The organism is Paenibacillus doosanensis (genome assembly GCF_025060755.1).
Lineage (GTDB): Bacteria > Bacillota > Bacilli > Paenibacillales > NBRC-103111 > Paenibacillus_S > Paenibacillus_S doosanensis.
Window position 1 is genome coordinate 1 of sequence record NZ_JANYUY010000044.1, and the last position, 57,671, is coordinate 57,671.

Annotated in this window: 46 protein-coding genes, 17 tRNA genes, 2 rRNA genes and 1 other annotated feature (1 of these 66 running past the window's edge); of the genes, 39 read left to right on the forward strand and 26 right to left on the reverse strand. The window is 54.0% G+C overall.

The window, feature by feature from the left end:
- The 20 genes from N0M98_RS24770 to N0M98_RS24865 form a co-directional block, all read left to right on the forward strand.
- Positions 1-177, forward strand: a 23S ribosomal RNA gene (locus N0M98_RS24770); the annotation flags it as partial.
- Positions 178-330: 153 nt separating this feature from the next.
- Positions 331-447 (forward strand): 5S ribosomal RNA (rrf, locus tag N0M98_RS24775).
- A 7-nt stretch (positions 448-454) separates the two neighbouring features.
- Positions 455-530 (forward strand) — tRNA-Asn (locus N0M98_RS24780).
- A gap of 47 nt (positions 531-577) precedes the next feature.
- Positions 578-669 (forward strand) — tRNA-Ser (locus N0M98_RS24785).
- Between the two features lie 11 nt (positions 670-680).
- A tRNA-Glu gene (locus N0M98_RS24790) sits at positions 681-755 on the forward strand.
- 57 nt (positions 756-812) lie between these two features.
- A tRNA-Val gene (locus N0M98_RS24795) sits at positions 813-888 on the forward strand.
- 15 nt (positions 889-903) lie between these two features.
- Positions 904-980: transfer RNA gene (locus tag N0M98_RS24800), tRNA-Met, on the forward strand.
- A 19-nt stretch (positions 981-999) separates the two neighbouring features.
- Positions 1,000-1,076 (forward strand) — tRNA-Asp (locus N0M98_RS24805).
- Positions 1,077-1,124: 48 nt separating this feature from the next.
- Positions 1,125-1,200: transfer RNA gene (locus N0M98_RS24810), tRNA-Thr, on the forward strand.
- A 25-nt stretch (positions 1,201-1,225) separates the two neighbouring features.
- Positions 1,226-1,301: transfer RNA gene (locus tag N0M98_RS24815), tRNA-His, on the forward strand.
- A gap of 16 nt (positions 1,302-1,317) precedes the next feature.
- Positions 1,318-1,389, forward strand: a tRNA-Gln gene (locus N0M98_RS24820).
- A 9-nt stretch (positions 1,390-1,398) separates the two neighbouring features.
- A tRNA-Lys gene (locus N0M98_RS24825) sits at positions 1,399-1,471 on the forward strand.
- A 14-nt stretch (positions 1,472-1,485) separates the two neighbouring features.
- Positions 1,486-1,565 (forward strand) — tRNA-Leu (locus tag N0M98_RS24830).
- A gap of 8 nt (positions 1,566-1,573) precedes the next feature.
- Positions 1,574-1,648: transfer RNA gene (locus tag N0M98_RS24835), tRNA-Gly, on the forward strand.
- A 71-nt stretch (positions 1,649-1,719) separates the two neighbouring features.
- Positions 1,720-1,794, forward strand: a tRNA-Gly gene (locus N0M98_RS24840).
- A gap of 4 nt (positions 1,795-1,798) precedes the next feature.
- A tRNA-Leu gene (locus N0M98_RS24845) sits at positions 1,799-1,881 on the forward strand.
- A 7-nt stretch (positions 1,882-1,888) separates the two neighbouring features.
- Positions 1,889-1,965: transfer RNA gene (locus N0M98_RS24850), tRNA-Pro, on the forward strand.
- Positions 1,966-1,981: 16 nt separating this feature from the next.
- Positions 1,982-2,055: transfer RNA gene (locus tag N0M98_RS24855), tRNA-Gly, on the forward strand.
- Between the two features lie 7 nt (positions 2,056-2,062).
- Positions 2,063-2,139 (forward strand) — tRNA-Arg (locus tag N0M98_RS24860).
- A 222-nt stretch (positions 2,140-2,361) separates the two neighbouring features.
- On the forward strand, positions 2,362-2,811 hold the full coding sequence (locus tag N0M98_RS24865; RefSeq protein WP_249865990.1) for a hypothetical protein: 450 nt from the start codon (positions 2,362-2,364) through the stop codon (positions 2,809-2,811).
- Positions 2,812-2,888: 77 nt separating this feature from the next.
- On the opposite strand, the gene N0M98_RS24870 is transcribed toward N0M98_RS24865, so the two are convergent.
- The 20 genes from N0M98_RS24870 to N0M98_RS24965 all read right to left on the reverse strand — a co-directional run bounded on the left by N0M98_RS24870 (position 2,889) and on the right by N0M98_RS24965 (position 19,772).
- The gene (locus N0M98_RS24870; RefSeq protein WP_259619483.1) at positions 2,889-3,686 is read right to left on the reverse strand and encodes a DUF1906 domain-containing protein; all 798 of its coding nucleotides are present in this window, start codon (positions 3,684-3,686) and stop codon (positions 2,889-2,891) included.
- Entirely contained in the window at positions 3,667-3,912 is a 246-nt protein-coding gene (locus N0M98_RS24875; RefSeq protein WP_259619484.1) for a hypothetical protein, read from the reverse strand. The genes N0M98_RS24870 and N0M98_RS24875 overlap by 20 nt, the downstream gene beginning before the upstream one ends.
- Positions 3,913-3,917: 5 nt before the next feature.
- Positions 3,918-4,157 (reverse strand): BhlA/UviB family holin-like peptide, encoded by a 240-nt coding sequence (locus N0M98_RS24880; RefSeq protein WP_249865987.1) that lies wholly within the window; start codon positions 4,155-4,157, stop codon positions 3,918-3,920.
- A 5-nt stretch (positions 4,158-4,162) separates the two neighbouring features.
- Complete coding sequence (locus N0M98_RS24885; protein WP_259619485.1) at positions 4,163-4,702, reverse strand: YmfQ family protein; 540 nt, start codon at positions 4,700-4,702, stop codon at positions 4,163-4,165.
- Between the two features lie 129 nt (positions 4,703-4,831).
- Positions 4,832-7,171 (reverse strand): GBS Bsp-like repeat-containing protein, encoded by a 2,340-nt coding sequence (locus tag N0M98_RS24890; RefSeq protein ID WP_259619486.1) that lies wholly within the window; start codon positions 7,169-7,171, stop codon positions 4,832-4,834.
- A gap of 14 nt (positions 7,172-7,185) precedes the next feature.
- The gene (locus N0M98_RS24895) at positions 7,186-7,551 is read right to left on the reverse strand and encodes a hypothetical protein (RefSeq protein WP_249865983.1); all 366 of its coding nucleotides are present in this window, start codon (positions 7,549-7,551) and stop codon (positions 7,186-7,188) included.
- A gap of 125 nt (positions 7,552-7,676) precedes the next feature.
- Entirely contained in the window at positions 7,677-9,917 is a 2,241-nt protein-coding gene (locus N0M98_RS24900) for a right-handed parallel beta-helix repeat-containing protein (protein WP_259619487.1), read from the reverse strand.
- A 1-nt stretch (position 9,918) separates the two neighbouring features.
- Positions 9,919-10,239 (reverse strand): hypothetical protein, encoded by a 321-nt coding sequence (locus N0M98_RS24905; RefSeq protein ID WP_249865981.1) that lies wholly within the window; start codon positions 10,237-10,239, stop codon positions 9,919-9,921.
- A 12-nt stretch (positions 10,240-10,251) separates the two neighbouring features.
- Positions 10,252-11,301, reverse strand: coding sequence for a baseplate J/gp47 family protein (locus tag N0M98_RS24910; protein ID WP_249865980.1), 1,050 nt, complete (start codon positions 11,299-11,301; stop codon positions 10,252-10,254).
- The gene (locus N0M98_RS24915; RefSeq protein WP_259619488.1) at positions 11,301-11,711 is read right to left on the reverse strand and encodes a DUF2634 domain-containing protein; all 411 of its coding nucleotides are present in this window, start codon (positions 11,709-11,711) and stop codon (positions 11,301-11,303) included. The genes N0M98_RS24910 and N0M98_RS24915 overlap by 1 nt, the downstream gene beginning before the upstream one ends.
- Positions 11,701-12,084 (reverse strand): DUF2577 domain-containing protein, encoded by a 384-nt coding sequence (locus N0M98_RS24920; RefSeq protein WP_259619489.1) that lies wholly within the window; start codon positions 12,082-12,084, stop codon positions 11,701-11,703. The genes N0M98_RS24915 and N0M98_RS24920 overlap by 11 nt, the downstream gene beginning before the upstream one ends.
- A gap of 54 nt (positions 12,085-12,138) precedes the next feature.
- Positions 12,139-13,143, reverse strand: coding sequence for an XkdQ/YqbQ family protein (locus N0M98_RS24925; protein ID WP_259619490.1), 1,005 nt, complete (start codon positions 13,141-13,143; stop codon positions 12,139-12,141).
- The gene (locus tag N0M98_RS24930; RefSeq protein WP_259619491.1) at positions 13,140-13,868 is read right to left on the reverse strand and encodes a LysM peptidoglycan-binding domain-containing protein; all 729 of its coding nucleotides are present in this window, start codon (positions 13,866-13,868) and stop codon (positions 13,140-13,142) included. The genes N0M98_RS24925 and N0M98_RS24930 overlap by 4 nt, the downstream gene beginning before the upstream one ends.
- The gene (locus tag N0M98_RS24935) at positions 13,865-15,826 is read right to left on the reverse strand and encodes a tape measure protein (RefSeq protein ID WP_259619492.1); all 1,962 of its coding nucleotides are present in this window, start codon (positions 15,824-15,826) and stop codon (positions 13,865-13,867) included. Before N0M98_RS24935 ends, N0M98_RS24930 begins: the two co-directional genes overlap by 4 nt.
- A 170-nt stretch (positions 15,827-15,996) precedes the next feature.
- Positions 15,997-16,386 carry a phage tail assembly chaperone gene (locus N0M98_RS24940; RefSeq protein WP_259619493.1) on the reverse strand — a complete coding sequence of 130 codons (390 nt, stop codon included), beginning with the start codon at positions 16,384-16,386 and terminating at the stop codon, positions 15,997-15,999.
- Positions 16,387-16,472: 86 nt separating this feature from the next.
- Positions 16,473-16,916 carry a phage tail tube protein gene (locus N0M98_RS24945; protein ID WP_249865973.1) on the reverse strand — a complete coding sequence of 148 codons (444 nt, stop codon included), beginning with the start codon at positions 16,914-16,916 and terminating at the stop codon, positions 16,473-16,475.
- A gap of 37 nt (positions 16,917-16,953) precedes the next feature.
- Complete coding sequence (locus N0M98_RS24950; protein ID WP_310944443.1) at positions 16,954-17,982, reverse strand: phage tail sheath subtilisin-like domain-containing protein; 1,029 nt, start codon at positions 17,980-17,982, stop codon at positions 16,954-16,956.
- A 68-nt stretch (positions 17,983-18,050) separates the two neighbouring features.
- Positions 18,051-18,605: a hypothetical protein gene (locus N0M98_RS24955; protein ID WP_259619495.1), complete on the reverse strand. Its 555-nt coding sequence runs from the start codon at positions 18,603-18,605 to the stop codon at positions 18,051-18,053.
- Between the two features lie 248 nt (positions 18,606-18,853).
- Positions 18,854-19,375, reverse strand: a complete 522-nt coding sequence (locus N0M98_RS24960; protein ID WP_259619496.1) for a hypothetical protein — start codon at positions 19,373-19,375, stop codon at positions 18,854-18,856.
- The gene (locus N0M98_RS24965; RefSeq protein WP_259619497.1) at positions 19,365-19,772 is read right to left on the reverse strand and encodes a sigma factor-like helix-turn-helix DNA-binding protein; all 408 of its coding nucleotides are present in this window, start codon (positions 19,770-19,772) and stop codon (positions 19,365-19,367) included. Before N0M98_RS24965 ends, N0M98_RS24960 begins: the two co-directional genes overlap by 11 nt.
- 868 nt (positions 19,773-20,640) lie before the next feature.
- On the opposite strand from N0M98_RS24965, the gene bioB reads away from it, so the two are divergent.
- The 4 genes from bioB to N0M98_RS24985 all read left to right on the forward strand — a co-directional run bounded on the left by bioB (position 20,641) and on the right by N0M98_RS24985 (position 24,295).
- Positions 20,641-21,636 carry a biotin synthase BioB gene (gene bioB / locus N0M98_RS24970; protein ID WP_259619498.1) on the forward strand — a complete coding sequence of 332 codons (996 nt, stop codon included), beginning with the start codon at positions 20,641-20,643 and terminating at the stop codon, positions 21,634-21,636.
- A 240-nt stretch (positions 21,637-21,876) separates the two neighbouring features.
- Positions 21,877-22,632, forward strand: a complete 756-nt coding sequence (kduD, locus tag N0M98_RS24975) for a 2-dehydro-3-deoxy-D-gluconate 5-dehydrogenase KduD (RefSeq protein ID WP_259619499.1) — start codon at positions 21,877-21,879, stop codon at positions 22,630-22,632.
- On the forward strand, positions 22,632-23,609 hold the full coding sequence (locus N0M98_RS24980; RefSeq protein ID WP_249865966.1) for a sugar kinase: 978 nt from the start codon (positions 22,632-22,634) through the stop codon (positions 23,607-23,609). Before kduD ends, N0M98_RS24980 begins: the two co-directional genes overlap by 1 nt.
- 23 nt (positions 23,610-23,632) lie before the next feature.
- The gene (locus tag N0M98_RS24985) at positions 23,633-24,295 is read left to right on the forward strand and encodes a bifunctional 2-keto-4-hydroxyglutarate aldolase/2-keto-3-deoxy-6-phosphogluconate aldolase (RefSeq protein ID WP_259619500.1); all 663 of its coding nucleotides are present in this window, start codon (positions 23,633-23,635) and stop codon (positions 24,293-24,295) included.
- Between the two features lie 265 nt (positions 24,296-24,560).
- Here N0M98_RS24985 and N0M98_RS24990 read toward each other — a convergent pair whose 3' ends face one another.
- The 5 genes from N0M98_RS24990 to N0M98_RS25010 all read right to left on the reverse strand — a co-directional run bounded on the left by N0M98_RS24990 (position 24,561) and on the right by N0M98_RS25010 (position 34,235).
- Positions 24,561-24,932: a YuzC family spore coat inner layer protein gene (locus N0M98_RS24990; protein ID WP_259619501.1), complete on the reverse strand. Its 372-nt coding sequence runs from the start codon at positions 24,930-24,932 to the stop codon at positions 24,561-24,563.
- 237 nt (positions 24,933-25,169) lie between these two features.
- Positions 25,170-29,708: a glutamate synthase-related protein gene (locus tag N0M98_RS24995; protein WP_259619519.1), complete on the reverse strand. Its 4,539-nt coding sequence runs from the start codon at positions 29,706-29,708 to the stop codon at positions 25,170-25,172.
- A gap of 930 nt (positions 29,709-30,638) precedes the next feature.
- On the reverse strand, positions 30,639-32,000 hold the full coding sequence (locus tag N0M98_RS25000; protein ID WP_259619502.1) for a glutamate-1-semialdehyde 2,1-aminomutase: 1,362 nt from the start codon (positions 31,998-32,000) through the stop codon (positions 30,639-30,641).
- A 180-nt stretch (positions 32,001-32,180) separates the two neighbouring features.
- Positions 32,181-32,978 (reverse strand): PhzF family protein, encoded by a 798-nt coding sequence (locus N0M98_RS25005; protein ID WP_249865962.1) that lies wholly within the window; start codon positions 32,976-32,978, stop codon positions 32,181-32,183.
- Between the two features lie 171 nt (positions 32,979-33,149).
- The gene (locus tag N0M98_RS25010; RefSeq protein ID WP_249865961.1) at positions 33,150-34,235 is read right to left on the reverse strand and encodes an LCP family protein; all 1,086 of its coding nucleotides are present in this window, start codon (positions 34,233-34,235) and stop codon (positions 33,150-33,152) included.
- 308 nt (positions 34,236-34,543) lie between these two features.
- Between N0M98_RS25010 and N0M98_RS25015 the strand changes: the two genes are divergently transcribed.
- From N0M98_RS25015 to N0M98_RS25025, 3 genes are read left to right on the forward strand one after another with little or no spacing between them, the layout of a single operon-like run.
- Entirely contained in the window at positions 34,544-35,605 is a 1,062-nt protein-coding gene (locus N0M98_RS25015) for an ABC transporter ATP-binding protein (RefSeq protein ID WP_249865960.1), read from the forward strand.
- On the forward strand, positions 35,598-36,392 hold the full coding sequence (locus N0M98_RS25020) for an ABC transporter permease (protein WP_249865959.1): 795 nt from the start codon (positions 35,598-35,600) through the stop codon (positions 36,390-36,392). The genes N0M98_RS25015 and N0M98_RS25020 overlap by 8 nt, the downstream gene beginning before the upstream one ends.
- Positions 36,393-36,398: 6 nt before the next feature.
- Positions 36,399-37,184, forward strand: a complete 786-nt coding sequence (locus N0M98_RS25025) for an ABC transporter permease (RefSeq protein WP_249865958.1) — start codon at positions 36,399-36,401, stop codon at positions 37,182-37,184.
- Between the two features lie 205 nt (positions 37,185-37,389).
- On the opposite strand, the gene metG is transcribed toward N0M98_RS25025, so the two are convergent.
- Positions 37,390-39,027: a methionine--tRNA ligase gene (gene metG / locus N0M98_RS25030; protein WP_259619503.1), complete on the reverse strand. Its 1,638-nt coding sequence runs from the start codon at positions 39,025-39,027 to the stop codon at positions 37,390-37,392.
- A gap of 59 nt (positions 39,028-39,086) precedes the next feature.
- Positions 39,087-39,363, reverse strand: a binding site (T-box leader).
- A 218-nt stretch (positions 39,364-39,581) separates the two neighbouring features.
- Here metG and N0M98_RS25035 point away from each other — a divergent pair.
- The 12 genes from N0M98_RS25035 to N0M98_RS25090 all read left to right on the forward strand — a co-directional run.
- Positions 39,582-40,265 (forward strand): hypothetical protein, encoded by a 684-nt coding sequence (locus N0M98_RS25035; RefSeq protein WP_259619504.1) that lies wholly within the window; start codon positions 39,582-39,584, stop codon positions 40,263-40,265.
- Between the two features lie 88 nt (positions 40,266-40,353).
- Positions 40,354-41,664, forward strand: coding sequence for a serine hydrolase domain-containing protein (locus N0M98_RS25040; protein ID WP_259619505.1), 1,311 nt, complete (start codon positions 40,354-40,356; stop codon positions 41,662-41,664).
- Positions 41,665-41,738: 74 nt separating this feature from the next.
- Positions 41,739-42,209, forward strand: coding sequence for a thioredoxin-dependent thiol peroxidase (gene bcp / locus N0M98_RS25045; protein ID WP_249865954.1), 471 nt, complete (start codon positions 41,739-41,741; stop codon positions 42,207-42,209).
- A gap of 269 nt (positions 42,210-42,478) precedes the next feature.
- A complete protein-coding gene (locus N0M98_RS25050) occupies positions 42,479-43,873 on the forward strand; it encodes a polysaccharide deacetylase family protein (protein WP_259619506.1) in 1,395 nt (464 codons plus the stop codon).
- Positions 43,874-43,943: 70 nt separating this feature from the next.
- Complete coding sequence (locus N0M98_RS25055; protein ID WP_259619507.1) at positions 43,944-46,163, forward strand: helix-turn-helix domain-containing protein; 2,220 nt, start codon at positions 43,944-43,946, stop codon at positions 46,161-46,163.
- 306 nt (positions 46,164-46,469) lie between these two features.
- Positions 46,470-48,107, forward strand: a complete 1,638-nt coding sequence (locus tag N0M98_RS25060) for an extracellular solute-binding protein (RefSeq protein ID WP_259619508.1) — start codon at positions 46,470-46,472, stop codon at positions 48,105-48,107.
- 78 nt (positions 48,108-48,185) lie between these two features.
- On the forward strand, positions 48,186-49,496 hold the full coding sequence (locus N0M98_RS25065; protein WP_259619509.1) for an ABC transporter substrate-binding protein: 1,311 nt from the start codon (positions 48,186-48,188) through the stop codon (positions 49,494-49,496).
- 20 nt (positions 49,497-49,516) lie between these two features.
- Positions 49,517-51,928: a glycosyl hydrolase family 95 catalytic domain-containing protein gene (locus tag N0M98_RS25070; RefSeq protein WP_259619510.1), complete on the forward strand. Its 2,412-nt coding sequence runs from the start codon at positions 49,517-49,519 to the stop codon at positions 51,926-51,928.
- 225 nt (positions 51,929-52,153) lie between these two features.
- Positions 52,154-53,329 (forward strand): alpha/beta hydrolase family protein, encoded by a 1,176-nt coding sequence (locus N0M98_RS25075; RefSeq protein ID WP_259619511.1) that lies wholly within the window; start codon positions 52,154-52,156, stop codon positions 53,327-53,329.
- 238 nt (positions 53,330-53,567) lie between these two features.
- Positions 53,568-54,545 carry an AAA family ATPase gene (locus N0M98_RS25080; protein ID WP_259619512.1) on the forward strand — a complete coding sequence of 326 codons (978 nt, stop codon included), beginning with the start codon at positions 53,568-53,570 and terminating at the stop codon, positions 54,543-54,545.
- Between the two features lie 11 nt (positions 54,546-54,556).
- Positions 54,557-55,789 carry a DUF58 domain-containing protein gene (locus N0M98_RS25085; protein ID WP_259619513.1) on the forward strand — a complete coding sequence of 411 codons (1,233 nt, stop codon included), beginning with the start codon at positions 54,557-54,559 and terminating at the stop codon, positions 55,787-55,789.
- Positions 55,746-57,671 carry the 5' portion of a transglutaminase-like domain-containing protein gene (locus N0M98_RS25090; protein WP_259619514.1) on the forward strand. The gene runs 525 nt beyond the window's last position, so the window shows 1,926 of its 2,451 coding nt (coding positions 1-1,926); its start codon is at positions 55,746-55,748; its stop codon lies off the right edge, out of view. Before N0M98_RS25085 ends, N0M98_RS25090 begins: the two co-directional genes overlap by 44 nt.

A 57,671-nucleotide genomic window follows, 5' to 3' on the forward strand; every position in this document is an offset into this window, starting at 1 on the left:
CTGGATAGCTACGTACGGACGGGATAAGCGCTGAAAGCATCTAAGCGTGAAGCCCCCCTCAAGATGAGATTTCCCAGTAAGTAAGACCCCTTGAAGACGACGAGGTAGATAGGTTCGGGGTGGAAGCGCGGCAACGTGTGGAGCTGACGAATACTAATCGGTCGAGGGCTTAACCTAGTTCCCAAGAAAGTGAAGAGAAGCTTCGAAGCTGATTCCAAATACTTTCTCGGGGCCCGGAAACAAACCGGGAAGAACAAATAACCATTGCTCGCTATGCGCACGAGTTTCGTATCTAGTTTTCAAGGCGCAAGCCTTGAACAAGCTACACCGTTTGGTGATGATGGCGGAGGGGAACCACGCGTTCCCATCTCGAACACGACCGTTAAGCCCTCCAGCGTCGATGGTACTTGAACCGAAGGGTTCTGGGAGAGTAGAACGTCGCCAAGCGGTACATTCCCTGATAGCTCAGTTGGTAGAGCACTCGACTGTTAATCGAGTTGTCACAGGTTCGAGTCCTGTTCGGGGAGCCATTCTTTATTAAATATACAGGATTAATATCCTTTAGATCGAAACAAATGGAGAGGTGTCCGAGTTGGCCGAAGGAGCACGATTGGAAATCGTGTAGGCGTCACAAGCGTCTCGAGGGTTCGAATCCCTCTCTCTCCGCCATATTTTAGTAAGGCCCGTTGGTCAAGGGGTTAAGACACCTCCCTTTCACGGAGGTAACAGGGGTTCGAATCCCCTACGGGTCACCATTATTATTTACAAAGTGAATCTGCTTTGCTTTGTAAGGGCATCATAAAGGTACATATGGAGGCTTAGCTCAGCTGGGAGAGCATCTGCCTTACAAGCAGAGGGTCGGGGGTTCGATCCCCTCAGCCTCCACCATATAAACTTCAACGACGCGGGGTGGAGCAGCCCGGTAGCTCGTCGGGCTCATAACCCGAAGGCCGCAGGTTCAAATCCTGCCCCCGCAACCAATTTATTTTTTTACAGTGTGGAGCCGTGGTGTAGAGGCCTAACATGCCTGCCTGTCACGCAGGAGACCGCGGGTTCGAATCCCGTCGGCTCCGCCATTTTTGCTTTCAGCCGTTTTATTGTTATTGGTTTAATTAATAGCGCTTGCCGTCGTAGCTCAATTGGTAGAGCAACTGAATCGTAATCAGTAGGTTGGGGGTTCAAGTCCTCTCGACGGCACCATATTCGATTTAATCACATTTGTATGGCGGTCGTGGCGAAGGGGTTAACGCACCGGATTGTGGCTCCGGCATTCGTGGGTTCAAGTCCCATCGATCGCCCCATTCTACACGAAAACGATGGGGATTAGCCAAGCGGTAAGGCAACGGACTTTGACTCCGTCATGCCTAGGTTCGAATCCTAGATCCCCAGTTTTAATATGAGCCATTAGCTCAGTTGGTAGAGCACCTGACTTTTAATCAGGGTGTCGTAGGTTCGAGTCCTACATGGCTCACGTTTAACTCTTGCGCGCGTATGGCGGAATTGGCAGACGCACTAGACTTAGGATCTAGCGGGAGACCGTGGGGGTTCAAGTCCCTCTACGCGCACTGTTTATGCGGAAGTGGCTCAGCGGTAGAGCATCGCCTTGCCAAGGCGAGGGTCGCGGGTTCGATTCCCGTCTTCCGCTCCAAAATAACTTTAAAAAGTTATTGCATTATCGAAATCGTTATGATATATTAAATCTTGTTCTTTCTGAATTGTGCGGAAGTGGCTCAGCGGTAGAGCATCGCCTTGCCAAGGCGAGGGTCGCGGGTTCGATTCCCGTCTTCCGCTCCAGAAAGCCGGTATGGCGGAATTGGCAGACGCGCGCGACTCAAAATCGTGAGGGAAACCGTGGGGGTTCAAGTCCCTCTACCGGCACCATAATCTTCGGGACGTAGCTCAGCTTGGTAGAGCACCTGGTTTGGGACCAGGGGGTCGCATGTTCGAATCGTGTCGTCCCGACCATTTAATTTTATAGCGAGCGGGTGTAGTTCAATGGTAGAACTCCAGCCTTCCAAGCTGGTAGCGTGGGTTCGATTCCCATCACCCGCTCCAATATTATGTTCCAGTAGCTCAGCTGGATAGAGCAACGGCCTTCTAAGCCGTCGGTCAGGGGTTCGAATCCCTTCTGGGACGCCATTTACGCATACAAAGTGCTGCTTTCTTCATTGAAGGCGGCTTTTTTTATTTTCATATAATCACCGTAAAGGCGATTGCTTCTTTATAAAAAGACATCCTTAGACAGGTTGTGCATCTTCATCAAGAAATGATTTACACAAAAGAGCATAGCAATTCCATACTGTTTGTTGTATATTACGGTTATTGGAAATAATTATCGTTCTGGGTTGGTGGGGAGAAGGAATGAGTAATAGAAGTGGTTGGGGAGGCTGCTTTACTTGGCTGCTTATTTTAGGGCTTTTACAAATTGTCGCCGAATGGTTTACTGGCGGCGGATGGAAAATTATCTTATTGTTTACTATCATTGTCGGGGTGGCTTGGATCATTTACAATGTCGCTAAAAACAAACATGAAATGAAACTGCGTGAAAAAGATCTTGAGCAGCAGAAACACATCAAGTTTGAAGAAATGGAAAGAACCGTATTAAAAATAGCTGTTCAAAATGAAGGTTATGTGACAGCTGTAGATATCGCGATGACCACGAATTTAACTTTAGACGAAGCAGGTGAACTGCTGGATCAACTGAAGAGAAAAGGCTATGCTACTCTGCGGGTTGCAGAGAATGGTTCATTTGTTTATCATTTTGATAGTATTCTGAATCAAAAACAGAAGAAAGAAGCGGAGAGAGTGTAGAAGGAGCCTACTAGCCAAGCAGAAGCTAGCAGGCTCCTTTCATCCATTTTTAAAATTTGCCGGTGAAGCTGTTATTGTTACACTTCGATCTTACGGTCAATGCGGCCGTCGAGCACCGTGTTTAAGAAGGTGAGCTCCGTTGCCGTCATCGATTTATCGACGACCTTCTGCATCCAGCCCCACATTAGCTTGCCATCATTGTAGGCTTTGCCCAGCACTTCGTAGATCATGTCCCATTGCCAATCTTCCAGTTTCATCGGCATATTATTGCTAACCCCCTGGTTTTCTATCTTACTCATGCTCCATCCGCCATAAGCGCCGTATGCTTCGTCTAAATCTACGCCTATGCCGTTCACTGTAATGTCGTTCTGATATTGATAGATGTTCGCTTTCGGCGAGCGTTTCCTGCCGCTCCAAGCGTATGTCTGCCAAGCACTTGAACAAGCGCCCGCTGCGAGTACAGCTTCAACTACGGAATAGGAACCGTACACCCCGGTGTTGTACCCGGGTGTCGCTTCACCCGCTGCGCGAATATAGCTGATTACCGTCTCCATCTGAGTGGAGGACGCATTGAAATCGACCGCGAAGTAAATGGCGCTTCCTCCCGGTTGGGCGATTGCCAGCGCGGCGGCCAGTGCTGTTTTACCGTCGGCAAGACCGGCCTCGTATCCGCCGAGAGCCCGATCCGTCGTCGTTTCGAACACGGAGACGATCTGCAGTCCTGCGTCAGAAATTGCGGCCGCTTCTTCGGCAGTTAGCCGCTTCCATCCGGCCGGGACTAAATAACGCGCGACAAATTCGTACCCGTCCGCGTAAAATGCGGCCGCTTTGTCTGCGGTTAGAGGCGCAGCGCAATCAAATCCTTTTACCGTCATTGCCTTCATCACTTCGTTTCTTCACGTATTGGTAAGCGCCGGAAGCTGTCAAGCCGATTACGCTGATCTTTATTATGGCAGCCTGCGCCGTTTCCGGCACGACGACGAAAACGGTAGCGAAAACTAACGCGACAAGATGCGTCCATTTTTCCGCTATGCCGAAGCCTTTCGCCACGCCAACGTAAGCAGCAACGAGAGCGGCAAGCGTTAAAATATCGTTCTCCATTCGAATCACTCCTTGAAGCGCGATTGGATGTCGCGGATTTCCGTTATGATGACGTCATATTTTTCGCTAAACTTATCTAGGATGTCGTGGAGTCTTCCTTCGCGCTTCCGATTTTCTGCTATTAGAGATTTCTCGCGTTCACGCGATTCCTTCCGGGAAGAGATCAGGAGCCAAGCAAAAAGGACAGCGAACGGACCTTGCGTAAGAAAATATTTAAGTATGTCCAAATCCACAGGGCGTCCCATCTCCTTTACGGTTTATATACTTCGAGTTGATCGTAAGTGAGGGCTTTGTTTTCTAGCATGTCCCATGTCCATCCCAGCGCATCCAGCTCGCTCCAGATCAGATAGGTAAACTTAAACGTCAACCCTAGGTGTGCCGGAATGGTCTCTCGTAGGACCGATTGAATGTCGTCTAGGTTCGGAGGAATGCCGCGGCTGGAGATGAACGTTATCGTAAGCGAATAATTAGCGTTATCCTCCGTTACGCCGACCTCGCCGTTCACATAGGCTTCGGCCACATTTTTAATGAGCGATACGGTGACGGTGCCGATTCCGCGCAGCTTCGATTTAATAACGGAGCGCCTCTGTTCAGGCGGCTTGGCTTTGTCCGTAGCGATGCCACAAATGCGTTCCCAATGCGCGAGGCCCCACGTTGCTGTGTCAACGAAATACTGCGCGAGCACGTCCGAAATTTCGGCGTTCAGATCTGCTAACTCAGTGGACTCGGCGGTTAAGATGCCGTTGGCGGCGACTGAATCGCGGTAATAAAGCGGAAGGTAATCGCCCATGTCGCGACGGATGGTAGGAAGGTTTCGGGGTTCGCCGTCGATTGGCGTGTAGGTAACGATCTCACTCGGGATATGCTGCGTCGGACTGAGAAATGTATACTGCGTTGAGCGGATAGTGTTCGACCTCCTTTACTTAGAGATTGATCGGGCGCCTTGTGGTGTTTGCACACGCACCGGACTTGCGTTTGTGTCCGCTATGGATACCAATTCGAAGCATCCGATTCCGGAGCTAAAGCCGACGCGCAGCGCTTTGCTGCCCAAAACGCCCGAAGACGGATCGTAGACTGGCAACGAAACCGTGCCATTTTTTCCGGCGATGCGATATTCCCCAATTTTCTTTTTGGTTACGAATTCATAGTACGAATACGCGCTCTCGTTTTGTGCCATGTCGAAATGTTTAACTGTGTACCGATAGCGTGTTCCCGGCGTTAACGTCGTAACAGTATGTTCTACCTGGTTTTTATCCGGGAGAATGTACCATAGATCAGGGCTGCCGTCGTTATTGATATCAACGTCAAATACCCATTCGGAACCTGTCCATCGGTCTACGTGGAGAACCGTTCGATCTAGGCCGGAAGACGGTGTGGGATCATTGAACGGAAACCAGGTAAACGCAGCCGTAGTCGTGCCCCAAACGACAGACGGTTTTGGATCATTTGCACGTTGAGAGTCAACGAAAAACTTCGAATTTACCGTCGCACTTGCGTTATTGGCGCGATCAACCGCTTGAAAATAAACCGTATACTCGCCCTCGGGTCCTAACGGAACATCAACGTAATAGTCGCTCCCGGACGCATAAGCAGTGAGCCCTGAATTACCGCCGCCAGGTTTGTTGTAGGATGCGTAGGTTGTGCCGATACCGCTAATTCCATCGGTTACCCCATAAAACCAAACCCGCCGTGTTCCCGTCGTTTGATTTGTGTATCCGTAGCCTTGTACGCTTGAAATCGTCGGAGCCGTTCGGTCGACGTAGGTATCAACGGCTTTAGAAGAGTTGTTTCCGGCATTATCATAAGCATAAACATGCGTGATATAGTGGCCTTCAGCGTTACCGTGCTCGGAAATAGGGACATCTTTATACCATGTACCTCCACCGGCATTTGCCCCGTCATACCACACCAAATCGTCCTGACCGTTAACTTCTGTCCATACAGCAAAACGGACATTTTGGATACCTGCAAGGTTATCCGCTAGGCTATAGGCGGAAACGCGGAAGGTGCCGCCTGGCTGAACGCTTTTATAGGACGTTCCGTCAACTGTAAACGTAGGAGGCGTACGATCTACAACCGTCCGGATTTCCCCCACCATAGCGTTATTTCCAGCAGCATCGTACGCATAAACGTTAGTCACGTAGGTAGTCTCGACATTACTAAAATTACTGATCGGATAATCGCAATACCAGTCGCTACCGCTTTTTACGCCATCTACCCACACCCAAGTTGATTGACCTGTAAGCCGGGTCGGAAATTTGACCGATGAAACGCCTGATACGTTATCAGATACACCACGGGCCCACATACGGAAAGTTCCATTTGCCGGAACGGAAACCGGGGTTTTCTCTGTCGATATGCTGGACACTATCGGAGCTGTCGTATCGATGATAAGCCGCCTATTTCCAAACGAAGTGTCCGGTCCATTACCGTTATTCGTGTTTATCGCGCCGTTGCTATCTTTAACCCTCATGCGGATGTAAATCTGGCCGTCGGTTGGGATAGCACCTGAAGGCAGCGTATAGCTCCGGGCGTTCGCATCGTTAATCCAGCCGCTATTCCACAGAGAAGCAGAATAAGCGCCATTTATAACTTCGACAAAATATCCGCCTTGCGCGTTGCCGTCCGGATCGCTGAATGTCCATGTAATCGTCGGCGTTCTTGTATTTAATACTTGACCGTCAGAAAAGCCGAGGGATGGAGCGTTGGGAGCGTTATTAGGTAACGTATAGTCGATGACTAGTTGGGGAGGATTGGAGTTTGCTCTACCTTGGAAATAGATGTACCCTCCACCCTTATTCGTGTTATCTAAATATAATCCGTATCTATTTCCTCCCATGTCTCGTATAAGTTGAGTCACATCAATTTCTTTATATACACCTACTACGTAATTACCGAACCAATCAGTGATTACGGCATTTGTGTCAGTATACGAGGGTCTTGTTTGTTGTGCCCCGTTTACCTCATTCCAGTTTGATGTTAACCGGCGAATACGAAGATAATCAGGATTAGTATTGCTCGAATATCTACTATCCGTGAAAAGTTTTAATACTGCACCATTTATTGTAGATCCTGTAGGTAGGCTAGACATATCAAAATTAATTAAAGCTTCCGTAATAGTGCTGCCATCACTGTCATATTGAAATGCAATCGGTATAAGATTCGTGTCAGCATACATGAAGGGATTTGGATTATACGGATTGTCGACCCATACAGTGTAATGCACAGCTTTATTTGCATTTAATGTTACTTGATCCATCTATATCCACCACCCTATAAATCGCTTCGCAGCCACATCCGACCAATGGCCGGTGATGCCGGGTCCGACGTACGGACTTCCAAGACAAACTCTTTTGTCGAATCTTTTCGTGCGTTGTCTATCGCGTTCTGAATAGACGTCGCAGGAATACCCACATCACGCCACACCGACCCGGTATAACGCTTCAATGTGTGTGGCGTTATGCTCGTATCAATCCACAAATCGTCCGTCTTCGGAGAAGCAGGAGATGACGTTGATTTGGCGATTTCTTTTTGGGCGGCCGCGTCAATGATGTCCCAATTTGCATTCCATCCGGCGCGGGTGACTGTTTCGTTGCCAAGCGGTTTTTGAATACCCAATTTCGGCGTTAAGTCAGGCATATGTCTATTCCTCCTTTAAAGATCGAAAAAGGACGCCTCTGCAAGCGTCCTGTCTTTTAAAGCTATAATCCTAATGCATTAGTATCAGATCACAAGTGATTATCCCCTGCACGGCAGTCGCTGATTTAAGATGGAGAAATCAAGATATTATCAGAGACTACAGTGTTTGTCCCAACAGTTGATACCGCAACGTCGACGATGTTATTTTTAATAATGTTATGATCTTCATTATCCTGCAGTTTAATGGATGTCCCTTGTGTCATCTTCGATCCGTCAGACCCCTTAACACTCGATCCATCGTCTCTGACTATATTCCCCTGGACAATATTATATTTACATGCATTGCCGTTATCCCTCAGTAGGATACCATTAACATTGTTGCCGATGCACCTGTTACCTTGAATGGTACTATAAGCAACTCCGCCAAGTACTAGACCTCCATCGCCAGCATTTGACCACAAGCTGTTCCCCTCGACTAGGAGATTAAATCCAATGTCCACCTTGATTCCGATGCCGTCACACTGTTTTACGTCGTTATCACAAATAGTGATCTTGTCGCAGGTCACGCCATCCGCCCACTCTAGAAAAATACCTTCAGATTGACAGTCATTCACTTCATTCCCGGATATGCGAGAGTTTCGCACGCCTCTGAATTGGATGCCTTTGGAATTAAAGGACCCAAATAGTCTATTATTTACTACATGGACATCATCACAATTATGCACATAAATTTCTGCATTCCAGCCTAAGTTGTTAGAGTTCCCGGTTAAATAGTTCCCATTAATGATTATAGCGCTCGATTCAAAGCCATTTTCGGGGACGATCCTGATACCATTTGTCGCGTTACGTTCAACATGATTATTGTTAATAGTTATTCTTATGCCAGATGTAATGCAGATACCGTCTCCGTTAACTTGATAGGATACTATATTGCCCTCAATCCGGCTGTCTTCTGCAGCACGTTTGCCTACAATTCTACCTTTCTTATGGAAAAATCTCGATGTAGGGGCTACATTCACTTCTTTGCCGCCATTCCCATCGATACTTACGACCTTGAATGATTCCGACTTAGAGCCATCGCGTACCATATACTTGGCTCCCAGCAAGAAACCAGCGTTTGACGTCAGCTTTAAGACAGTAGCTCTCCAATCCATGTTGTCATTAAGGCTTGCATTGTCTACACCAAATGACATAGGCGATGGGGACATTAAAATTCCATGAGCATAATTTAAAGATACCTGGTTGTTTAAAATAGATACCCTGGTGCCGCCTTCATTGACTATACCATGACCAGAGCTGTTGTCATGAGGAATACGGTAATAGTTGTTCGTCGAAATATTATCCGTAATAAGGATATCATCTGAACCTGTTGCGACAATCCCTCCCCAACCTACATCCTCGCATATGTTTCCAATCACGTTGATATTCTGGCTATTCCAAATAGATATTCCTTGATCATAGCCTCGAAGACAGCGATTGTTAGAAATAATTCCATGACTACATACCGAATTAATAGTATATTCTGCAGCAAAACCAACCCCTAATTTGATTGGGGACTCCCAGAGGTCATGAACATAACAGTTATGAATAGCAAAATAATGACAATTAATTAGATGAATTCCGTTTTGTTGATCTTCATTTCCTAGTGTCCAACCCCCTATTTGATTATTGTCTGCGGTCTGATAAGTAGTAATATATGCACCGCCAACCTGACCAGTACTCGTGTATGTGTGAGAGAGATTATTTTCAAGTTTAATCACATTTCCATTGATCTCAATAATCTCAAGCCCTCTATGATCATCCTCTCTAACGTCTCTTTCATTGCCATTATTAACTGTTAAGCCACCCATAACCCATACTCGTTCACCGATTACAAATTTTGATCCGTCCTGCACTGTGATATAAGCTTGACCTGATTCAGCGTCAGCAGTCAGGTATTGCGTTACAGGCGCACCGTCTGTATTGTCTACTCGCCAATTAATATCTGTATGCCGATTACCGACCACCTCAAGTCCAGATACATCAAAATTGGTGCAATTTAGCATAGTTAATACATTATTTGTATTTACGAGCGGATAATCTGGTCTGGCACGATTTAGCTTAAGGCAACCGTTACCGTAAATTTTAAAGTTGTTTAATCCCTGAATTATAATTCCGTCCACCATAAACGTTCCCATTGGTACAAATAAGGAAGCTCTCCCATTGATTTGAATGGCCTCTTTGAGGGCTGCAATTGCTAGGTTTATGGCGGTTGTATCATTCGTAATTCCGTCTCCGACAGCGCCATAAGACTTAATGTCAATACTAACATTGTCGAATCTTTCTTTTGTATAGCTTTTTGCTAATGCATATGTTACTGCATCCACCTTAGATCACCACCCAGCGTTCACCGTCAAAAATGTAAACGTTCTTGGTATCTAGCTCGAGAAACGAATATACCACTCCTGCAACCGGATTTATTATTGAAGGTTTAGGTGAAGTGGAGTATCCGACATAACCTCCCGCCAATTGCACCAACCCCGGATTAGCACCGGTAAACAACGGATTGCCGCTGGCATCGTAAATCATTGTTCTCGTGGCGCCGTTAGCGCCGAGTACCGGTTCATACGCCGAACCTACTCCGTTTAAGTATTGCGGTACCGGCTGTTGTGACGCGTCTTTGATTATATTGACGTCATTATAGGCCATATTCTCGCTCCTTTACGTAATTGTTCCGGGCACGGCCACGCTGCCGTCAGCCACCGTGATATTCGTCGTGCCGCCATTTAACGTCAGGCTGGCGTAGTCCGCGACGGCGTCGGTATTCAGTACGACGTTGGCAATCTGGGAATACCGCACAATGGGATCGGAGAAAGCTAGTGTTTTTAAATATTCAGCAAGACCTGAGGCAATTTGGGTACGGGCTTCTGCGAGGGTAGAACCGGGTTTGAGCGTGTAGGTTCCGTTTACGTTGATGGCAATCTCCGTTGCGGGAGCGACGGTAACCTGCGCGCCTACCGGCCGGACGGCTTCAATGTAGCTTGCGACCTCCGCAACCTTAGACGGAGAGGGGGCTCGCTTCTGAGCGTCCAGCAGCACTACTTTGACGGTGCCGTTGCCGTTCCAGACCGGGTACACCTTGGCGTCGGAAATGCCTGCAAGCTCCATGGCCCATTGGCGGTACTGATTGGCATTACCGGATGTTGCCGGTCTGCGAAGACGTTCGGTATACCGCACCAGCAGATCGGCATCCGTTTCCGTATCGACGCCGCCGTTAAATGCGGCCGGATTGCTCACTTTCACTACGCCGCTCAAAGGGCCGAAGATTAGCTGCACTGCGCCGGCCGGAACATTGCCGCTAACGCCGCCCAGTTTGGCTATCGCTGCTGCTGCAGCCGTCCCTCCGCTGATCGAACATTCCTCCACGGTTATGAAATAAACCGGCGTATTGCCGCCTGTAGAGACTTCGGTTCCTTTGGGAATGAGCGTTCCGTTGGCTCCTGTAAAGGTAAGCCGTCCGGATGCCTGAACGGCGGGCTTGCGTTCTATGCCGATCTCGCTGCAGCGGAGATCCAGATAAGGGCCATACGTCGTGTCGGCAAAGCCCAGCTTGAGCACCTGGTCAAGCTCGATGTAAGCTAAAGCCAATTCGATGGAAGCCGGGGAAAGCAGGTCATAGGTGACGCTGCCTTGCCGTTTATCGATATCCGCCGGGGAGGCGGCGAGCATTCGTTGTAAGATGGCGGATTGCGTTTGCGCTTCGTACGCCATTATAAGGTCACCTCCTCATGAATGATGCCGGCCGTTGTCGACACGGCGAAAGATACAAATAATGCATCATTTTCGCGGCGAATCTGGAAGCTGTTCACGTCTTTGATACGATCGTCGTAGATGAGGGCTTCCTTAATGATCCGCGGTATTTCGGATTGAAGAAGCGGCGCGGGCACAGTTTGTGCAATCAAGCTTTCCATTTCGCAGCCGTACTGGCCGTCATAGATCAAATAACGGTAACGCGGCGTAGCGAGAGCTTTGCGGATGAACTGCCGAACGGCGCCTGTTCCGTCGATCAATCCACTGATTGTGCCGTTATCGAAATCGAGCGAATAGGTTTTGGACGGTTTGGATTTTTTGGATATTCGCACCGCGCGTTCTTCCGGCTTGGAGAGAGGACTAAGAGCCACTGTATTTCACCGCCTTGTCCAAGATGACATAAGTTTGGCCATTATTGGCCGATGCGACAATGACCCGATCTCCGGCTTGCAATGGCGATTTGATGGTAAGCAGTGCATTCTCGAAATATGACGGGCCAGACGATTCACCGCTTGTCCCGGCGGTATCAGGGCCATCTTTTAGAGTAACCACTCGTTCATGATCCGTTAAATGCTCGGCCACTACGACATCCGCGGCATCGAGGCCGACCTTCATATTATCGATCTGAATGCGCAGAGAGGGAGGAGGGGAAACGACCGTCGCCAGCTCAAATTGGTCATAGTCGTTAAAGCCGATGTTTCTGATCAATTGCGCGAACTTGCTAACGTTAGATCCTTCTATCATGACGCATGGCTCCTTTGAGCGTAAAAGTATGATCTTGCTTTAGGAGGCTAAGCTTCATTCAGCATCATCTGGCGGAGCTTCATATTCCATTCGCGGAAGGCTTTCGTCTCCGGAGATGGTCAGGCTCATCCGATGTGAGCCGTTTTCGAAAGTATGGGAATCGGTAATTACGTAAAAGGCGCCGACAATTCGGGTCAAGGAATCGCGTACATAAACAGCGCTGCCAGCCGTTACTTCCACATTTCCGACAGCCTCCACGGAGGCTTCGTCTTTGATCTTTCCCAAGTCTTCGATCAATTGTTTTGCCTGCTGTTCCATTTGCGAGAGATTCATCTCGGAATCGACGCGTTCCAAATGCTGCATGACGCCGAACCGCTCGATCAAATCCGGATTATTTGCCAGCCTCTCCAAGGGCTGCTTACTTTCGTTGCTGCCGATGACTTTAACCTGGGTTCTTAGGTCTTCAATGGATTGAGAATAAGAGGCTCCAGTCAGGCTGGTCGTATCTTCCAGGACCCAATCGGTCACTTTATCTCCCCGTTTGGTCAAGTAGACGGCCCCTTCGCGGGCGGACAGCCAAAAGCGCTGTCCCGTCTGCTTTCGCGTTTCGGTCAGCGCCGTTACCATCATGTCCCAAAGCGTTTTGTCCCGCAAAATGAGTTTCGGTATGACGTACTCCGTATCCGCAATGTCGCCGACGGCAATGCCAAAATCCGCGCACAGCTCTCGAATGATCGCCGAAGCGGTCATATGGATGAATTTTTTGGTGTCGGTATTTTTGGTCAAGTAAATGTTTTCGTCATAGGCCGTCAACTTCATTTTGCCGCGGGCATCGATGTTATGCTGAAAAATAATGCCGCGAAACAGCTCGGCACCGTCAGACAGAAGCCGAAGCTCCCGCCCAAGCTCGATATCGACCGCCTGCTCGGTACCGTCGATCGTATTCGTTATCGAAACTTCCAGCTTGCGAAAAGCTTGCGTAATATCGCCGGACCAAGTAATGGAGTTAACGAGAGGGTCGAGATAAAATTCGTTATCGTACAGAAGCTCCATGTTCATTCGCGTATCACCAGCACTTGTCCCGGATAAATAAGGCTAGGATTCGGGCCGATGACCGATTGATTCATCTCGTACAGCTCCTGCCAGCGGTCTCCGGTGCCAAGCAGTCGCTTGGCAATGTGCCAGAGCGTATCGCCCTGCTGAACTTCATAGGTGTCAGGGACGGACCTATCGTCAGGTCGCGGGCTATCCTCTGCCAGCAAGACACTGTCGTCGTCACTCGAAGGCTTGGTCAGTCTCTTAAACTCGATGAAACGGTATTCCTTCAAGGTCAGTTCGTAGAATAAATCCCCCACGTGACCTGCTCGCTCTTCGTAATTGAAGGAGCGGATTGTGACCGGAGTATTAATTACGTCGGATGAGACGGTGCTCAAAGGAAGATACGCCATATCGTTCGGATCAGGGGATAAGCTCGTTACGGTGAACCGAATCGGCTTCCGGCTGGACATCCATTTTTCAATCAGGCGGACGATATCCCATGGCGTTCGGTTGCGGGACTTGTCGTTGTATTCGGTGTAGGATAGGTTATATTCACTTGGGAAAAAGGAAGAAAGGGTGTATTCGCGCAATTTCTCGTTCCCGAAAAATGTCGTTTCGCCAAGCTGGGTCAGCTCCACATCGTCATAGCCACGCGTAGTCGATACGCGAATGCTCTCCGGGTTCACGGGAAGCTGCAGCGATTCTTCTTCGTTGTTGAATTTCAGCCAGATGGACAAGTTGCTCATGGCGATACCGCCTCCAATTTCCGTACAAAAATGCCCATGATGTTATCGATCTCGTCTTCACCCAATCGTTCCCCATGATAATGGAGGTTGAATTGAACCGGGGATTTGCCGGATGCGCCGCTGCGCCATGCGTCGGCTTCCGCCTTGGTTTGAACGCGTTCGTCCTTATGGAGGATAGCGCGGTAGCCGTTGTAAGGGACGCGGTCGAGGCCTCCGGCGTTGGAGCCGTCATACCCATAAAGGCTGTAATATTGGTATTTAAACCAATCAGAAGTTTTATCTAAGAATGATCTATTATCTGCTGTTAATTCAGTAGGGCCTGAAAGGGGAGTAGGATTGAGGAGGTACTTACCTAAATCTTCCTTTCGTTTGTCTGAGGCTTCTACTGCCTTGCCTACTACGGAAGCAGCAAGTACCCCGCCAGCTGCAACAGCTTTTACAACCGGCCCCCCAGGAATTGCTGCAAATGTGAGTACGGCAGCTAGCAATGGGTGATCTTTTGCAAACTGTGCTATACCCTCTGCTAAACCTGAACCTATTGATAGTCCCAAATCGGTACCGATACTTCTAAGTTGTTCTGAAGAGCCCGAAAGTGCATCGCTAATAAAAGTAATTAAAGAGGCGGTTGCATCGCTTATTTGCTTGTTGCCTCCAGCGGTATACCATGCATCAAACGTTTTTTTTATATCGGTGAAAATAAAATCAATTTTGCCTTTTCGCGAAAGCTTCATAAACTTAGGATTATTCAAATATCTCGTTTGAATATAGTTGAACGCTCCTTCAAACATCGTAGCAAGCTTGTCCGTTACGGCGAAGGCCGTGTCCTTGATCTTTTGGCCCCAGCGTGCGATAGTAGCGCCATTATTGCTAATCCAGTTCGCGAGCTGCAGGAGGCGAGGCTGAAGCGCTTGGGCAATGCCGTCGCCCCATCGCTCAAGCAGGCTGTAATTAAAGGTATTCTGTATCACGGAGAACAAACCCGCCAAGGTTTGGCCTTGCTTTGCCATCGCATCCGAAGACATATCGTTCATGCCTGAAATCAGTTCTTTGATCGCTTTATCGGCAGGCAAGGTGCCGTTCTTGGTCATGCTGCGGAGCTGCTCTGTCGTTTTGTTCAACTTCTTGGACAGCATGTCCCAAGCAGGAATGCCGGCGGCGACCAGGTTCTGCATTTCTTTCTCGGAGACAATGCCATCGGTCTGCATACGGCTGATGGCGCCGGTAATATCCAGAAAGCCTTGGCTTCCGGTTCCTAATCCGGTAGCGGCATTACCTATGGATGTCAGGTTAGGAACGACCGATTCGGCAGGCATATGGGCACCCAGCAGCTCCTTGGCTGCCGTGCGGATATCTGTAAGCTCGAAGGGCGTATTATTGGTAAAAGAGACAAGCTCCCGATTAAAGCTTTTGGCCTTGTCGGCGCTGCCGAGCATCGCTTCGAAGGCGACATTTTCCTGCTCTGTCGTTGAAGAAAGCTTGAGCCCGGGGATGCTTTGTGCATACGCGAACTTTGCGGCGTCGATGGCCGTGCTCCCGACCCAGGATACGGTGGAAAGCGCAGCTTTGCCCAGCTTTTTTAACGTACTTGGCTTTTTTTCGTTCGAATTTGAACCGGAGCTGCCGGTATTGCCGGAATTTCCGGCAGTAGAGACGTTATGAATCGCTGCGGCGGCCTTGTTGGCTTCGGCTATCAAATCCTTCATGTGATTGGTCAGATTCGTAATGCGGTTCGTCGTATCGGATAACGATCGCTGGTTGATTTCGGAAAAGGTTTTGGTGATACTAATCTTCATAGTCTTAAACGAATCGGAAGCCTTCTCGGTTTTGGCGATCAGATCATCGATGGCTTTGGACGCTTTGCCGATGACCTTAGGCAAGTCGATCAGATCGTTAGAAATGCGCGTAAAGTTTTTGCTGAAATTGTCATTGAGCGTGATCGTTACTTTGGCGGATTCCACTCAGGTTCCACCTCCTCTGTTCACTTCTCGTTCCTCGTCTTCCAACTGAACCATCATGGAAACGAGCATGGCCATTCGCGCTTCATAAGGCTTGGCGTAAAATTCGTCAGGCGGTATATGGTGACGCTGAAAAATAACATGAGCCAGAAATGGCACACCGCCCGACCGGATCAGTTTTTTAGCTCATCTACGGTTTCATCCGTATCGCCGAAGCCGGAGAGGGTTAAGCCGGCGTCCACGATCCGCTCGATCTCGCCGGGGAGAAGCGCTTTGCGCACGCAGTCGACTTTGTCTGAGGCGTTATATTTCTGCAGCAGGTCCGGGTTGCCGAAATCGACGTTGACGACCATGTGGGTAATGAGAATGGCTTTGAATTTTTCGTTATCGCATTCGCGTTCCCGTTTGCGTCCCGTATTGACGACAAAGGTCGCCTGCTCCCGGGCCCGATCCAGCGTGGCGGAATCGATCGCTTGGACGCGCAATGCCGCGCGCAGCCGCTGCAGCGGAATATCCTTTTCAATATGTAAATCGGCGGTTAAAAAAGCTTGCAATGCGTCCATGGAATTCATCCTTTCGTTAATGAAAAAGTATAGGTCTATAGAAATAAAGGAATCTAACGCAAAGTCCGCGCTAGATTCCTTGACGATTAGCGGCTCTTGGGAATGGCATTCAGCCATTCGAAATCGTCGAACACAAACGGCCATTCGGTCTCGACGATGCTGCCGTGCTCGAATTTCATAATATCGATTTTGGTAAATTGAACGCCTTTCAACAAGATCCTCTCATAGCCGTAAGCTTCCGGATCGGCCAGCTTCATCGTAAGCTGGGTGACGAGAGCGCCGACGCCGTCGTTCATAACCCGCGCAACGTTCCGTGCCAGCTCGGACGTTACTTTATAGCCTTTGATCGTGCCGGACAGCTCGATCGTGCCCGCCTTGTTGCCGGTTTTGCGGGTGCCGGCCCGCTTGATTTTTTCATAGGAAATATCGGCGGTCGCTTCGCCCGAATAGAAATTGGACAGCCATTCGCCGTCGCACCAAATTTCGCCGAAGCTGCCTTGAATCGTTCTTGTCGCATCTAACATACCCATAGGTACACCGTCCTTTACGAGATAAATGATTAAGATGTTAAATAGTTACCGTCAAGAAGATTCGCTCCATCGAGTCAATCTCCCTATAGCTGATCAGAAGGTACACCGAGTCTCCGGTGCTGGCATGCTGAGGGTCCAGCGATACGCTGACATCCGCCAGAGCGCCTGCGGCGACAAGCGTCTCAAGGTACGCTTTGACGGCGCTGATCAAGGCGGCTTGGCCGTCTTCGTTGTTGTCGATTTTGCCGATATAGGCATCGCTGGCCGTTTTCGTAATATCGGTGCTGACCGCTTGTCTTGCGCGGATGGCGCGGATTTTTTGCTTGCTTGCGGTCAAGCCCTGCTCGACCTTCACTTTCTCGCCGTCGTGAACGAGAACGAGGGAGCCCGCTTGCAATGCGTCCTTCACCTGCGAATTGGTCAGGCGCTTCGTGACGTCGGTGACGCCGACCGGAGCGTAGGTGATGGAACGGTTGATTGTCGTTCCCGCGATAAGGCCGGCGATGTACGGCGCGAATTGCGACGAAGTGTACGACGTGCCGTCAGCGATAACGCCGCTGATCAGGTTAACGATGTACATATCGTCGTTAAGCTCCGAGCGTGCGTTGCCTTGCGCGGAATCCGCATCCGCCGCCGCGTCGCCGCCGATGACGGCCATGAAGTGTTTGCCTTCGTCGCGATTGGCGGCAACCCAGGTTTTGACTGCGGCTTGCTCCGAAGCGCTGAATTCTCCGTCGAAGACGAAGACGTTGAAAGGCCGCGTATCGAAGGCCGTGCGCATAGCCGCATAATCGGCTGCTGCTGCCGAAGCGGGGAGGGTGTAGACGAGAACTTCTTTCGCTCCGCCCTGCAGCGCGAATTTGATCGATTGGATGTTGGCGGCGCCGAACAGCTTGATCGCATCCGACTCCGTGCTGACGGTGTAAAAGGTTTTGGCTGCCGCGGTGCCTCCGGTATACGTTTTGACAGGAAGGGCAACAATGCCGCGGGCCCCGCCGGAAATTTGCGCTGCCGCCGCTTCCTTGAAATTAATGTACAAGCCCGGACGAACCGGTAAAGATGTCATATCCCAACTGCCTCCAGCCATAGTAAAAACCTCCCGAATGAAATGGTTGTATGTCAAATGCGCCAGGATCAGATCGTAATCTGCTGTGCATACACGTGTTGGATCTTTTCGTACGACTCCTGCGATCTTGCTTGACGAGCTTCCGTCAGCAACGCTCCCGTGCAGACGTATAAGCCGTTGTCCGCTAGGGCCGGTTGGGCGAACGAGAACGAGACGACCCGGATAAACCGCGAGGCCCCGATTACTGGGATTAGCTGCGTTTGGTACAGGGCGACGCTTAGCGTGTCCATGGTCTCGAGCGCAGAATTCGCATCGTCCGCCCAGTACATGATTTGATACGTTCGCTCGGTTCGAACGAGCAGGTTCGTTTCCGATTTCCGCGTGTCGCTTACGAGGCGGAGCAGGAACGTATTTCCGGCCGGTTCGGCCGGCTCCGTATGCTTCACGATGATCGCCGCCGGAAACTTCGACTGCAGGAAAGCTTCGATCGAGCCAATTTCGGTTATGAGCGACATGCTATCACTCCTTTGCCTTGCTTCATGCTGACGGCCGGATACGAGCAGGCCGGATCTCCCCGGCTTGGCTTCGCCGGGCGACGGCGTTTTCGGTGCTGTTTGTTCCAAATGATAGGCGCAACCTCCTTTGTCAGTTGTTACTGCGATGAGCGGCCTGTCCGGCAGCCGAGAGATGAGCCGCAGCCGTTTCCCGCGTTCAGCGGGTGAACGGCATGTATGCGATCCTTATGACTGCCGGCGCGGCGGCCGTAAACATCATCGCCGGTTTCAACGGGGACTTCCCCGATCCGGTTGAACGATCAACCGTTCCATAACGTATAGGTTTGAGGTGAAACGAAAGTAAAGGGGAGTGCCAATTATTTTTTGGTTCGGAGGTTTTGGCTGGAGAGAAACGTATCCGTAAAGGCTCCGCCGGTATTGCGCAGATTGTACGTGACGACCGGACCCGGCTGCGTATCCTGAAGGTATTTGGCGGCGCGCTGCTCATTGCGGATTTTAGCTTGCTCGTCGACAAGCAGCATTTCCGAGCCGGAGCGACGACGGCGCTTGGGAGCCGCATATCGCTTGCCGTCGGAGCCTATTTCTTCGGCGATTTTGAGCGAGGTTTCCCTTCGCGTGCGCAGATCGTACTGATAGGCGCTCATAATCGGGGCTTCATTGTGCGACATTTTGTAGGGATCGGCATCTTTCAGCTCTTCCTGCAATATATAGTCGGCCAGGCACTCCAGCTGTGCGGGGGCGGGGCGTTCGCCGCCCGTTTCGAGATATGAATCGAGGAAAGCCCGGATGACCCGGATGCGGACGGCTCGGTCCGTAATGCCGCGGCTGACGATCCTCTCCAAGAGGGAGTTGAGTTCAAGCTTGTTATCAGGCTCCAAGCGCCTCGCCCTCCTTCCGTGCGGCGGATTCCGGTTCCCGCTCGCTTAAGTTCCACTGTCTGAAGACGATGGCGATTTTCTCCGTAGCGGTCGTTACGGCATGTTTGACCGCCTGCTTGGTGATGCCAAGCCGGGTTCCCGCCGCATCGAGGGTTATGTCAAGTCCGTATACCAAGGCGATCGTTTCGGCCTGGCGGGGGGTGAGAGCGGCGCGCTGCATAGCCGTGTTCAAATCGGTCAATATATCGACGCCGGCATAATCGCCGGCATAATAAGTTCGCTCCCGGATGCGATGTCCGTCGCGAAGCAGCAGAGCGATGCCTTTGGCGTCGATAAGGGCGTATTTATCCGTATATTTCCGTTGATCCTTGAGTCGGTCGATTTTCATTTTTCCCATAAACAAACACCTCCGTATATAGTGGGGACGATAAATATGCGCTAAAAGCAAGGAAAGACTTGTTTTAGCAGGAGAGCCATGTGCTATAATCGAAGGAGGAGATGCGAAATCCCCTCCTCGGAGCGGGATAAGCGAATCCCGGATCTAACGCGATCTGAGCGGCGGAAAGGCTCCGGATGAATGAGAGGTTCTTCACGGAGCGCCGGTTACATCAGGAAGGCCGCGGGAAGAGACGGACAGTTGGCGCTGTCGGTCTCTTTTTTTTGCGGTCATTTTCTTCTTGAATCGGTTCCAGGGCTTGAAAGTGGAAGCGGGCGGATCTTCGCCATGCCGGTCAAACATGTGCAGCGACGTTGCACCGGAATCGGACTGCGGCCTGTCATGCAAACAAAACAACCCCTTTCCCATAGTTTCGACTCCCGACAATACAAGGCGGCAGCCGACGTCGTGAATGCAAACACATAGCTTTGAATAAGAACAAGTGTTCGTATTTGTTTGCGTATTATTCTAATCTCTTCCATCCTTGAATGCAAGAAGGAAATCTTCGATTCTATGAAAAAGATCAGCGAAATGCGCTTATTTATTCACTTTTTTTCCGGAAAATAAGGCGACAGTCCTATTCAGCTTCCACCTGACGGCGGCCAAAAGGCAAACCTGCTGCAGGTTCATTTGTTCCCGTTTTCGTTCGTATTTTTAGTCCTGAAGACCTCGATTGTCAACTTATTATAAAATATTTAGGTTGACAATTATGTCTAATTGCCATGATAATGATGGTAATTCATGTGTGAAAAGGAACTTGTGCCGCAGCCTCCGAATAGAGCCGGTTACGGACGGACCCGGGGATGCTGCGGCGGGATGGAGGAGAATCATGGCGCTGCAAGTACATACGGATTGGAATGCGCTCGCAAAAAAAGCGATAGGCGGACAGCTGCTTTCGATGGAAGAAGGATTATCCGTGCTGGAAGCGGTAGACGAAGAGGTGCTGGCGATCCTGCACGCCGCTTATCGGGTGAGGAGGCATTATTACGGCAACAAGGTGAAGCTGAATCTGATCATTAACGCCAAGAGCGGTTTATGCCCCGAAGACTGCGGCTACTGCTCGCAATCAATAGTTTCAGCGGCGCCGATCGATAAATATCCGCTGCTCGACAAGGCCACGCTGATCGACGGAGCTCGCAGGGCGATGGAACTGAAGGTTGGCACTTACTGCATTGTGGCCAGCGGCAGAGGGCCGACCAACCGGGAGTTGAACCAGGTTATCGAAGCGGTGAGGAAGATAAAACAGGCGATGCCTATGAAAATATGCGCATGCCTCGGTATCTTATCCGATGAACAGGCGATGCGTCTGCAGGAGGCGGGAGTCGATCGCTACAATCATAATCTCAACACGAGCAGAGCGAATTTTCCCCGGATTACAACGACTCATACGTACGACGACCGGGTAGAAACGGTACGGCAAGCCAAAGCCTCCGGCATGTCGCCCTGTTCGGGCTGTATTATCGGGATGGGTGAGACGAGCCGCGAGGTCGTTGAAATGGCGTTTGCACTGCGTGAGCTGGACGCCGATTCGATTCCCGTTAATTTTTTGAATCCGATTGCCGGAACCCCGCTGGAGAGTTACAGAGACTTGAATCCGCGGTATTGTCTCAAGGTGCTCGCACTGATGCGGCTTATCAACCCTTCGAAGGAAATCCGGATAGCGGGAGGTCGCGAGGTCAATCTGGGCGCTTTGCAAGCGCTCGGTCTGTATGCGGCCAACTCGGTTTTTGTCGGGGATTACTTGACGACTGCGGGACAGGAAGCAACGGAGGACCATCGGATGATCGAAGACTTGGGCTTCGAAGTCGAGCTGTGCGCGCTGTAGCGCGTGCCATCGGTATTAGCGGCGATCAAGGGAATTGACAAATGATTGATAGGGGATGTCTCAGGGCTTGCCGCGCAGATCCGGACGTTGCGGCGCCGACGGCGGGAAGTTAGGTACGGTTGTGATTTTTTGGGGTGCGCTCTGGCACATTGGTTGTACTTCACTTATAATAATAAAGGTGGACGACCTTAGGAATTAGGGGTTAATATCTTTTATTAAACGTTTAAACGAGGTGTAGAGATGAATTTTTTTGATTTGACCGGTAAAGTGGCCATCGTGACAGGCGGTGCTGTAGGTCTTGGCGGCGGAATCTCTCTGGGATTAGCGCAAGCGGGCGCCGATATTGTTATCGTTACAAGCAATGACCGCAATAGAGAAACACAACAAAAGATCGAGGCTCTGGGACGTAAAGTTCATACGATCGTAGCGAACTTGTCCGACGAGAAGGAGCTGCCGCGCGTCGTCAGCGAAACGCTGTCCGCCTTCGGCAAAATCGATATTTTGGTTAACAATGCGGGCATTATTCGCCGTACGCCGGCTGCCGAGCATCCCGCTCAAGACTGGCATGACGTGATTAACCTGAACCTGAACGCTACGTTCTTCCTGTGTCAGCTGGTCGGCCGCGAAATGATCAAGCAAGGCTCCGGTAAAATCATCAACATCGCTTCCATGCTGAGCTTTCAAGGCGGCATTAATGTTCCCGGCTATACGGCATCTAAGCATGCTGTCGCAGGTATTACCAAAGCGTTGGCGAATGAATGGGCCAGCAAGGGAGTTCAAGTCAATGCGATCGCTCCGGGGTATATGGCTACCGACAACACCGCAGCTTTGCGCGCGGACGAAGAGCGCAGCTCGCAGATTCTGGTGCGTATCCCTGCCGGCCGTTGGGGGACTACGGAAGATTTGCAAGGACCGGCGGTATTCCTGGCTTCCTCCGCATCCGATTATATGAACGGTCACGTGCTCTGCGTTGACGGCGGGTGGATGAACCGCTAATGGCCGCACAACAGGGTTCCGCTCAAATGTTTCAGCCGGAGATTATTACCTTTGGGGAAACGATGGCGCTCATGATGCCGGCCGGCTCCAAAGGCATTGAATATTCGTCTCAATTTCAAGGCTTGTTCGGCGGTGCGGAGAGCAATGTGGCGATCGGCGTCGCTCGTCTCGGTCACCGCGTAGGCTGGTTCAGCCGCCTCGGCAAAGACCCTTTCGGCCGGATGATTCTGAAGAAAATCCGCGGCGAAGGCGTCGACGTCTCCCGCGTAGAGCTGACCACGGAAGCTCCGACCGGCATGATGCTTAGAGAAGTGGTCTCCGGCAAAACGTCGGTCTACTATTATCGCAAAAATTCGGCGGCCAGTACGCTGAAGCCGGAGCATCTCGATGAGGAGTATATCAAGCAGGCGAAATATTTGCATGTGACCGGCATTACGCCGGCGCTCAGCGAATCATGCCGCGCCGCCGCTATAGAAGCGATGCGCCTGGCGCGCAAGCACGGCGTCAAAGTATGCTTCGACCCGAACCTTCGTCTGAAGCTGTGGTCCATCGAGGAAGCGCGCGGGGTGCTGCTCGATATGGCCAAGGAAGCCGATTACTTCCTGCCGGGTCTGGACGAATTGAAGCTGCTCTATCAAACCGAGAGCTTCGAGGAGATCGTGAAGCATCTGAGCGAGCTTGACGCCGTCAGCATCGTCAAAGGCGGAGACGACGTCACGTATGTCGTCGAGAAGGGCGAAGTCAGCTCCGTGCCTTACTTCAAGGCGGAGCAGGTAGTGGATACGGTTGGCGCCGGAGACGGCTTCTGCGCCGGATTTATCGTCGGGCTGCTGAAGGGCTACAGCCATACCGAAGCCGTTCGCCTCGGCAATCTGATCGGCTGCATGGTCGTGCAGATGGAAGGCGACTGGGAGGGCATCCCGACCTGGGAGCAGGTTGAAGCGGTGCTGAACAATGTGAAGCACGTGGAACGATAAGCGAAGGAACGGAGAGAAGCCAGATGAAAAAATTGCAATTGCTTCAGCAAATGACAACCGAGGGCGTCGTAGCGGTGCTCCGCGGCGAGACGCCGGAGGAAGTCGTCGAGATGGCGGAGCAAGCCATCGAGGGCGGCATTAAGGTCATCGAAGTGACGATGACCGTGCCGTTCGCATTGCAAGCGATCGAGAAGCTTGCGAAGAAATATTCCAGCACGACGCAGGACCCGTCCAAATACGCCATCATCGGCGTAGGCACGGTACTGGACCCGGAGACGGCGCGTGCTGCGATTTTGAGCGGGTCCGAGTTCGTCGTAGGACCTTCGCTGAACCCGGTTACGGTAACGCTGTGCAACCGGTACCGCGTGCCTGTCATGCCCGGGGTGATGACGGTCCATGAGATCCAGCAGGCGCTGGAGCTCGGCGTGGACATCGTCAAGCTGTTCCCGGGCAACCTGTATTCGCCGGCGACGATTAAGGCGATCAAAGGCCCTATGCCGCAGGCGAACATCATGCCGACAGGCGGCGTGTCGCTCAGCAACTTGGCCGAGTGGGTGAAAGCCGGCGCCGTGGCGGTAGGGATCGGTTCCGATTTGACGACCGAGGCGGTCAAAGAGCGCAACTACAGCCTTGTTGCGAAGAAAGCGGCTCAATATATCGAAGCGTATCGCGCGGCTAAGCAATAATAGCGGCGCTCTAAAAAAGAAGGCCACCGTCATAGTAGTAGTAGACGGTGGCCTTTTGAGCTGTTAATTGAAGATTCCCCGAAAGTATAGCTTAATGGAGCGATCGAAGTTGATCGAAGGCAAGATTCCACTCGGATGTGGAACGCTTCGAATTAGATGCTCTTTCATGATTCGGTATGTACATGCTGACTGGCTGCCGGGGTTCGACCGACCACCGCGCAGCGGCGCAATGCGCGCGTTGGGTCGGCTCGCGGTCAGACACAAACTACCAGCAAAGAGCCAGGCGGATGCTAAAGCAAGACGAGGGTCCGGCCGGTTGGAATTGTAAGGTGATCCCGTTGGGATTAAACCCGACCGTATAGGGGGTACGGATTCCTGCCGTATGAATAAGATTTTTCACATCCTGAATTTTATTTTGGGCGGCGGATTCTTTTATTTGTTTGGCGAACCCGGGATTGAAAGCGACGCTGTTCATGAATTGATGCATTTCGGCGGCAGGCGTAAGCAGCTGCTTAGCCGCGTATTGAAATTGTTCCACATTGCCCGGGTCCGTTGTCGGCATAGGAACCCTTGTATACCAAGCGGGATAGGGCGAATACATAACCGGATAAGGATTTGAATAGAAAGGATAAGTCATACACTTTCACTCCTCCGTCAGCTGTTTCCTCCATAGTATATGGGTGCCGCCGGCGAAGGGTTCAATGATCCTAGAGGCTGCACGAAACGTAAGGGCATTAATCGCTGAACGAATGTGTGTGACGGGAACGGCAATGAAAATGCGTAAGGAAGTCCTTTGCACCTCGCCGTACGCATAACAAAAAATCCCGCAGGAACGCGAAGGCTCCTGTGGGATTTTTAACTTAAGCCAATGAACTTATTCGGTAGCGACCGATTGGTCGGCTTGCAGGTTCACCGGTGCGATACGCACGAAGCTGGTTTCAAGGTTCGCCAGCAAGTAAGCTGCTTTCTCGGCGGCTTCGGTTTGACCGGAAGCCAGCAGTTCTTGATGGTAGGCGCCGAGCAGTTCGTTCAGATCCTTGATGCTTTGTGGACCGACCGGCTCGATTTTCACTTTCGCGCCTTTGGCGATACGGCGTTCGATAGCCGCAATGTCCATACCCATTTCAGGGTTCAGACGTTGATAGATGACACCGCCGGTCATCCCTGCGCAAATCCATGGACCCGGATCGCCCAGTACGACGGCGCGGCCGTTGGTCATGTACTCGAACGCGAAGCCTTTCAGATTCGCGCGGGCAGCAAGACCGCCGAGCTCATCCTCAAGCGGAGACGTAATTTCGCCGCCGAAGACAACGTCTGCACCGGAGAAGCGGATGCAGGCGCGAGTATCCGCATTGCCCTGGATCAGGAACAAACCCTTTTGCGCACCGTATCCGAACGACTTACCTACGGAACCGTTGATGAACTGGCCGTGAGTGCCAGGCGATTTCAGAATCGCCACTTTACCGCCGAATGCCATTTTGCCGACGCCGTCTTCGGCACCGCCGTGAACGGTAATGTCGACGCCGCGGGCATTAAATGCGCCGAGGCCGTTACCGGGAACGGAACCGTCCGTCAATGTGAGCGATACCGGAGGCAATTCGTCATAGCTTCCGTCGAAACGGTCTCTGACGCGATGGCTGGCATAGCGGCTTCCCAAGATACGGGATTCCGCGTCCACTTTGGACCATCTGCGGCTGATTGGAGCGTCGAAGGACAAGGAATCCGGGAAAAATTCTTGACCTTCGGCACCGGCTGCGATACGGATATCGGAGGATACTGTAGCCGCTGCTTCCAGCTGAGCATCTTGAGCGGCAGCGAAGGAAAGCGGAGCCGGACGCAGGATGTCGGACAAGTCGATTTTATCCAGGCAGCTAATTTGCTGCAGCAGGTCGGAACGGCCGACAAGCTCTTGCGCGCTGGAGAAGCCGAGTTGAGCGACGATCTCGCGGATTTCTTGACCCATGCCTCCGTACAGGCGAACGAGGGAATCGACCGCCGTTTCAAAGACGCGCGGCACGAAGCGGCGAAGACCTTTTTCTTCGGCTTCCTCCATCGAGTCGATTTGCGTTGCGATACCGACGTGGCAAGTGTCCAGATGGCAGCCGCGGCAGGTGGTGCAGCCGATAGCCTGCATGGAAATACTGCCGAATCCGCAGCGGTTGGCGCCGAGCATCATCATTTTGACCACGTCTGCGCCGGATTTCAAGCCGCCGTCGGACCACAGCTCGACTTTGTGACGAAGTCCTGCTTCGATCAAAGCGACGTGAGCCAATTTCGTACCGATTTCGGTAGGCAGGCCTACATGCGTCAAGGAGTGGATACGAGCCGCACCGGTACCGCCGTCGAAGCCGGACAGCGTAATGACGTCTGCACCCGCTTTGGCAACACCTACGGCAATCGTACCGATACCCGGAACGACAGGAACTTTAACATTGATTTTGGCTTTGCGGCCGCTTGCTTCTTTCAGCTCGGAGATGATTTGCGCCAAATCCTCGATAGAGTAAATATCGTGGTTGTTGGACGGCGAGATCAAGTCGGAACCGATCGTAGCGTTACGGGCTGCCGCGATCTTGGCTGTAACCTTGGAGCCCGGCAGGTGACCGCCTTCGCCCGGTTTTGCGCCTTGACCGATTTTGATTTCGAGGAAGGCTACGGCATTAGCCAATTCCACGTTGATGCCGAAACGTCCGGATGCGACTTGCGCGCCGCGCGTTCTTTTGTAACGGCCGAGCATATCTTTAATCTCTCCGCCTTCGCCGTTCATGGTGACCATGTTCAGACGCTCGCCGGCTTCCGCATAAGCGCGGAACGCGGTTTCGTTCTGGGAACCGAACGACATGGAGGAGATCAGCATTGGCAAATCGTGACCGCCGATACCGATATCGACTTGAGCAGGGTCCAGAGGCTTGCGGCCTTCCTGATGCGACTTGTCAAAGTTGAAGTCGGCAACGTGACGGATGGAAATCGGATTGCGTTTTTCTTCTTCGCGCAGCTTATCGCGGTAGTCGCTGTAAGGCGCCGTTCCTGCAGCCGCCTCGCCCAGAGCCTTCCACATCCGTTGGAAAAAGTGGAAATTGCGGGCCGCTTTGGCTTTCGGATTCGAGAAGTCCATATGACGGGCTTCCGCGTCCTTCTCCAGCTCGGCAAAGCCGGTACCTGCGTTATCGCTGCCCAAGTAGTTGACGATATCCAGCACATCGGATACTTCCGGCTTCAGGCCGATCGACGAGAAGAAGCGGGTGTAACCGCGCAGCTCGTGCGTACCGATGGTGGAGATCACTTTCTCCAAGCCTTTGGTCAAAGCGGCGTACACTTTGCGTGCGGCCGGAGCACCGTTCTTGTTTGCGGCTGTAGCAAACAGCAAGTACGGAGATACGATATCGACGCCAAGACCGCAGGCAACCGCGATATCATGCAGATTGCGGATAGCGCCCGTGCGCAGCACAACGGTCGTTTGACGGCGCAGGTTGTCGCCGAGCGACAATTTTTCCGCGCGAAGTGCGATGTCGACTTTGGAAACGGCCAGATGCGGGTCCATGAACAGACGGTCGTTTTGATGCGTACCGGCGTCGTCCAGAATGAGCAGCACGGAACCGTTCTTCACCGCAGCGATAGCATCGGCGGCCAGTTGGTCCAAAGCGTCCTTCAAGGATGTTCCGCGGGCGAACGTAAGCGACAGCGTCGTTACGGCTTGCTCGCCTTGCGCTGTGAACAAAGCGCGCAGCTGCTCAAAGCTTGGTTGCCCGATCTCTGCCAAGGAGTCGATGCCGTTGCTGCCTTCCAATACAAGCGGCGTCAGCAGCTCGACGCGGAGGCGGGAGTCCGGCTGTCCGTATACTTTCGGACGAGGACCGACAACGACGCGGGTGGAGAAATGCTCCATTTCGCGGTCGCGGTCAATCGCAGGGTTCGTTACGACGGCTACGCTCTCTTTGATGAAGTCGGGAATATTCTGGCGCTCCCAGTTAATACATGCATGCGGTCCGTCATGGCCTAAGGAACGAATCGGTTCTGCACCGGTTTCGGACATCGTTTCGATCATTTGGATGCCTTCGCGGTCCCAGCCAAATGAGCTGTACAGCGCATCGGTAACGACAACATCTTCCTGAGCGGCCGCTTCGATTGCAGGCAATTCATCCTTCAGATGCTTGCGCATGCCTTGGAACTGAATTCGTTTGCTGGCACGCTCGTACACCAGATCTTGCACGGCGGAATACGGGATGACTTGGACGTGCTCGCCCGGCGTAAGGATGACGCCGACTTTTTCGCCCGGAGCGATCGGTTTCGGATCGGCTACCATCTCGTCAACCGTAATGACGCCTTGCTCGGAGGAGAAGTACAGCGATGTTTCGCTCTCTACCATCCATACCGGACGAAGACCGAGCGCATCGACGCTGAAAATACATTCATTGCCGTAGCGGGATACGATACCGGCCGGGCCTTGAGCGTAATGGCCCCAAATTTGACGATAATATACATAAAGGTCTTGCAACTCAGGACGGAATTGTTTCATTTCGTTGATAATAGGAGGGAATACGACTTCCATAGCTTCAAACAGACTGATGCCGAAGCGGTGAATGAAGGTCTCGATCGTGCGGTTCATGTCTTGGGAGTCGCTGCCGCTCTCAACGAGCTGGACGCCGACCATGTCCGCCTCAAGGCGCATTTTCTTCACCGTATTGATTTCTCCGTTATGGCCGAGCAACGAGAACGGTTGTACACGGAAGAAGCTGGATTGCGTGTTGGTGGAATAACGGTTGTGACCGATGGTGACTTGAGCAGCAAACAACGGATCGCGGGTATCGTTGTAGTATTTAGGAAGAATGCTGGCGGCGCCCATCACTTTGTAAGCGGCGGTTACGTTGCTGAGGGTAGCTACGTGCACGGTATAGCGGTTTTCGATAGCTACGTGAAGCTCGAACAGATGGTCCGCCACTACAACTTCTTTCTTGTCACAGATCGCGGCGATTTGCCAGAAGGTAGGCTCGTCGTTGCGGCCGTTCTCGCCAAGCACGCTGCTGTCGACCTGATTTTCTTGTTCCATTATAATGGAAACCTCGAATTGGGCGAACAGCTCGCGAATGCCTTGCTGCATGTCGGCCACCGAAATATCCAGTTTGCGAGGAACGAAGATATGGGCGACAGAGAAACGCTCGTCATAAGCGAGTTTGCCGTCCAGACCGGCATCCGTCAATTTTTTCTCCCAAAGCGCTCTTGGAATGTCGGTCAAAATACCGCATCCGTCGCCTTCGCCGTTAATAAAGCCCGAACGATGTTCCATTTTGACAAGGGCATCAATCGTTTTCTGAATATTATCGCGAGATGGGAAACCGTCCTTCTCTACGATGCAGATGATACCGCAGCTGTCGTGCTCAGTACCTAACAAATTCTGAAAACGGCCTTCGTTACGCATTATTTCATTCATTTTTGTGGTCAGCAGGCTGACCGTCACCTCCCATAAAAAGTATGCGGGTCTAAATCGTCTTAAGCAAGGTTTGTTCATGTTCTTGCGGCGATAACAAAGCAGACTCAATTCATCCAATACATTACATTGCATGTAATGTATAAAAATTCATTTTTTCTGCATAATTAGGCTCCGCTGCTGCTTGTCGTAGGCGCTGTAAAGCGTTGGTGTGCGAGGCAACAAAAAAATAAAATGTGCCCACCTCGTCAAAATGAGCGCATATCGATACGGCCAACATGCCAAAAACCTTATGAATTAGCCGATTTTATTACAAATAAAGTATTTATAGAATATCACGAAATTGCTGGTTGCACAATAGAACTTTGAATGGAAACGGGCCCTGTAAGCGCTGTCTATTTTGCATAATTGGTGAATAAAGGCAAAAAACTCACATTTATGGCATGTTTATAAAAGCGAACAAAACATTACATGGACAAGGCGAAAGTTCGTTTTTTATTTGAAAAAAGCTGACATGGGAAATATCAGCATATTTGGTACCAGTATGTTGTAAATATTTTTACCATTTAAAAATAACCATTATTTACTGAAAAAATCATCTTTGGAGAAAAAAACTCTGAAAATAACGGAGCCGAGTGCAGATTCGCCCAATAGGACGTCCGCCCACGACTGCGAAGATGAACCGATTGCGGAAAAAAGAATCTCCCCAATTGTTCTATGTCCTCAAATGTTACATCGGTCCGCTGCGGTTGCGTGGGCGCTGCTTTATTAGATTATGCTGCGGCCGCACACATCGTTCTTATCCCGGCGGCGGACATTTCATTTAAGACGGTGGTGTTAAAAAAAGAACCGCCGCGGGAAGCGGCGATTCATTGCATTATTTTTTCTATTCGGTTTGTTCCGGCTGTGTCCGGCCTCGGGCTACTTGTGCGCCCCGCTGCCGGCGGCGGACATCACTGAGAACGCTCGTCCGGCCGCTTCGATCGTCTCGGCGATATCGGCTTCGGTATGAGCCGTCGTCATGAACCATGCCTCATACTTGGACGGAGCGAGGCAGATGCCCTGCTCCAGCATGAGCCGGAAAAAGCGGGCGAATTGCTCGCCGTCCGTATTCTGCGCTTCATCATAATCGGTCACCGGATGATCGCAGAAATGGGTGGAGAGAGCGCCGCGAATACGGTTGATCGTCAGCGCGATGCCGTGCTCGCGCGCGGCTTCGGCCAGGCCGGCCTCGAGCCGGGCGGCCAGCCGATCGAGCCGGTCGTACACTCCCGGCTCGGCAAGCGCCTGCAGGCATGCGATGCCTGCGGAGATCGAAGCAGGGTTGCCCGCCATCGTCCCGGCTTGATAAGCCGGGCCCAAGGGCGCTACCTGCTCCATGATGTCCTTGCGGCCCCCATAGGCCCCGATCGGCAGCCCGCCGCCGATGATTTTGCCGAGGGCCGTCAAGTCGGGCTCGATGGCCGCGAGGCTCGGCGCCTGAAGGCCATCGAACGTTTGCGCCGCTCCGTAATGGAAGCGGAACGCAGTGATCACCTCGTCGTAGATGACGAGGGAGCCGTGGCTGCGGGCGGCGGCGCACAGCCCTTCGAGGAAACCGGGCTTCGGCATGACCATGCCGAAGTTGCCGACGATGGGCTCGACCATCACCGCCGCGACGTCTTCGCCCCAACGCTCAAGCGCCGCGTGCAGCGCTTCGAGGTTGTTGAACGGCACCGTGATGACCTCGCTGGCGATACTCATCGGAATGCCGGCGCTGTCCGGGATGCCGAGGGTCGACGGGCCCGACCCCGCGGCGACAAGCACCAGATCGGAATGGCCGTGGTAGCAGCCGGCAAATTTGATGATCTTGTTGCGTCCGGAATAAGCTCGGGCCACCCGGATCGTCGTCATGACGGCCTCGGTGCCGGAGTTGACGAAGCGCACTTTATCGAGCGACGGAATCGCCGATTTGATCATGCGAGCGAACTCGATTTCAAGCTCCGTCGGCGTGCCGTACAGCGTGCCGTTTTCGGCGGCGCGGCATATTGCGGCGGTCACTTGCGGATGGCCGTGACCCAGGATGATCGGGCCGTAGGCCGCTAAATAATCGATATAGCGGTTGCCGTCCTCATCCCAGAAGTAAGCGCCCTGCCCGCGCTTCATGAAGACGGGCGCGCCTCCTCCGACGGCCTTGAAGGAACGGGAGGGGCTGTTCACCCCGCCGACGATATGCTGCAGCGCTTCTTTATAAAGCGCCTCCGAACGAGGCCGGTTTTTTGTTTGTATGGATGGCGATGTCATAAATAAGGACTCCTTTTCTTACCGCATCAGAATGTTTAAGATATTTACAGCGACAAATCGCGTATGAACAGCGGTTGGATTGGCGATAAAAATTTCCGCTAAGAAGCGGTCGCGCCTCTTTGAAAAGGACGTCGAAAGACGGTTTCCTCAAAGGCATGGGCCGTGCAGCCGGGACTGCTCTTAATGCAGCAGCAGCCCTTTGACGATAATGACCGCTTGGCCTTGGATAAGCACGCGTTCTCCCGACAGCCTGAGCTTCAGCTCGCCGGTCCGGGACGAGAGCTGTCTGGCTTTGAACTGGGTTTTGCCGAGCTTCTCCTTCCAGTACGGAGCCAGCGCGCAGTGAGCCGATCCGGTGACCGGGTCCTCATCGATGCCGAGGGCCGGGAAGAAGCAGCGGGAGACGAAATCGACCTCCGGATCGTCCGCCGGGCTTGTTACGATCAGGCCTCTTCCGGGCAGCTCCTTAAGCGCTCTGAAATCCGGCCGAAACTCCCGCACCGCCTGCTCGCTTGGAAGCTCGATCAAATAATCCATCCGGTTCTTGTATACGGCCCTCGGTTCGAAACCTATCGCTTCCGCTAACTGCGGCGGGGCCTCGCAAGGAGATACGGGTTCCGCCGGGAAATTCAGCTCGATGCCGCCGTCGACTCTCTTGGCGGTCAGCAGGCCGCTGCGCGTATGGAAGCGAAGCTGCTCGATCCGGTAGGCAACGCCGCTTTCCCACAGCACCTGAGCGCTGGCCAAGGTCGCGTGCCCGCATAAATCCACTTCTCCCGCCGGAGTAAACCAACGCAAACGGTAGTTGCCGACTTGATCCATCGGACATAGAAAGGCGGTCTCGGACAAGTTCATCTCGGCCGCAACCTTCCTAAGCCATTTATCGTCGGGAGGGAATTCCTGTACCACGCATACCGCCGCGGGGTTTCCTGAAAAAGGGGAGGAGGTAAAGGCATCAACCGTATAAATAGGAATCATTCCGAACATCTCCTTCAAATTAAGATGCAGTTCCTTAAGCGATGGCCGACAAAGTGCTTCTCTCTATTATATTGTAAATGCCCGTTTTCTGAAAATGAAGGAAAAAGGAACCTGAGCTTGGATCGCATCTCAAGGTTCCTCTAAGCGAATATGCGGCTGCTTGCCCAGCGGCTACCGGTAGACGGAACCGCTGGGAGTACTTGACAAGATGGCCGATCCGCTGCTTTTACTGGTCGTAGGACCGCTCTTCGGCTTCTCCTTGGAAGCGGGAACGGGACTCGTTTCGTCCGAGTTTTGCTCGTCGAACAAGTTGCGGATGTAAGCCTGCAGTTTATCTTTATTGACGGACAGCACTTCCGCGCCGCCGACGCGCTTTTCGAGCAGCAGCCCGGACGGAGGAATTTGTTCGCTGGCCATGCCTTCCGTCTTGGCTTCATAGCCGAGCGTACCGAGCTTCAGCATATCGGTCATTGACAAATTCGTTTCGATATAAGGATCGATGCTGTTCAAAACTTTGGGCAGTCTGATTAACGACGCCGTCGACTGCATTTTATCCACGACCGCTTGTATGAATTTACGCTGCCGTTCCGTTCGGGCGAAATCGCTCAACGCATCGTGGCGGAACCGGACATATTGCAGCGCCGTATTGCCGTTCAGATGCTGCATCCCTTTTTTTAAATTAATATCGTATTCGTGGCCGTCCTCGGAGTCGGAATATTTCATATCCTTCTCGACGTCGATATCGATCCCTCCGATGGCATCCACTAAAGCGATAAAGCCTTTAAAATCGGTATATACATAATATTGAATAGGAATGCCGAGCAGATCGCTGACCGTCTTCATCGCCAGGTTCGGTCCGCCTAACGCCAAAGCCGCATTGATGCGGTCTTCCCCTTGACCCGGAATTTTGACATACGTGTCGCGAAGAATAGAGAACAGATACGCTTTTTTCGTTATCGGATCGATAGAAGCGACCATTAGCGTGTCCGATCGGGGAATTTCATTTTTTTTCAGTCCGCGGGAATCCCCTCCCAGAAGCAGGACATTGACGCGCTGTTTGCCTTCCCATTTGGGCGGCGTATAGGTTTCGGATACTTTCGTCGTGTTTTGGGCCGTAACCCCGCTAAACAGCTTGGTATTCTCGGGTTTGGACTGAATGTTATTGGCGAAATGCAAAAAAGCGTATGTATAATACCCGGTTCCTACCAGCAGCAGGAGCAGCGCCGCGAACAGCGTCCATTTGATTTTTTTGACCATCTCATCCGATCCTTTCCTTGAAGTTGTCAGTCGCTTTCCCTTTGCAAACGGTTCGTGTATGATAACGTGTATAGGTTTTGAAGATGCTGCAGGAACATGCATGGTTGATCTAGGAAAGAGTGGAATCCCCGTCGCAATATGTAAAAGATTGGGGCTGGCAGTCGAACTTCATTGGCCGCATAAACCCGAAATGATTCGGGAAGCGCTACTTTCATTATAATTTGATCTGTTTCCTTATAGCAAGTTTCGCCATGTTCTGACAAACAAGCATCGCTACAAACATCTAATTGTATAAGCAGGAGGGAATCATGCAAGCTATCGAAGTGCGCAACCTTCGCAAGGAATTCAGAGTGCAGAAAAACCGCGAAGGTCTTAAAGGTGCCGTCCAAGACCTGTTTAGACGTGAGTATAACCAAGTGCGGGCGGTTAAAGACATTAGCTTCCAAATTCCCAAAGGGGAAATATGCGGTTATATCGGCGAGAACGGAGCGGGCAAATCGACTACGATCAAAATGCTTACCGGTATTTTGGTGCCTACATCCGGCGATATCCGCGTCAACGGCTACATTCCGTTTCAGGAGCGCGAGAAGTTCGTCCGCGGCATCGGCGTCGTGTTCGGTCAGCGCAGCCAGCTATGGTGGGATATCGGAGTGATCGAATCGTTCCAGCTGCTGAAAAAGGTTTACCGCGTACCGGAGGCCGATTTCAAGAAACGGCTGGACGAGCTGGTCGAGCGGCTGCAATTATCGGAGCTATTGGCCCGTCCGGTCCGGAAGCTCAGCTTGGGACAGCGGATGCGCTGTGAGCTCGCGGCCTCGCTGCTGCACAATCCGCAAATCGTATTCCTCGATGAGCCGACGATAGGTCTCGATATCGTGGTGAAGACGGAAATCCGCGAATTTCTGAAACAGATGAATCAGCGGTACGAAACGACGATTTTGCTCACCACCCACGACTTGCAGGATATCGAGGCGCTGTGCTCCCGCGTCATTATGCTCGATGACGGCCGCATCATTTATGACGGCGGCTTGGAGGAGCTTAAGGCCAAGTGGGGTAAGGGCAAGGAAGTGATCCTGCAGTTCGCCGAGGCCGTATCGATCGAGCGGCTGCGCGAGCTGACGCAAGGTCTCGAAGTCCAGTGGTCGCTGGATAACGAGCTGACGGCCAAGGTTTGGATTCCGCAGCAGCGCGCCAACGTATCGGAGGTGCTGAGCCGCGTAGTGAGCGTCACGTCGATCGAAGACATCAAGATTGTTGAGACGAACACGGACGACATTGTCAGAGAAATTTACCAATCCGGCTCGGCTGAGACGAAGCAGGCGAGAGAAGCGGCTGCGGCGCAGGAAGAGGAAGTGCACCGTCATGCTTAGCGCTTATGTCGACATGATCCGCATCCGGTTTTTGATGATGCTCGCTTACCGGGTCAATTACTACAGCGGCATTATTATTTATGCTCTGAATATCGGAGCGTATTATTTTCTGTGGAAGGCGATCTACGGCGCGAGCGAAGAGCTGGGCGGCATGACCGTAGGCCAGATGACGACCTATGTCGCCGTCTCCTGGATGGCTCGGGCGTTTTACTTCAACAATCTGGACCGCGAAATTGCGAACGAGATCAAGGACGGCAGCGTAGCCGTGCAATTCATAAGGCCTTACAACTATATCATTGTCAAAATGATGCAGGGCTTCGGCGAAGGCATCTTCCGCCTCCTGCTGTTTTCTACGCCGGGCATGGTCATCGTATCGTTTTTGTTCCCGGTCAAGCTGCCTACGGACCCCGGAGTATGGGGCGTTTTCCTGGTCATGCTGCTGTTTAGCTTCCTGATCAATTCTCAGATTAACATCATTACGGGTTTGTTCGCGTTTTTTCTTGAAAATAATGAAGGCATGATGCGCATGAAGCGGGTTGCCGTCGATCTGTTCTCCGGGCTCGTCATCCCGATGTCGTTTTTCCCCGGCTGGGCCGAAGGGCTGCTGAAGCTGCTGCCGTTTCAGGCGATTACCTATTTGCCGAGCGCCGTGTTTACGGGCAAAGTAGCGGGCGGGGCGGTATACGAAGTGCTCGGCGTACAGCTGCTCTGGTTCGCGCTGCTGATCATCCCGTTGTTCTTATTGTGGCGCAGCGCGCGGAAGCGGCTGTTTGTGCAGGGAGGGTAAAGAACGATGTTTTATGCCGGGCTGTTTATCGATTATTTGAAAAATTATATGAAAACGAGAATGGAATACCGCTCCGACTTTTGGATCGAAGTGTTATCCGATCTGCTGTTTAACGGGTTAAACTTATTTTTCATCCTCGTCGTATTTCAGCATACGCAGCAAATCGGATCGTGGAACGAGCAGCAGGTTATGTTCATCTATGGATACTTTATGGTTCCTTACGGTATTTTTATTACCTTTTTTAATCTGTGGAATTTTAGCGAGAGGTACATCGTCAAAGGGGAAATGGACCGGATTTTAACGCGTCCGGCGTACAATCTGATTCAGCTGATGTTGGAAAATATCGACCCGTCGTCGCTGTTCAGCGCCTTGACCGGCTTTGTTATTATGGTGTTTTCCTGGTCGCAGCTCGGGCTGGGGTTAACCTGGTACGATCCGTTCGTGTTCGTGCTGCTGGTGGCCGGCTCCATTATGATTTACGGCGGAGTATATATTTTCTTCACGGCGTTGTCGTTTTTCTCCGATTCGCCGACCGGAATCCTGCCGCTGCTGTGGAATTTGCAAAACTACGGCCGCTACCCGATGACGATCTACAACAAGCTTATCGGCGTGCTGCTGACGTGGGTGCTGCCGTTCGGCTTCGTCGGATTTTATCCCGCAGCGTACTTCCTGGACCGGCAAAACTGGGGGACGTTCGCTCTGCTCACCCCGGTCGTCGGGATCGTATTCCTGACGGTGGCGCTCCTGGTGTGGAACTTTGGGGTTAAACGCTACCGCGGCGCCGGCTCCTAATCTACTTCACATGAAAGTACGCAAAGGCTGCCGCCTTCTGCTCTTCGTACCGCATCTCCCGTAAAGACGGGGGAACGGGCGGAGGAAGCAGGGGGCGGCTATTTTTCCTATTGGCGGTAAAAAACTTCCGACTACCGCGATCGCGCGTTTCTGAAAAGAACCCGATAGACGGTTCTCTCACGTTAGCGATTGCCAAACGGAGCGGTTAACGGCTCGCTGCCGCTTTCAGCCTCGCCGTCTCCTCTTCGATCAACCCCGTATCGAGCCGTTCGAATAAAGGCGCGGGCGCATGAAGCGCGCTATGCGGCGGGACTTCGATATAGCTCCAGCCCGGCTTCTGTGCCAGACCGAGGAACGAGCGAATGGAATCGCAGGCAAACGGAAGAAAAGGGGAGAGCAGGTTCGATAAATTGGCGATGATCTGGACGCAGGTAAACAGCGTATCCGCGCCTTCCTCCGGCGCTTCCTTCACCTGCCGCCACGGCTGACGGCCGTCGAAATATTTGTTCCCGCTGCGGATAAACGCGAAAATTTCCTCCAGCGCTTCCTTGCATCTGCCCGCTTCCAACGCTGCGCCAATATGCGGATACAGCCGCCGAAGGCGCTCGGCTATCTCCGTATTCATCCGGCCGCCGGGTACTATGCCCTGAAAAGCCTTTACGATAAATTGCAAATTGCGGTTTACAAAGTTGCCGAAGGCGCCCAGCAGTTCTCCATTATGGCTGTAAATGAACTCTCTCCACGAAAAATTGGTATCGCGCTGCTCCGGACCGTTAGCAATCAGAAAATAGCGCAACGAATCCGGAGCGTACTTTTCCAGCATGTAGGGAAGCCACACGGCCCAGTTGCTGCTGGTCGAAAATTTGCGTCCTTCGAGGGTCAAATATTCGCTGGATAAAATCCGATCCGGCAGATGCAGTTCTCCCGCCCCCATTAGCAGCGCCGGAAGAATAAGCGTATGGAACGGGATATTATCTTTGCCGTGCACAAAGTAGGAGGTCGCCTGTTCCGACCAATAGGGCCGCCAGTCCGCTGCGTTATCGGCAGCCCACTTCATGCTTGCGGACAAATACCCGCTGACCGCTTCGATCCATACGTATATTTTTTTCCCTTCCCAGCCCTCCAGAGGAACATCGACTCCCCAAGACAAATCCCGCGTGGCCGCCCGGTCATGAAGCCCTTCGTTCAAATATCTTTGCGTAAGCTCCTTGGCATTGTCTCTCCAGCCGGCGGCTTGATCGCGAGCGTACTGCTCCAATGACTGCTGGAAGCGGGACAGCGCCAGAAAATAATGCTCCGTGCCGCGAGTTTCCGGATGATCCCCGCACAGCTTGCACTTCGGCTCGAGAAGCTCCGAAGGATCGAGCAGCGAAGAACAAGCGTCGCATTGATCGCCGCGAGCGGTATGGCCGCAGTGGGGACAGCAGCCTTCGACATAGCGGTCAGGCAGGAAGCGGCGGCATTCTCCGCAGTACATTTGCCGGACGTCCTTCTCGTACAGCCAGCCGGTCTCAAGCAGCTTGACGAACAGCTCCTGAACGACGCGATGGTGGAACGGATCGTCCGTGCGGGTGTAGAGATCGTACGAGAAGCCGAGCTTCCGAAAGCATTGCACGAATTCGTCGTGATACCGATCCGCAATCACGCCCGGCTCCACGCCTTCCTGATCCGCCCTAACGGAAATAGGCGTGCCGTGGCAATCGCTACCCGACACATACAGCACGTCCTCGCCCTTCGCCCGGAAATAACGCGCCAGAATGTCTCCGGCAAGAAGCGATGCGACACGCCCCAAGTGAAGCGAGCCGTTCGCATAAGGCCATGCTCCTCCGATAAAAATTGTCATTGTCCTCATCCTTTCATACACCAAATGGGAGTGGGAAAAACAAAAAACTCCCGTCCTTGTAAAAGGACGAGAGTCTGGCTCACGCGGTACCACCTTGAATTTAACCGCACTTCACAGGGCGGTTCTCTTCGGGTACGGCGCCGAAGCTTCGGCGGTTATACCCTAGCGCGGTAACGGGCGCGACCGATGCAGCCTACTTCCGCGGAGGCTTCCGCCGGGTTCGATGCACAGCTCTGGGACCATATTCATCGGACCATTCTTTGCTCCTTCTCAGCCGCCGGAGCTCTCTGTTCGAAAGAATGCGTTCCAACTACTCTTTCCCATCGTTGCTATTGGATATTAATTACCTATTATAACCAGATAATGGAACGAAGGCAACAGAAATTTGCCCGCCGCAGAGACCTAAAAATTTTAAGCCAATTTTAAGCTAACATTTAGTCTGCGCTCATGTTCGCGTAAAAATTTATTCATAATTGGCGCCTATACTTTGACTTGTAGAAGGGAGCGGCGCTCCCGCAAAGATAGGATTATAAACGGATGAGGTGGAGAGAACCATGAAATCTGTCAAACAAAAAATGATGGCGGGAACGGTAGCGGCGGCTTTAATGATCGGAGGCCACGGCGGGGTACTGACGCATTCCGCATATGCGGATGATGATGGCGGCGACACGGAGATTACGGCTGCGGTAAATACATCGATTCCGTTGTCGAAACGGGTTGATCTGGGGCTGGATGAGCTGGTTATCAAAGTGTCGGGAATTCTCGATATGGACTACGACGATTTGCAGGATGCGCTGCACAACGGCAAGTCGCTGGCGAACGCGGCTACCGATCATGGCATGCCAAGCGATGCGCTGGCTGCTAAGCTGATCGGCGATACGCAAAGGATCATTGACGAAGCGCTCGGCGACAACCAGATTACGCAGGACGAGGCGAATACATTGTCTCAAAAAGCGAGGGAGCAGATTGAGCAGCGGATCAACAAAACCGGCTATCAGGATAAGGCGAAAACGGCCGGGAAAGCAAGCAAGCGCCTGTTCCAATTTCAATATAAACCCCAAGCCGAATCGCTTGCCAAGCTGCTGGGGATAACTAAAAACGAGCTGAAGAAGGAACTGGAAGGCGGCAAGAGTTTGTCCGATATCGCTGCGGAAAAAGGATGGAACGACGAGCAGCTGATCTCCAAGCTGCAGGAGGATATGGCTTCTTCGATGCAGGACTTTATTCATCATAAATAATCGTACGAAGCACAGCACAGCCGCCCTTGAATAAGGGGTGGCTATGCTGCGCTTCGAAGCGGAAAACTATATTGGAGGAGGAAGAACGATGACTAAAAGAAAAAAGAAAAAATCAGTTCAAGCTTCCGCGCTTAAAATTCAAGCCGTTGGGGGAGAAAGCCTGCTGCGCAGCGGTCCTCTGATGATGAAAACTCTTCAAGCGGTGACGCCCGGCAGTACAACTGCGCAGACGGCGGTGATGACGGAGGAACGGGCGGCCGGAACGGTTCTGGAATATTCCGACTCCCGAATGGTCCGGTCATTGTCTCGGATTAATCCCCCCGATTATTGGCCTACGGAAGGCTGGCGAACCGCTTCTCCCGAAGAACGCGGTATGGATTCCGCAGTCATTGCGGACATGGTCGATCAGCTCAAGCATCATAACGTCCACAGCTTCGTGCTGATCCGCGACGGGTATCTGGTCGCCGAAGGCTACAATAAGGATTGGGATGCGGGGAAGCTGCATCCGATGTTTTCCGTCACCAAGAGCTTTACTTCGGCTCTCGTCGGTATGGCGCTGGAGCAGAAGGTCATTCGGGATTTGAATCAACCGATGAAAGACTTCATCCCGGAGATCGCCGGCGATTCCCGCAAAGCGAGGATCAAGGTCAGCGAACTGCTGTCGATGATTTCGGGGATCGACTGGGACAATACCGGCGAGCGCTCCTCTCTGGAAATGACGGAAGCCCCGAACTGGGGGGAATATATATGGAGTCGTCCTATGGCTCACGAGCCGGGCACCGCGTTCAAATACAGCAACGGCGACGCGCATTTGCTATCGATATTGACGCAGCGGGCTTTCGGCTTTCCGCTCAGCGCTTTCGCCAAAATCAATTTATTCGATCCGCTCGGCATCACAAGCGTGATTTGGAACCAGGACCCGCAAGGGCACTTAATCGGCTCTTGGGGATTGAAGCTGACGCCTCGCGATATGGCCAAGCTCGGATTTTTGTATTTGCACAAAGGCCGCTGGGAAAATTATCAGCTTCTCCGGCCGGAGTGGGTCGAGGAGTCGGTTCAGCTGCAGGGGACGCAGCTGTACGACGACGGTACGGAGGGCGGGTTCGGCTATTTGTGGTGGCTGAAGCCGATCGTCAGCGAGACGAACCGTACGTGGCATCGCCAAGCGTTTTATGCCGCGGGATCGGGGGGACAGCGGATTTTTGTCGTGCCGGATCTGAACCTGGTGATGGCTATGACCGCAAACAATGAGCATGACGATATTATGCCGGAGCGGATGATGGTGAAAGCGGCGCTTGCGGTCAAAGCGGACCGTCCGCTGTCTGTCAATGAAATAGGCGCAGCAAGATTGCGAGCGTCGCTGCAAGCTTTCAAAGCCGTCTCGGACAAAGCGGAATAGCCGGTTTGTACAATCGCCCATTTAGCGGTATACTCGTTCGTAACATCTACTGCTAAAGGAGAGGCGTGCGACTTATGACTACCCAAGTTGGCCAACAAGCGCCGGATTTCGAGCTTCCCGCCTCCGGCGGGCATCCGGTTCACTTATCCGATTTGCGCGGCAAATACGTCATTATTTATTTTTATCCCAAGGACATGACCCCGGCTTGTACGACGGAAGCCTGCGATTTCCGCGATCGTGCCGATCTGTTCAAGGCGTCGAACGCCGTGATTGTCGGAATCAGCGTCGATCCTGTCAAGCGGCATGTCAAATTCATTGAGAAGTACGGCTTGCCGTTCATGCTTCTGGCCGATGAGGACCACCAGGCTGCGGAACGATATGGCGTTTGGCAGCTGAAAACGTTGTACGGCAAACAATATATGGGCGTGGAACGTTCGACCTTTCTCGTTGACCCGGAAGGAATCCTGCTGAAGGAATGGCGCAAGGTACGGGTCAAAGACCATGCCGAGGACGTTCTGCGGTATTTGCAGGAGCTGCTTAAGTAGAGCGGGCGGGTCTAGGAAGTGTGGCGAAAAAGTCCGGTGAAAAAGCAGGTGAGCAAGCGAGGGCAATCTGGAGAAGCGTAGCGTTCGCCTTTGTCCCCCGATTTCAACCTATTCCCTGGTAGTGACGACGATCCGAGAGCAGTTTCGGTCCTTGAGACCGAAACTGCTCTTTTTTTTGCCGGAGCGGAGCGGTTGAAGGCATAGGATCAAGCTTTCTCCCATATAATCTAGTAAGTCGGCAATTAATAGATTATGCGGAGGGATCCTTCATGTTCAACTTGTTCCGGGCCCAGCTTATGAAGCGGGTCGGCGTATGTATGGCCCTGATTTTGACATTCTCTTGGCTTTCCATTCCGGGTCCCTTGACTGGCGCGCAGGCCGCTGCAGACGAAAGCGCGGCGGACGCGCATACGACCTATAACGAGCTGAAATCGGGGCAGAGGCTTTGGAAAGATAAGCAGTACAAAGCTCCCGAGCAGCCGACCGTTTATTTAACCTTTGACGACGGGCCGAGCCCGCTGACGGCCAAGGTGCTCGATATCCTGAAGGAAGAGGATGTCAAGGCGACGTTTTTTGTGCTGGGCGAGCAAGTGAAGTCCCATCCGGAGCTGGTGCGGCGGGCGCTGGAGGAGGGCCATACGATCGGTAATCATACGTATAATCATGTGTATAAAGAGCTTTATTCCGGGGCGCAAACGTTCTGGGATCAGCTGCAGCAGACGGAGGATATCATAGCCGACGCGGCGGGGATCAGGCCCAGGCTCGTCCGGGCTCCCGGAGGGACCTTCGGCAACTTCGATGCCTTCTATTTCTACTATCTCGACCAAGCGGGCTACGAAGTTTACGATTGGAATATCGACAGCGGCGACTCGGCAAGGCCGGGGGTGCCTGCGAGCGAAATTATACAGACGGTCAAGAAGGGGCCGTTCAAGAATGAAACCGTAGTGCTTATGCATGACGGAACCGGTCATGATCAGAGTGTGAAAGCGCTGCCTGAGGTGATCCGGCTGTTTAAGGAGAAGGGCTACGCTTTTGCCTCGTTGACTACCGAGGTGCAGCCGATTCATTTCTCCAGCGGTAAAATCAAATGGTCGCGCTCGCTCACGGAAGTCGGGCATGAGCAGCTGCTGGCCGAGGCGGGAGAGCATATGCGCGGGCTTGAAGCGGCAGGGCTAACGAAGACGGCATCTGCGGCGGGCGAGGAGGAAGGAGCTTCGCTCGCTATCGTACCGAAGGGAGCGGGCAAGGCCAAAGACGAGCCGCTGCTGCCTCTTGAGCTGCGCCTTGGGGAGCGGCAGCTGCAGCTTGACGCGGAGCAGTACAGAATGGTCCATGGCTTAGAAGAGGTGCCGCTGAGGCCGCTGATCGAGGCGATGGGCGGGCAGATTCATTGGGACGGTAGCGAGCGAACGGCGGTCGTCCGGTACGGCGGCTATGCGGCGGAATACGACTTCTCCCGGCATGAGCTGCGTCTCCGGGCGGGAGGCAGGCTGACTGCCGTGCATTTGCCGCAAATGGAGCTGATCGATGGAACCGTTTACGTTCCTTTGCAGGCAACGCTGCAATCGCTTGGCTGCCGTATTGCCGATAGCTCTGAGGAGAACGGACATACGCTGGTTCGGGCATCGATGAGCGGCGGGTTTGTCGTCAGTCCTCTCTACTAAATAAACCTCAGCGCGCGCGGGGATTTGCGCTATAATAGTGCAAGATGATAGTCTTCGCCCGGAGGAAAGCATGAAAAAACATTGGTTTAAACGAATGCTGTTGTCTTATTTGCCGGTTTTTTTCTTCATTGCGCTGGCCCTCATTGCGCTGTCGGCGATTTCGGCAAGCGAGCTGTCCAAGAAAGAGGCGGTCCGCGCCAACGGCGTGTTCGCGGAGCACGTTATGCAGATGATCGATCACACGATGAGAACGATCGACCAGCAAATGATCAAGGAAGTGCAGACGAACGAGCAGATCAGCCAGTTTTTTGCCCAGTATTACACTGGCAACCCTGCGATGACGCTCTACGATGTCTCGTATAAGCTAAGAGAGCTCATGATTAATACGCCGATGATCGATTCGATCTATTTGGTTCGTTCCTCCGATCAGATCGTGCTTAGCAATAATCTGATGGCTTCGGTGGGCGAGTTCGGGGACCGGGATTTCATTCGGCAGGCTCTCGGGCAAGGCGGTTCCTACAAATGGACCGATGTGAGAAGCTACAAGGAATTCGACGATCAGAGACAGCCGGCGGCGGTGGTCACGCTGGTTAAGAACGTGCCGCTGCTGGGAGGCCGGCAGGGCATTATCGCGATCAATGTGCAGACGGCGGCCATTCAAAATCTCGTTAAAGATATGACCGATTCCGACGTTAATTTTATTCGTCTGACCGACCGCAGAGGCCAGCCGATACTGGACAGCAAAGCAGACGGCGAGCTATTGTCCGACGTGACCTCGGACTATACCGGATGGCGCGTTCAAAGCGGGCTGCTGCGCGATAATCTTCCGCTATTCGTTTTCTCCTACTCATCGGTATGGCTCGCGCTGAACCTCTTGATGGTCGTCATCGGCATCGTCTGGATCGTTTATGTGACGCGCCGCAACTATCAGCCGATCGAGTCGATTTTAGCCCGCATCGACGCTTACGCCGCACAAAGAAGCAGCGCGCTTTCCGGCGCGTCCGGGCAGGATGAGTTCCGTTTCATCGAAACGGCGCTGGACGATTTGGTCGAACGGACGATGACGTTCCAGAAGCAGCGCGAGGAAGACCTTATTTTTCGCAAACGGAGCTTTTTTAACGAAGTGATCGAAGGGAGCAGGCCGATTGCGCGGGAAGAGTTCGAGGAGGAGATGCGGCTGTACGGACTGCGGGAGCATGTGGAGCGGACCGTCATGGCTGTCGTCGAAATCGACAAATACGCGGATTTCGCATCGCGTTACAATACGAGGGACCAGTACCTGCTTAAGTTCGCATTAAGCAGCGTCGTGAACGAGATCGCCCAGAACGAGGGCGCAGCCGTCTGGATGGAATGGACCTCAAGCCAGCGGCTCAGCGTGCTGGCCCATTTGCCGGAGACGGAGAAGACGACGGAACGCGCCTTGCGGCTGTTCGATAAAGTGAGACAGTGGGGAAGCCAGCATCTCGATTTTACCGTAACGGTCGGCATCGGAGAAGCGGCGGCGTCTTTGGCGGAGGTTCCAGGCTCGTATGAAGAGGCGCTGGAGGCTTTGAAATACAAGTCCGCGCTCGGCGGCGACCGGATCATCGAGCACAGGGAGATCGCCGCCAAATCGCAGGGAGAGGTCTACGAGCATCTGCATGTCATGCGCTCGCTCGGTCAGAAATACCGGCTCGGGGACCGGGACTGGGAGCTGGAGCTGGAGGAGCTGTTCCGCGAGCTGGCGGACGGCTTGTTCGCAAGCGACGATATTGCCGCGACGCTCCATTACTTGATCTACCATATGCAGCGGGAGATTACGGAGCTTCCCGGGGAACTCCAGACGGTTTGGAACGAGGAGGCGCTTCCGCGGCTGAACGGGGCATTGGAGCGCCTCGATACGATCCTCGATCTGGAGCGGGAAATGACTGTGATTCTGAAGGAAGGCTTTCGCCGGATGGAGGAGCTGCGGAACGCCCGCAGCCAGCATCCGCTGATGCTGCGGGTCAAGCAATATATTAACGAGCAGTACGCCAATCCGGATTTATCGCTGACGCATCTTAGCGAAGAGTTTGACCTGAATCCTAAGTATGTCAGCCAAATGTTCAAGGAAGAGTTCGGCGTCAACTTCCTGGACTATTTGGCGGACGTGCGCATTATGCAGGCGAAGAAGCTGCTTATGGAGACGAGCGAGTCCGTCCAGGAGGTCGGCGAGAAGTCGGGGTATCCGAACGTCAGATCGTTTATGCGCGTGTTCAAGAAGCTGACCGGGCTTACGCCCGGAGAGTACCGTAAGAAGGAGGCCGGGTAAGTCCCGGCTCCCTGTATATAGGGCCGTCCGGCGCCGCCGGGCGGCCTGTTTGCCGCTGCGCTTCGGATATTGGAACGGTGGCGTAAAAAGCGGCGGCAGGCCGGAAAAACGCGCCGTTACCGGCTGAAATGGAAAACGGTGACCTCGCGGAATATTGTCCATTGTCAGCGGAGAAGCTCATGGGCTACATTGGACTCACCGCATGTGAAGCATAAGGGAGGCAAAGCCATGAAGCGGTCCAGTCGGCCCCTGTGCGTCTCGGCGCGGGAGGAGGCCTGCGGCCGTCCGGCTTTGGGGGAGTGCTAGATGATGAAAAGAAAAAGAAACAGGCTGACGAACAGGATGCGCCTTGGCGCCGCGGCCGTTCTTGCGGTATCGGCGTTGCTTGCAGGCTGCTCAGGCTCCGATCAGGAAGGGCGGGCGGGCCGGAACGCGGGCGGGCAAAAGCCGGAAATCAGCGCGACGGTGTACGACCGCGGACTGGTTCCGCAGGAAGAGGGGACGATCGAGCAAAACCGCTGGACCGAATGGATTGATCGGAACGGTCCGGTTCATGTGAAGTTTACGCCCATTCCCCGCAATGACGCGACGGCCAAATTGACGGCCTTATTCGCTTCCGGCACCGCGCCTGAGCTGATCTTCGATTATTCCAACGTGCTGCGCGGGCAGCTGTACACGCAGAAGCAAATGATGCCGGTCGACGATATGATCGCCAAATACAGCACGACGTACAAGCAGCTTCTGGAGAAATACCCGGTGCTCAGGACGGCGGCGTCGATGCCGGACGGCAAGATGTACGGGTTCGGCGTGATCAACGGGCTGCAGGCGAACCATGCGCTCTTCATCCGCGCGGATTGGCTGAACAAGCTGAACCTGGAGACGCCCAAGACGACGGAGGAGCTGTACCAGGTGATGAAAGCCTTCACCGAGCAGGACCCCGACGGCAATCGCCAAAAGGACACGTACGGTACCTCGCTCGCCTATATTACGAACCAGATCGTGAACGCGATGTTCCAGAATGTGAAATGGGTCGTGGAGGACGGCAAGCTGATTCACGACTGGGAGCGGGCCAAAGCGGCTGCGGCGTTTAAGAAGCGTTTGTACGACGAAGGGCTGGTGGATCCGGATTATTTGACCGACAGGAGCGGCCAGAAGGCGCAGCAGGACTGGGTGAACGGGAAAATCGGCATGTGGGGTGGACAAATAACCGGCGCCGCATGGCTGCAAATTTACGAATCGCTGAAGAAGAACAATCCTTCGGCCGAGGTGATCGTCATACCGCTGCCCCGCAGCCCGTACGGCCAATTCAGCCCGACGATCCAGAACCCGGTGCAAATTACGGCCATCGTGAACAGCCAAGCCAAAAACCCGGAAGCGATTATGAAATATATCGACTTCATCTCCTCCGATGAGGCGGGCAAAACGCTGAAATACGGAATCGAAGGCACGCATTATAAGCAAGGGCCGAACGGCTGTCCGATCTTCATCGACAAGGAGAAGGAGAAGCAGCTATCTTATGCGGGCGATTACCGGATGCTGTTCTCCCCGGCGCTGGAGGGCAAATGCGGCAGATATGAGGAGACGCTGAATCTGGACCATCCGCAGGAAAAAGAATTTTATACGATGATGAAGCAGGCGGGCGAGTACTACTTGTCGCCGGAGCGGCCGATCGCCGATATTACGCACGGGGAGCATATGCCGATTGCGCCGGACGATATTCAGCTCATCGATACGAGCGTCAAGAAGCCGATCGACGACATCTGGATCAAGGCGATCGTCAGCGGAGCGGCGTACACGCCGGATCAGGCTTTGGCCGAGGCGAAGAGCCTATGGGAGAGAGCGGGCGGCAAGCAGGTCGACGACTGGTATGCCCAATGGTACAGCGAGAACAAGGATAAGGCGCTGCTGCGGGATCAATTGTATCAATTCAAGCGGCCGGAATAAGCCGGCTTAAGCGGCGGCAGGGCGCGGTAGCCGCGCCCCTTCTTGCCCATCAATTTGACGATCAAAGGGGATAGGCGAATGAAAAAGAAAAATACGAAGTTCATCTTGCTGACGGCCGTGACGATGCTGGCGGCGCTGGTTCAAGGCTGCACGGGACAAAGCGCAGAGAAACCTGGGGAAGCGGCGACGGCGGCCAAAATTAACACGGACCCGGTAACGCTTACGTTTTACGGCAATATGTCCGAGGAATTGTTCCAGAAGCTGGTCGTGGCGCCGGTTAAATTAAAATATCCGAATATCGATCTGACGCTCGTCCCGATGACTAACAAAATCGAAGATTTAATTGCCTCCGGCGAGGTGCCGGATATTCTCGGCGATAATATATCGGCCATTGCGAAATATGAGAATCTGGATTTGCTGGAGGATTTGACGCCGTATGTGAAAGCGTTTAACCTGGATTTGAGCGCCGTTGACCCCGTCGTGGTCGATACGGTCCGCAAAAATTCCGGGGAAGGCAAGCTGTACGCGCTGCCGGTATCCGCCAATGTCGTCACCCTATATTACAACAAAGATATTTTCGACCGGTTCGGCGTGCCGTATCCGCAGGACGGAATGACTTGGGATCAAGTTTACGAGCTCGCCAAAAAAGTAACGAGAACCGACGGAGGCGTCGCTTACCGCGGGTACGACTTCCAGGATTTGTTCCAAATTCAATACAACCAGCTCTCGGTTCCCGTCATCGACGAGAAGACGAACAAAGCGATCGTGAACAATGCCGAATGGAAAAAGCTGTTCGAGAACTGGGCCCGCTTTTACACGATCACGGGCAACGAGGTGGACGCGGCCGGATACGGCAAAGGACTGAATGCGTTCTCCAAGGACAAGACGCTGGCGATGTACTCGACAAGCTCGTTTTTCTCCTCGATGCCCGAAGCGGTCAAAAATGGCTTGAACTATGATGTGGTCAGCCTGCCGAGCTTTCCCGAAGCGCCCAATACGGGGGTGCAAGTCGAAGGGGGAGCGCGGATGATTACGACCACTTCCAAGCATAAGGATCAGGCGTTCATGGCGCTGAGCGCGATGCTGACGCCGGAGGCCCAAAAGGTCATTGCGCGCAACGGCAACGCTTCGGTTTTGACCGATACGTCGATCAACAAAGATTTCGGCCTCGACATTGAAGTGTTGAAGGGCAAAAACCGCGAGGCGTTCATTAAAAACAAAAACGCCAAGCCGTTTCCGTCGATTACCAAATACGACGGAGCCGCCTTTACGATCATGCGCCAGCAGTTTAAAAAAGTGGCGACGGGGCAAGAGGACGTCAACACGGCGCTGCGTGAAGCCGAAGAGCTGATCAACAAGGCGATTGAGGATCAAAACAAACAGCAGTAGCGAACCTGACAGAGAGGAAGATGAATATGCGACCGCTGGACAAAGTGACTTTCGGACATAAACATAAGCTTAGCTTGAAGTACCCCTCATCCTGGTGGGGGGCCAAATGGCGCGAGGCGCTGCCTTCCGGCAACGGGAAGATCGGCGCCGCCGTCTACGGCGGCGTGTACGAGGAGACGATTTTGCTGACGCATGAGGAGCTGTGGCGCGGCAGCCAGACGCCGGAGCTGCCGGATGTCAGCGACAAGCTGCCCGAAGTGCGAGCCTTGCTGCTCGCCGGGGACGCTCCGAAGGCTAACCGCATTATGGCGGACGCGCTGGAGGAGCGGGGCTACAAGCCGAAGATGGCGTGGCCGCTGCCCCTGGCCGATTTCAAGGTCATCATGCCTTCTCCGCACGGTTTTAAAGCTTATGGGCGAGAGCTGAACATGGAGACGGGAGAAGTGACGGTGTCCTGGCGCGACGGAGCGACCCGCTATGAGCGCGCGTTGTTCGTATCGCGTCCGGACGACTGGATCGTCTATGAAATCCGCGCGGACGGCCCGGACCCGATTCATGCGCAGCTGTACATGGAGCTGCACGATCCGAAGGACATCCGCCGGGCGGCTACGCTGCCCGAGAAGGCCGAGCTGCGCAGCGAAGGCGAGTACTTGTTCTACGCCGCCGAGAATGACGATCGGTCCGACTTCGGCGCCGTGGCGAGAGTCATCCCGCAAGGGGGGACGATCGAGTCGGATAACGGCAAGCTGAAGGTCGACGGGGCGCGAAGCGTGCTGGTGATCGTGCAGCCGTTCGTCCGGGACGAGCGCGCCGCCGCATGGGAGCGGGGACGCCGAGCCTTGGCGCAGGCGACCCCAAGCTACGCCGAGCTGCTCGGGCCTCATGCGCGGGAGCACGGACGGCTGTTCGGCGCCGTGACGATGGAGCTCGGGGCGGAGAGTTACGAGCGCTCGAACGAGGAGCTGCTGCTGGACGCCTATCAGGGAGAAGCGTCGCTGGAGATGACGGAGAAGATGTGGGCCTACGGCAGATACCTGCTCGTCTCCAGCTCCCGCGACGGCGGCCAGCCATGCCATCTGTACGGACTATGGTGCGGCGAATACGAGGGCATGTGGGCGTTCAACATGTCCAACGAAAATATCCAGATGATCTATTGGCAGGCGCTGTCCGGCAATATGCCGGAGCTGCTGCTGGCGATGTTTGACTACTTCGACCGGCTGATCGGCGATTTTCGGACGAATGCGAAGCGGCTGTACGGCTGCCGGGGAATTTATATTCCGGCCCCGACGTCCCCGGATTCCGGGCTGCTGAAGCATAAGGCCCCTCATATTATCCATTGGACCGGAGCGGCGGGCTGGATTGCCCAGCATTATTACGATTACTACTTATACACGGGCGACATGCAATTTTTAAGGGAGCGTGCGCTGCCTTTTCTTAGAGAAACCGCGCTGTTTTATGAAGACTTCTTTATATTGGACGACAACGGGTATTACGTCAGCTGCCCTTCCAATTCGCCGGAGAACGCTCCGGCCAACTATATTCCCGGCCCCGGCCAGAAGCCGCTTACCGAAACGGCCGTCAACTCGACGATGGATTTCGCGATTGCCAAGGAAGTGTTGACGCATTTGGTGGAGGGCGCGGAGCTTGCGGACGTATATTCGGATGAAATCGGCAAATGGAAGGAGATGCTGAAGCGGATTCCGCCGTACCGGATCAATGAAGACGGAGCGGTAAGCGAATGGATGCGCCCGGATTATAAGGATAACTACCATCACCGGCATCAATCGCATATTTACCCGGTATTCCCCGGCACAGAGGTGACTCGGGAGAACGATCCCGAGCTGTTCGAAGCATTCGTCACCGCAGCCAAAAAACGGCTGGTGATCGGACTCAAGGAGCAGACCGGCTGGTCGCTCGCCCATATGTCCAATCATTACGCACGCATGGGAGAAGGGGATTTGGCTCTGGAATGTCTGGACTTATTGAGCCGCACCTGCGTCATCAACAATTTCTACACGTTCCATAACGATTGGCGCAGCATGGGCATCGGCGTCGACGCCCACTGGGCTCCGTTCCAGATCGATGCCAACATGGGCTGGAGCGCCGCCGTGCAGGAGATGCTGCTGTTCTCCCTGAACGGAACGATCCGCATTCTCCCGGCGCTCCCGTCCAAATGGAGAAAAGGCAAGGTCGGCCCTCTGCTCGCCCGCGGAGCGGTCGAGGTGCGTATCGAGTGGGATCAGGACGCCGGTACCGTCCTGGCGGAGCTCTTGTCCTTGCACCGCTCTCAGAGCGTCAGCCTGCAGTTTGCGAGGCCGATTGAAGCCGCCGAAGGCGGGACGGCGGAAGGAAATTACATCCGCAGCGTGCAGCTGGAAGCGGGAGTGCCCGTACGGCTGAAGGTGACGCTGGCGCATCAAACGACTGCATAAGCTCCGCGTACGGAAGGGAATAAGCAGGGACACAAGGTAAAAGCCTCAGCGGAGGTTTTTACCTTGTTTTATGTCGATAAAGAACGTATCGCAGCACGGTTTATGTCGCCAGAACGAAGTCTCCCGTCGAACCGGTCGGCCGGTTTTGTTCACGTTAACATAGATAAACGCGGGAGCCGCTGTTATAATTCTCTATAATTCATGATTTGCGAGGAGGAGAAAGCAATGTCCGGTTCAAATGAACAGCGTCAGCCGCATCCGTGGAATTGGGAGGAGCTCGAGCAGGCGCCTCAGGTGTACCCCGCCCCGGAGTTTGACGAAGGAAATGTGAAAGCGATTTATTACGATGGTATGCCTTACGGGGGAAAACCGACCCGCGTCTTCGCGTACTACGCGCTGCCCGATGCCGCTTCGGAAGAAGGCGGGCTTGTTCCCGCCATGGTTTTGGTGCACGGAGGTGGCGGGACCGCCTTCAAGGAATGGGTCGAGCTGTGGAGACAGAGAGGCTATGCGGCGATCGCGATGGACTTGGAGGGGCATCTGCCGCTGGCCAAAGACAGCGAGGGGAGACGGCCGCAGCATGATTGGAGCGGTCCTGCCCGCCAAGGCGAATTCGGCGACTATGCGCTGCCCGTGGAGGAGCAGTGGATGTATCATGCGGTAGCGGCCGTCATCCGGGCGCATTCTTTCATCCGTTCGATAGAGCAAGTAGACCGCGGCCGGATCGGCATTAACGGCATTTCCTGGGGAGGGATCGTCACCGGCATCGTATCTGGGGTGGACGACCGCTTCATGTTCTCGATTCCGGTGTACGGTTGCGGTTATTTATACGAATTGACGAACCGGTTCGGGGAAGCCTTCAGGAGAATGCCGCAGGAGGATGCGGAACGGATCAAGCGGCTGTGGGACCCTTCGGTTTATTTGCCGCGGGCGACGAAGCCTATGCTGTGGGTAAACGGAGATCAGGACCAGCATTTTTCGCTCGATTTGTTCAGCCGATCGTATGAAAAGATGCGCAGCCGCAGGAAGGAATCGCTGCTCAGCATCCAGTTCGGATTAGGGCATTCCCATGTTATGGGGTGGAAGCCTCAGGAGATTTACGCTTTCGCCGATCAAATGACCAAGGGAGCCGAGCCCTTAATCCATACGGATGATCCGGTCGAGGAAGGAAGCGAGACAGTCGTCCGCTACGCGCAGGGGAGCGCGGTCAAGAAAGCCGAGCTTCGGTATGCCGTAGATACCTCCGATTGGTTTGCCGTGCAGTGGCTAACGGCCGATGCGCGTATCTTGGAAGAGGCTCGCGAGATTCGAGCGGTTATTCCGGCGAATGCCAAAGCATACTTTATCCGCATCGCCGACGAGCGGGAGTATGTCGTTTGTTCCGCCATAAGGTACCGTTAGCATTCGGAGAAAATGTAAATGTTCGGTTAAGATCGAGGGTTTTTTTCGTCCGAAGGCGTCCAAACCCCCGAGCGACGGGGTTCTATAGCGGCTTGCCAGTTCTGGCAGGCTTCATCGGCCCATGTCACCGCTCTGTCCGTAACGTAAGGCCGCTTCGAAAAAGGCGCAGTCTAAACGCTCTATAGATTGGAAATACTAGAATTATAGAATCCAATCGATTTAGAGGAGGCTGTCTATTATGCAGGTGCATTCATCTTTTTTCGATCCGCCGCAGGCCGTGCTGGAACGTATTATCTATCAAATGGAAAAAGTCATTATCGGTAAAAGAGAGGTTATAGAGAAGCTGCTCATCGCCTTGCTGTGCGGCGGTCATGTACTGCTGGAGGACGTCCCCGGCGTAGGCAAGACGATGATGGTGCGGGCGCTCGCGCGAACGCTGGACTGTAGCTTCAAGCGAGTGCAGTGTACGCCGGATTTGCTGCCGTCGGATTTGACAGGGAGCAGCATTTTTCATCAGCAGTCGATGCAGTTTGAATTTCGCCCCGGTCCGCTTATGGCTAACCTGGTGTTGGCCGACGAGCTGAACCGCGCAACGCCGCGCACCCAATCGGCGCTGCTGGAGGCGATGGAGGAGAGGAAGATCAGCGTAGACGGCGAGACGCATTCGCTGCCCGAGCCGTTCTTTCTGCTCGCGACGCAAAATCCGTTTGACTTCGAGGGCACCTTCCAGCTGCCGGAGGCGCAGCTGGATCGGTTTCTGATGAAGCTGAAGCTCGGATACCCGCAAGCTGAGGAGGAAGTGGAGCTGCTTAGCCGCGTGGAGGAGCGTCATCCGCTCGGCCAGCTGCGCCCGCTGCTGCTGCCCGAAGAATTCGCCGCACTGCAAATGGAGACGAGCCGCGTCCATGTCGATGATACGGTGAAAAGCTATATCGTGCAGCTGGCCGCAGCGACGAGGCGTCATCCGGAGATCGCGCTTGGAGCGAGTCCCCGCGCCTCGATAGCGCTGATGAAAGCGGCTCAAGGGAGGGCCTTTCTCTCCGGCCGCAGCTTCTGCATTCCCGATGACGTGAAGCAGATGGCCGTGGCGGTACTGGCTCACCGGCTTCTGCTCACGCCGGAAGCAGCGATGGCGGGAGCGCAGGGCGAGGTTTTAATAGAAACGATCACCGCTGCAACGCCGATCCCTTCCCGGCATTACGCTCCGGCTCTGTAGGAGGGGCGGACATGGCGAATGTATTCAAGTTATTATGGATGCTGGGCTGCTGGGCGGGCTGCTGGTATTGGGCGGCGGCCTACGGCGGCCGCTCGGCCTGGATTTGCTTCTATGGGATGAGCACGCTGCTGCTCTATATCACGCTAGGCTGTATCGGCTGGAGCCGTCCGGTTCGGGTCGAGCGACTCCAGCAGCAGCTTCGCTGCTGGAGCGGCGACCCTGTCGAATTGCCCGTCCGGCTTCGTTTCGGCGGGCGCGTTCTTCCGCTCGGCTGGCTGCTCGTGGAGCAGCGCTGGACGCATACAGGGACGGGCGAGCCGCTGTGGCTGCGCGATATTGTGACGCCGGTTTTTTCAGGCTCTGCCGAAGCGCGGCTGCGCGTTCCTTCCCTGCCGCGCGGCTTGTATGTGCTGGAGGCGTCGAGCGTCACGGCGAGCGACGTGTTCGGCCTGCTGCGGATTCGCCGCCGCATCAAGGCCGGGCGGCAGCAGCTGCTCGTGCTGCCGAAGCCGCTGCCGCTGCCAGCGGCCGCTGAAGGCGCGGGAGAAGAGCACCCGCGCCTCAAGCCGCAGCTGCAGCGGCAGGCCGCGTCCCCGCTTGTTTACGGGACGCGGCCCTATGCGCCGGGGGACCCCCTGAACCGGGTCCACTGGCGCTCCACCGCGCGCGCAGGGGCTTTGCGCGCGAAGGAATCGGAGCAGCCCGGCGCCGACCGGCTGCTCGTCTGCCTCGACGCGGCCATGGGCGTCCCGAACGCGGAAGCGTTCGGAACGGCCGTCCGGGCCGCGGCAGGGCTTGCCCAGCGCGGACTGCAGCTGGGCTTGACCGTGCGCCTTGCCGTCACCGACCGGCAAGGGCGGACGGCGGAGGCGCGAGGGCGCGAGCGCCTCGCGGAACTGCTGGAGCTGCTCGCGCTCGTGCCGTGCGACGGCGACAGGCCCTTCGCGGCCAGCGTGCAGCGGGAGGCGCTGCACACCGGCCCGTGGGCCGGGGTCGCCATCGTCACGGCGCAGCCGGATGAGCAGCTGCTGAAGCTGGCGTACCGCCTGCGGGAGCGCGCGGTACATCTGGTCTACGTGCACGGGCGCGGCTCTGACCCTGCGGCCGTGCAGCAGTGGAAGCGGCAGGCGGAAGCTGCCGGCTGCCGGTTTACGGCGGTAACGGCGGATTCCCGGTACGCCGCCGAAGGAGGTGAGGGCTATGGCGCTGAAGCGGGTCAAACCGCAGCCGCGGCCGGGGCTTGAACAATCAGCCGAGCCCTCCGGCTCCTGGGCGCTGCGCGTCGGGTATGCGCTGCTGCTGTTTTGGCTGATTCGGGCTTGGCTCGTGCCGCTGCAGCAGTTGTCCGATTATACCGAGGTGTATCGGATTACGCCTTTTTTGGTCGCCTTTGCTCTGTTTCTTGTCATCGACACGCTGCGCATGCCGCAAGCGGCGGCTTGGCCGCTAAAGGCGGCGATTGTGCTGGCGGCTACCGCCGTGCTGCACAGCGGACAATGGCTGCCGGGCGTGGGCTGGTGGCAGTCATGGCTGCGCGAGCTTACCGAGGATGCGCTGCATATGGCGCAGGGACGGTTTTCTTATATTTCCCCGGCTACGCGAACGATGCTGTTTTTGGCCGGATGGGGCTTTTTTATTTGGGTGCTACAGTCATTTGTCGCCGATAGACAGCAGCTGCTGTGGTTTGTCGCGATGACATTAGTTTATTTGATTGCATTGCAGCTCGTTTTCGATACGGATATGTCGGCGGGACTGCTGGGAGCGGCGGGCGCAGGCCTGCTGCTGCAAGGTTGGCTGCAGGCGGAGCGGTGGACGCGCTGGAAGCGGCAAAGCGCCGCGCACTATAGCTCCCGCCTTGAGGATGAGCCGGCCCGGCAGCCGGAGGCGCGCCCTGAGGGGCTGTGGACTCCCGTTGCCGCGAGCGCCGTGCTGACGGGCCTATGCCTGCTCGGAGCCTGGCTTGGCGCGCTGCAGCACGATCCCAAGGGGCGGCCGATCGACTGGTCGGAGCCGCTTTCCAAGTGGGAGGACCGGCTGCCGTTTTTGACCGGCCCGCAGCTGGGCGGCGGAGCCGTGCCGGCTTCCCTGGCCGCAGGTCAAACCGGCTACGGTCCCGACGATTCGCGGCTCGGCTCGCCGCTTAGCCAAGACGATACCGTCGCCTTCATAGCGAAGACGACGCGTCTGACTTACTGGCGCGGCGAAGCAAAAGCCGTCTATACGGGGCGCGGCTGGTATCAGGCGGAGACGGAGCCTGTCCCGCTGGTTCCGGAAGCCGGATCGCCGCCTGCTGATCCGGACAAGGATTCGGCTGCAGAGGCAGCCGCGGCGGACCTGAAAACGGCTTCGGACAGCGTACCGGTACGTCAGCAAGTGTTTATAAAGGAGAAGGGTTTGCAGCACCAGCTGTTTCTCGGCGGCGCTTTAGCGAAAGTGGACTCTCTCGTATCGGAAGCGGGTCAGCCGATATCTCCCGAATGGCTTTGGCAGGATAAGCGAAGCGATAAATATTTTTTGCCGGCGCTGGCTGACCCTCTCTCCTCGTACAGCGTGCAGGTCAGCGTCCCGCCGGAATCGCACGTATCGGAGCGGGATGCCTATGTCCAACTGCCCGACTCGCTGCCGGCCAGGGTGAGGGAGCTGGCTTCGGAAATAACCAGGGAAGCAAGCACGCCCTATGATAAAGCCAAAGCTATCGAGCGTTACTTGCTCCGAACGTATCCCTATTCGCTGCAAAACACAAGGCCTCCGGCGGCGGGGCAGGATCTGGTCGATCAGTTTCTATTCGAACAAAAAGCAGGGTATTGCGATCATTTTTCTTCCGCTATGGTCGTATTGCTGCGGTCCGTCGGCATTCCCGCCCGATGGGTCAAAGGATTCGCCCCGGGGGAAGTGACCTCCACCGATACGCTATCGGACGGAACGCTGCTCTATACCGTTCAGGTGCGCAATAAGGACGCTCACTCTTGGGTGGAAGCGTATATGCCTTCCGGTGACTGGCTGACCTTCGACCCGACCCCCGGTTACGGAGGGGATGTACCCGGCGGTCCTAAGGTTCAGACGGCTTCAGCGCCTGCCTCCTCCCTCAAGGAAGACAGTGGAGCCGGCTCGGTTATCCGCCGTCTG

Coding starts and splice junctions, on each gene's coding strand:
- N0M98_RS24865 (WP_249865990.1), top strand. CDS start 2,362: ATGAGTAATAGAAGTGGTTGGGGAGGCTGCTTTACTTGGCTGCTTATT.
- N0M98_RS24870 (WP_259619483.1), bottom strand. CDS start 3,686: ATGACGGTAAAAGGATTTGATTGCGCTGCGCCTCTAACCGCAGACAAA.
- N0M98_RS24875 (WP_259619484.1), bottom strand. CDS start 3,912: ATGGAGAACGATATTTTAACGCTTGCCGCTCTCGTTGCTGCTTACGTT.
- N0M98_RS24880 (WP_249865987.1), bottom strand. CDS start 4,157: ATGGGACGCCCTGTGGATTTGGACATACTTAAATATTTTCTTACGCAA.
- N0M98_RS24885 (WP_259619485.1), bottom strand. CDS start 4,702: ATGGGCGATTACCTTCCGCTTTATTACCGCGATTCAGTCGCCGCCAAC.
- N0M98_RS24890 (WP_259619486.1), bottom strand. CDS start 7,171: ATGGATCAAGTAACATTAAATGCAAATAAAGCTGTGCATTACACTGTA.
- N0M98_RS24895 (WP_249865983.1), bottom strand. CDS start 7,551: ATGCCTGACTTAACGCCGAAATTGGGTATTCAAAAACCGCTTGGCAAC.
- N0M98_RS24905 (WP_249865981.1), bottom strand. CDS start 10,239: ATGGCCTATAATGACGTCAATATAATCAAAGACGCGTCACAACAGCCG.
- N0M98_RS24910 (WP_249865980.1), bottom strand. CDS start 11,301: ATGGCGTACGAAGCGCAAACGCAATCCGCCATCTTACAACGAATGCTC.
- N0M98_RS24920 (WP_259619489.1), bottom strand. CDS start 12,084: ATGATAGAAGGATCTAACGTTAGCAAGTTCGCGCAATTGATCAGAAAC.
- N0M98_RS24925 (WP_259619490.1), bottom strand. CDS start 13,143: ATGAACATGGAGCTTCTGTACGATAACGAATTTTATCTCGACCCTCTC.
- N0M98_RS24930 (WP_259619491.1), bottom strand. CDS start 13,868: ATGAGCAACTTGTCCATCTGGCTGAAATTCAACAACGAAGAAGAATCG.
- N0M98_RS24940 (WP_259619493.1), bottom strand. CDS start 16,386: ATGGACGCATTGCAAGCTTTTTTAACCGCCGATTTACATATTGAAAAG.
- N0M98_RS24945 (WP_249865973.1), bottom strand. CDS start 16,916: ATGGGTATGTTAGATGCGACAAGAACGATTCAAGGCAGCTTCGGCGAA.
- N0M98_RS24950 (WP_310944443.1), bottom strand. CDS start 17,982: ATGACATCTTTACCGGTTCGTCCGGGCTTGTACATTAATTTCAAGGAA.
- N0M98_RS24965 (WP_259619497.1), bottom strand. CDS start 19,772: ATGGGAAAAATGAAAATCGACCGACTCAAGGATCAACGGAAATATACG.
- bioB (WP_259619498.1), top strand. CDS start 20,641: ATGGCGCTGCAAGTACATACGGATTGGAATGCGCTCGCAAAAAAAGCG.
- kduD (WP_259619499.1), top strand. CDS start 21,877: ATGAATTTTTTTGATTTGACCGGTAAAGTGGCCATCGTGACAGGCGGT.
- N0M98_RS24980 (WP_249865966.1), top strand. CDS start 22,632: ATGGCCGCACAACAGGGTTCCGCTCAAATGTTTCAGCCGGAGATTATT.
- N0M98_RS24985 (WP_259619500.1), top strand. CDS start 23,633: ATGAAAAAATTGCAATTGCTTCAGCAAATGACAACCGAGGGCGTCGTA.
- N0M98_RS24990 (WP_259619501.1), bottom strand. CDS start 24,932: ATGACTTATCCTTTCTATTCAAATCCTTATCCGGTTATGTATTCGCCC.
- N0M98_RS24995 (WP_259619519.1), bottom strand. CDS start 29,708: ATGCGTAACGAAGGCCGTTTTCAGAATTTGTTAGGTACTGAGCACGAC.
- N0M98_RS25000 (WP_259619502.1), bottom strand. CDS start 32,000: ATGACATCGCCATCCATACAAACAAAAAACCGGCCTCGTTCGGAGGCG.
- N0M98_RS25005 (WP_249865962.1), bottom strand. CDS start 32,978: ATGATTCCTATTTATACGGTTGATGCCTTTACCTCCTCCCCTTTTTCA.
- N0M98_RS25010 (WP_249865961.1), bottom strand. CDS start 34,235: ATGGTCAAAAAAATCAAATGGACGCTGTTCGCGGCGCTGCTCCTGCTG.
- N0M98_RS25015 (WP_249865960.1), top strand. CDS start 34,544: ATGCAAGCTATCGAAGTGCGCAACCTTCGCAAGGAATTCAGAGTGCAG.
- N0M98_RS25020 (WP_249865959.1), top strand. CDS start 35,598: ATGCTTAGCGCTTATGTCGACATGATCCGCATCCGGTTTTTGATGATG.
- N0M98_RS25025 (WP_249865958.1), top strand. CDS start 36,399: ATGTTTTATGCCGGGCTGTTTATCGATTATTTGAAAAATTATATGAAA.
- metG (WP_259619503.1), bottom strand. CDS start 39,027: ATGACAATTTTTATCGGAGGAGCATGGCCTTATGCGAACGGCTCGCTT.
- N0M98_RS25035 (WP_259619504.1), top strand. CDS start 39,582: ATGAAATCTGTCAAACAAAAAATGATGGCGGGAACGGTAGCGGCGGCT.
- N0M98_RS25040 (WP_259619505.1), top strand. CDS start 40,354: ATGACTAAAAGAAAAAAGAAAAAATCAGTTCAAGCTTCCGCGCTTAAA.
- bcp (WP_249865954.1), top strand. CDS start 41,739: ATGACTACCCAAGTTGGCCAACAAGCGCCGGATTTCGAGCTTCCCGCC.
- N0M98_RS25050 (WP_259619506.1), top strand. CDS start 42,479: ATGTTCAACTTGTTCCGGGCCCAGCTTATGAAGCGGGTCGGCGTATGT.
- N0M98_RS25055 (WP_259619507.1), top strand. CDS start 43,944: ATGAAAAAACATTGGTTTAAACGAATGCTGTTGTCTTATTTGCCGGTT.
- N0M98_RS25060 (WP_259619508.1), top strand. CDS start 46,470: ATGATGAAAAGAAAAAGAAACAGGCTGACGAACAGGATGCGCCTTGGC.
- N0M98_RS25065 (WP_259619509.1), top strand. CDS start 48,186: ATGAAAAAGAAAAATACGAAGTTCATCTTGCTGACGGCCGTGACGATG.
- N0M98_RS25070 (WP_259619510.1), top strand. CDS start 49,517: ATGAATATGCGACCGCTGGACAAAGTGACTTTCGGACATAAACATAAG.
- N0M98_RS25075 (WP_259619511.1), top strand. CDS start 52,154: ATGTCCGGTTCAAATGAACAGCGTCAGCCGCATCCGTGGAATTGGGAG.
- N0M98_RS25080 (WP_259619512.1), top strand. CDS start 53,568: ATGCAGGTGCATTCATCTTTTTTCGATCCGCCGCAGGCCGTGCTGGAA.
- N0M98_RS25085 (WP_259619513.1), top strand. CDS start 54,557: ATGGCGAATGTATTCAAGTTATTATGGATGCTGGGCTGCTGGGCGGGC.